The organism is Paramixta manurensis (assembly GCF_013285385.1).
Taxonomy (GTDB): domain Bacteria; phylum Pseudomonadota; class Gammaproteobacteria; order Enterobacterales; family Enterobacteriaceae; genus Paramixta; species Paramixta manurensis.
The window spans coordinates 1,838,271-1,894,727 of sequence record NZ_CP054212.1; the positions used below are offsets into that span (position 1 = coordinate 1,838,271).

Consider the following 56,457-nt stretch of genomic DNA (forward strand, 5'->3'; position numbering starts at 1 on the left):
TATCTGGCGTTGTCGGAAGGCGCATTACCCTTGGCTGCGCGCCGCCTAACGCGTGATTTACAACAGGCTTTAACACCAGAACAGAAAGAGTGATTCGGAAAATCTTATGGATGCGTTAATTCTCGACATAAAACAGATGATCATTGATACGCTAAATCTTGAAGAGATTAGTGTTGATGAGATCGATGCCGATGCGGCACTGTTTGGCGACGGTCTGGGCCTTGACTCGATCGATGCGTTGGAACTGGGATTGGCGGTGAAAAATCGTTATGGCGTGCTGCTTTCCGCCGAAAGCGAAACCATGCGCCAACATTTTTTCTCGGTTGCCTCTCTGGCATCGTTCATTAATGCTCAGCGCGCTGCGCGAAGTGCCTGATAAATATACCCCACGAGTGATGTATGAATAAGCAAGAAATCTATCAGGAAGTGTCCGCGTTGTTAGTCAAGCTGTTTGAGGTTGATGCGGCGGATATTCACCCCGACGCACGGTTATACGAAGATTTGGAGCTCGACAGTATTGATGCTGTCGATATGGTGGTTCATCTGCAAAAACGAATTGGCCGTAAAATCACGCCGGAAACCTTCAAAACAGTCAGAACCGTGCAAGATGTGGTTGATGCGGTTGACCAGTTAACCCGGCAAGGTTAATCAGGGTAGACGCGCGCTATGCAACGATTGCTGCGCAGTTCGCTGTGGGTGATGACGCTGGCCTGGCCGTTGGTGGCGTGGCTTTCAATCACACATGCTCGCTGGCGCTGGCTGTTAGCCGTGATGGGCGGGCTTTTCCTGCTCCGCTGGCTGATGTCTGGTCGCCCAAAAAATGCTGCCCTTGCGCCGGGAAAATACCTGGCCGCCTGTGGGGCGCTACTCTGCCTGGCGAGCTTTTGGTTGCATGAAAACCATTTATTATTGTGGTATCCGGTTGCGGTCAATATCGTGATGCTGCTGGTGTTTGGCGGTTCATTACTGAGCGGTATGCCGTTGGTTGAACGCCTGGCACGGCTGCGCGAACCGAATTTGCCGCACGTCGCGGTGGTGTATACCCGGCGTGTGACCCAGGTTTGGTGCTTATTTTTCCTGGTTAACGGCAGCGTAGCATTGGCGACCTGTCTGGCCGGAAACATGGCGTTATGGACCGGGTGGAACGGCATGGCAAGCTACCTGCTAATGGGGTTGCTGATGGGGGGCGAATGGTTGGTGCGTCAGCGCTTAAGGCGGCGGCAATGACGGCGTTACCCCTTCACCGTTGGCTGGATGAGGCGCAGGAGGACCGCGAGGTTGCCTGGCGTGGCGATGAAAGACTGACGTTGGCGCAATTACGGCGTCAGGTAATCGCGCTGTGTGTGCGTTTGCAAGCGGATTCCGGTGTACGCTGGGCGCTCTGCTTTGACGATAGTTTCTGGTTTACGGTGGCGTTATTAGCGGTGCTGCACGCCGGAAAAACGCCGGTTATCCTTGGCCATAGCCGACCCTCTTTATTAGCCGAACAGGCCACGCAATTTGATGGCGTGTTGACCGATACGGCACTGGAGTCAGCTACGCACGCTTCTCTGCGTCTACCGGTTGCTGAACAAAAGGAAACCTATACGTTGCCGCCGCTGCCGCAGAATGCCGAAGTGGTGCTGTTCACCTCCGGCTCTACCGGTTTACCGCGTGAAGTACGTAAACCGGTCGCTTGCCTGGATCGGGAAGCCGGTTGGCTGGCGCAGCGCTGGGGAGAGAGCCTGCGAGGCTGTAGCGTGGTAGCGTCGGTCAGCCATCAACATCTGTATGGCTTCGCTTTTCGTATTATTCTGCCGATGGCGCTTGGGTTACCTTTCGATTGCCGACAAAGCCTCTACAGTGAACAGTTAAGCGCACAATCCAGGCTGCGGCGTTATCTGTTTATCAGCAGCCCGGCATTTTTGCGCCGGCTTGACCTTAGTTTACCTGCGCCGAGATTCGCACGGGTTTTTTCTGCCGGTAGCGCGCTTCACTGGACGACGGCGGAAGCGGTATGGCGCTGGTTTAACCAGCCGGTCAGCGAAATTTATGGCAGTACCGAAACCGGTGTGTTGGCCTGGCGAATGTGTGATGAAGAGTATACCGCCTGGGTACCGTTTGCCGAGGTGTCATTCCAGCAAGACGTTTCATCGCGCTGGGTGGCGCATTCACCGATTATTCCGCAGAAAGCCGGGTGGCAACTGGATGATAAGCTTGTCTTTCTACCGGGCGGTGGTTTTCAACTGGCTGGCCGTCATGACCGGATTGTTAAAGTTGAAGATAAGCGTGTTTCGCTCAGTGAAATTGAGCGTCGACTGGTGGCGCTCCCTGAAATTAGCGATGCCGCCGCGCTGGCGCTGGTTCGCCACGGGCGTACCGCAATTGGTGTCGTGCTGGTGCTGCAAGATGGGGTCGGCGCGGAGACGCTGCCGCGATTAAAACGTCAGTGGCGGAGTGAATTGCAGCGCTGGCTTGAACCGGTTGCGCTGCCACGTTACTGGCGTGTGGTGGCGTCGATCCCGCAGAACAGTCAGAGCAAGCGTGCCTGGCCGCAAATAGAGGAGTTATTTCATGCTGCCGGTTGAATTATCACACCATCATCAAGGCCAGCAGGCCGAGTGGGTGCTACAGGTCAATGCTGATTTGTTTTGGTTTCAGGGGCACTTCCCCGGTCAACCGCTACTCCCAGGTGTGGCCCAGCTTGATTGGGTGTTGCACTACGCTGCACTGTTAGCGCCGGGAAAACGTTTTTCCTCAATTGAAAATATTAAGTTTCAGCGGCCGGTATTACCGGGTTCACGGCTAAAACTGGCGCTTGAGTGGCAGGCGGAAAAAAGCCTGTTGCGCTTTTGCTATAGCTTGCTTGACACCGTCGAGCCGGTAGCCGCCAGTAGTGGGAAAATTCGGCTGTGTTAAACGTCGGCTTTCATCCCTGCGTGGTGATCCCCTGTTATAACCACGGTGCGATGCTGCCCGCGGTATTGGCACGGCTGGCGGCGCTGCAATTACCGGTGATTGTGGTAGATGATGGCAGCGACGCCGTGACGCAGGCACACTTGGCGGCGTTGCCAACCGACCACCTGACATTGCTGCGCCTGGCACAAAATCAAGGTAAGGGCGCGGCAGTGATCCACGGTCTACAGGCTGCGGCGCAACGGGGCTTTACGCATGCATTGCAGGTGGATGCCGATGGGCAACATCAGATTGAAGATTGCCCGCGCCTGTTAGCGGAAGCGCGGCGCTATCCGAATAGCCTGGTATCCGGCCGCCCAATTTATGACCACACCGTGCCGCGCGTGCGTCTGTACGGGCGCTACATTACGCACCTGTGGGTATGGATAGAAACACTCTCTTTCTCGTTGCAAGACAGCATGTGCGGGTTCCGTGTCTACCCGCTGGCCGCGACGCTGGCGCTGCTAGCGCGTCATCCGGTAGGGCGGCGGATGGATTTTGATACCGAGATTATGGTGCGGCTGTATTGGCAGGGCGTGGAGAGCCGCTTTATCCCAACGCGGGTTATCTATCCGGCTGGCGGTGTCTCACATTTTGATGCCCTGCGCGATAATCTGCGTATCTCGTGGATGCATACGCGGTTGTTCTTCGGCATGTTGTCGCGTATTCCCTCGTTGCTGCGGCGGCGTCGGCATCAACACTGGTCATTAATGCCGGAGCGTAAAGGGCAGGCTGGCCTGCGTTTTATGCTGGCAGTGTACCAACACTGCGGGAAACGGCCCTTTACGCTGCTCTTATGGCCGGTTACCGCCGTCTACTGGCTAAGCGGACGCCAGCAGCGTAATGCCTCCCGTCACTGGTTACAGCAGATCCGCGTCTGGGCGGCGCAGCAACAGGTTTCCCTGCCAACTCGGTTGTCTAGCTATCGGCATTTTTTACGTTTTGGCGAGTCGATGCTGGAAAAAGTCGCAAGTTGGCGCGGTGATTTGCGTTGGGGCAAGGAGATTGATTTTGCCCCCGGCGCGGAGGCGGCGATTAATGCCGCTAAGCCGGGCGGACGGCTGATTCTCGCCTCGCATTTAGGCGATATTGAAGCCTGTCGCGCACTGGCGCAGCAAGTGAGCGGTCTGGTGATCAATGCGTTGGTGTTTACCGATAATGCTCAACGTTTCCGCTCAACATTGGAGGAAATCGCGCCGCAGGCCGGGGTAAATTTAATCCCGGTTAGCGATATTGGGCCGGAAACCGCCATCTTGCTACAAGAGAAAATCGAGGCGGGCGAGTGGGTAGCGATTGTCGGCGATCGTACGGCAATTAATCGCCAGCGTGGCGGCGTTCGACGCGTGGTGTGGAGTGATTTCCTTGGGCGTCCGGCTCCGTTTCCGCAGGGACCATTTGTGCTGGCTGCTGCACTGCGCTGCCCGGTTTTACTGATGTTTGCCTTACGTCATCAGGGGAAATTACAGCTCTATTGTGAGTCTTTCGCCGATCCCTTACTGCTCCCACGCGCCAATCGCCCGCAGGCATTGCAGCACGCGGTAGATCGCTATGCCGAACGTTTGGCGCACCATGCGCTGATTGCGCCGCTGGATTGGTTTAACTTTTATGATTTTTGGGCGCTGCCGGATGCCAGGCCCGACCCCGAGGAGTCAGCGTGACCGATGATGCCCCATTCTCTATTGAAGTAGAACTGACCGTGCCCTTTCACGATGTGGACGCGATGAAGGTTGTCTGGCACGGCAACTACTTTCGCTATTTTGAAATTGCCCGCGAGGCGTTGCTGGGCAAATTTAATTACAGCTACCGGGAAATGGAAGCGTCAGGCTATGTTTGGCCGGTGGTCGATACCCGGGTGAAATATCGCCATGCTTTAACCTTTGGTCAGTCGATTCGGGTGCAGGCCACCATTGATGAGTATGAAAACCGACTGCGCATTAATTACGCCATCTTTGATGTCGCTAGCGGGCAGCGCACGACCACCGGCTACACCATTCAGGTCGCGGTCGAGGTTGCCAGCGGCGAACTGTGTTTTGTCTCACCGCCCGTTCTGTTTGAACGTCTGGGAGTTACGTCATGAGAAAACGGTTATTGGCCGCGCTGGCGTTAGTCAGCCTGCATGCGCACGCCGTCACGCTTGATGATTTGCAGCAGCGTTTCGCCAGCCAGCCGGTAGTGCGCGCGGATTTCACTCAGCTACGTGAAATCAAAGGAATGGCGCAGCCGCTTAAATCCAGCGGTCACCTACTGGTTGCACAGGATAAAGGCTTATGGTGGCAGCAGGCACAGCCGTTTCCCTTGACGCTGGTATTAGACGATAACCGCATGGTGCAGGTCATCAACGGTCAGCCGCCGCAAATTATTACCGCCGCCAGTAATCCGCAGATGTTCCAGTTTAACCACCTGCTGCGCGCGCTGTTTCAGGCTGACCGACAGGTGTTGGCGGCCAATTTCGCGATTGATTTCGTCGATCAGGGGCAGGGGCGTTGGCGTATTCAGCTTACGCCGAAGGTCTCTCCGCTGGATAAGCTGTTTACGCGCATTACGTTGCAAGGCGCGGCTTTCCTTGAGCAGATTGATCTAAGCGATAAGCAGGGCGATGGTACACATATCGTGCTTAGCCATCAGCAGCTTGAGCCAAAAACGTTAACCGATGATGAGAAGCAGCGTTTTGTTTTCTAATCGTTACCGGTTAGCGGCGGTTAGCTGGGGCGCTGTCTGTCTAATGCTGGCGATCACGCTGGCGTGGCTATGGCCGCGCGCGACGGTGAATAGCAGTGTATTAGCGTTACTGCCTCATCAGGTGCTGGGGCAAGCGCCTGAAGCGTTACAACAGGGCTTCTTGCAACGGTTAGATGGCCAAATGGTTTGGCTAATTAGCCCGGGCGATGCCGCATCTCCCGCCGCTGCCGCATGGTGGCTTGCACGGCTACAAGCCATGCCAGCGCTAAAACAGGTGCAGGGGCCGATTAGCGCGCAGCAGCAACAGGCATGGGGCACCTTTGCCTGGCAACATCGTAATAATTTGATCGACCCGGCGACGCGTGCGCGCTTAGCGCAAGGCGGAGCCGCGCAGGCGGATTGGGTGCTGGCGCAGCTCTATTCGGCGTTTGCCGGGGTTAGCAGTCAGGAAATTACTCACGATCCCCTGATGTTGGTGCGTGGGGCGCAATTGGCGCTACAAAAAAACGCCAGTCAGCTTACCTTGCGCGATGGTTGGCTCATGAGTACCGATAGTGCAGGGCGGCCGTGGTATTTTATCCACGGCGAGCTGGCTAACAATGCGTTTAATATGCAGCAAAGCCATCAGTTAGTGCAGCAACTGACCGCGCTGGAAACCCAATTGCAGCAACGCTATCCCACGGCACGCGTCGTCACGCGCGGCACCGTGCTATTCAGTGATTATGCCAGTCAGCAAGCGCGGCATGATGTCTCGACGCTGGGCGTGGCAACCGTGGCTGGGGTGCTATTGCTGGTGTTCGCGGTGTTCCGTTCTCTACGGCCGCTGGCGCTATGCGCGTTGTCGGTGGGCGTTGGGGCATTGGCGGGTACCACCATTACGCTGCTGTGTTTTGGCGAGTTGCACTTAATGACGCTGGTGATGAGCCTGAGTATTGTCGGGATTTCCGCTGATTATACGCTCTACTATCTGACCGAACGTTTGATACACGGCGGCCAGGTTAGCGCGCGTCAAAGTTTGCACAAGGTGTTACCGGCGCTGTTGCTGGCGTTGTCGACGACCGTGCTGGCTTACTTAATTATGCTATGGGCGCCTTTTCCCGCGCTGCGGCAACTGGCGGTTTTCGCCAGCAGCGGGTTAATCGCCGCGTGTTTAACCGTGGTTTGTTGGTATCCGGGGCTGGTGCGTGGTTTACCGGTGCGCCCGGTTCCGGCCACCTTTCTGTTGGCGCGTTGGTTGGCGGCATGGCGCCGTAATCGCACAGTAAAGTTCGGTTTGCCAGGCTTGGTATTGGTGTTGACAGTTATTGGCCTGGCTACGCTAAAAGTGAATGATGATGTCGCGCAATTGCAGGCTCTGCCGCAACCTTTGCTGCATCAAGATCGGTTGGTGACGGCCTTAACCGGGCAGCGCGCCGACCAAACGTGGTTTATGGTTTACGGCGCAAGCGCACAGCAAACGTTGCAGAGACTGGAAGCGCTAGCGCCCCATCTCCAACAGGCGCGGCAAGAGAAATGGCTGAGTGATTATCGCCTGCTGCCATTGGCTTCGCTGCAGCGTCAGCAGCAGGATGCCGCGTTATTGCAGCAGGCGGCACCGGCGGTGATGGCGCGGCTCCGCGCCGCAGGCGTTCAGGTGAGCGAGCCGGAGCTCACGCCAGAGCCGGTTACGGTTCCGGCGTGGCTGGCGAGCCCGCAGAGTGAAGGTTGGCGGCTATTGTGGCTTAGCCTGGCAGACGGACGAAGCGGTGTGCTGGTGCCGGTGAGCGGCGTTAATAACAGTGCGGCGCTGGCCCGGTTGGCGGACAGCTTGCCCGGCGTGAGTTGGATTGACAGAAAAAGCACCTTTGACCAGCTCTTCGGCACATATCGCCTGTTGCTCAGCGGCCTGCTGGCGGCGGCGGTAGCGGTAATTGCGTTGAGCTATGTGCTCCGGTTGGGTTTCAGAGCGGGGTTAATCAGCATTATCCCGTCACTATTATCGCTCGGCGCCGGGCTGGCGGCGCTATCATTTGGCGGGCATTCGCTCAATCTCTTTTCAATGCTGGCATTAATTTTAGTTCTCGGCATTGGCATTAATTACACGCTATTTTTCAGTAATCCGCGCGCGACGCCAGTCACCTCGCTGCTGGCGATTTTGCTGGCGATGACCACCACCTTGTTGACGTTGGGGATGCTGGTATTTAGCAGTACGCAGGCCATCAGCAGTTTTGGCATTGTATTGTGCAGCGGTATTTTTACCGCCTTTTTACTGGCGCCGCTGGCGCTGCCATCATCAAAAAGGACCCCTTCATGAGAACCGGTTTAATGCTGGTGTTCTGCACATTATTACTTGGCGGCTGCGCCCGGCATCCCGAACTTGCTGGCCCCCAAGCCTGGCTTGAGCCCGGCGTAAAAGTCACCTTGCCGCCGCCGGGAATTATCCCGGCGATTAATCAGCAACAGTTATTGACCGGGACATTTAAAGGTAAGCAGCAATCGCTGCTGGTGCTACTGAGCGCCGACCAGCAACAACTCTCGCTCGCCGGGCTCTCTTCGCTGGGTATCCGCCTGTTTCGGGTAACTTATGATGAGCACGGAATACAGACTGAACAGTCATTGGCGTTGCCGGATATGCCGCCAGCCAGCCAGGTGCTGGCGGATATTATGCTTAGCTATTGGTCAATTAGCGCCTGGGAACCGCGTTTGCCGGCGGGCTGGACACTGACCGATGCGGGGAATACACGCCAACTTCGCGATAGCCATGGCAGGCTGGTGAGCGAAATTCAGTATCAACAACGGCAAGGGCGGCGCGAGCCGGTGAGTATTCACCAGTTGGCGTTTGGCTATCAGATTATCATTCAACATCTGGATTCATGATGACGTTTATCTCCGCGACCGGCATGGTGAATGCACTCGGTCACTCGCTGGATGAAATTGCGCGTAATTTGCAGGCCGGTTATGCGCCAGGCATGCGTGCATCCGACGCCTGGTTGGTGGCCGGTAAAAGATGTTGGTTAGGGCATGTTGATGGCGAATTACCGCCGATCCCGGCCGCGTTGGCGCAGCATAACAGCCGCAATAATCGATTATTACTGGCGGCATTAGCGCAAATTCGTCCTCAGGTTGATGCGGCGATTGCCCGCGTTGGCAACGCGCGAGTGGCGGTTATTCTTGGTACCAGCACCTCGGGCGTTGAAGAGGCCGAGCGGCTGATGCGCGGAGAGAATCATGACTTTTACTATGCACAACAGGAGTTGGGCGACCCGTCGCGTTTTCTTGCCGCTTTTCTAAACGTAACCGGACCGGCGTATACCTTGTCGACGGCCTGTTCCTCAAGCGCTCGCGCCATCATCAGCGGTCAACGTTTGCTGGAGGCAGGGCTGGTGGATGTGGCGATTGTCGGCGGCGCGGATAGCCTGGCGCGTATGCCGATTAATGGTTTTGACAGTTTGGCCTCGTTATCTGCGACGCGCTGCGCGCCCTTTAGTCAACAACGCGATGGCATCTCAATTGGCGAAGGCGCGGCGCTGATGCTGCTCACCCGTGAGCCGCAGCCGGTCGCGTTACTGGGTATCGGCGAATCGTCCGATGCCTGGCATATGTCGGCGCCGCACCCGGAAGGCGAGGGCGCACTACGGGCGATGCGTATGGCGCTGGAACACGCCGGGCTGAGTGCCTGGGATATTGGCTATATCAATATGCACGGTACCGCGACGCCGCTGAATGATAAAATTGAGGCCGAGGCCGTTCACCGTCTGTTTGGCGATCGCGTCCCGTCAAGTTCAACGAAACATTTAACCGGCCATACGCTCGGCGCCGCCGGGATATGTGAAGCAGCGCTGTGCTGGCTCATTTTAACCCGTGACCTGATGTTACCGGTGCAAGACTTTACCGCCGTCGCCCGTGATGAAAGCTTACCGGCCTGTGGTTTGGTGACCAGGCCGACCAAGCTCGCGCGCCCGGCGATCCTCTCCAGTTCATTTGCTTTTGGCGGCAATAATGCCTGCCTGATTTTGGGACGACCTGATGTCTGAGTTTCTGCCGGCAGAGCATTACTTGCCGCATGCCGCACCGATGGTGCTGGTGGAAAAGGTGATGCATATTGACGCCGATAGCGCCTGGTGTCAGGTTACGGTGAGCGCCGAGGGGATACTGGCGCCGTTTCTTAATGCGCAGGGCGAGTTACCCGCGTGGTTCGGGGTGGAAATTATCGCCCAAACTATCGGCGTCTGGTCAGGCTGGCACAGCCTTCAGCATCAACAGCGCCCGCCGCGACCGGGAATGTTACTTGGCGGACGCGGCTATCGCTGTCAGCACGCCAGTTTCGCGGCCGGTTCGCGGTTGGATGTGCGTATTACCTTGTTGATGCGCGATGATAAAATCGGCAGTTTCGACGGTGAAATCACTATTGATGGTGCCCTCGTCGCCAGCGGCAGGTTGAATACCTGGCAGCCGGATGAAGATGAATTTACACAACTCGTAAACAGGACGGAATAATGCGCTCAGTATTAGTCACCGGCGCCAGTAAAGGAATTGGCCGGGCCATTGCGCTACGGCTGGCGGCGGATGGTTTCACCCTCATCGTACATTATCATCGTGATGAAGCGGGGGCCGAGGAGACGGTACAACAGATTGTTGCAAACGGAGGTAACGCCCGCCGCGTGAATTTTGATGTTGCCTGCCGTGATGCATGTCGCGCCGCGCTGGAGCAGGATATGGCCGATCATGGCGCCTACTATGGCGTGGTTAGCAATGCCGGTATCACGCGTGATGGCGCCTTCCCGGCCCTTAGCGACGAAGATTGGGACGGTGTAATTCATACCAATCTCGACAGTTTTTATAACGTGCTTCATCCCTGCATTATGCCAATGATTGGCCTGCGTAGCGGTGGGCGTATTATTACGCTCTCCTCGGTATCAGGCCTGATGGGAAACCGTGGGCAGGTGAACTACAGCGCGGCGAAAGCCGGGATCATCGGTGCGACGAAAGCGTTAGCTATTGAACTGGCGCGGCGCAAAATCACCGTAAACTGCATTGCGCCCGGCTTGATTGATACCGGGATGATCCAAATGGAACCGGTGGCGGTTGAAGAAGCAATGAAACTGATCCCGATGAAACGGATGGGTGCGGCGGATGAAGTGGCCGGGCTTGCCAGTTATTTGATGTCGGACATTGCCGGTTACGTTACCCGGCAGGTCATTTCAATTAACGGAGGCATGTTGTGATGCGGCGCGTAGTGGTCACCGGAATGGGCGGGGTCACCGCGTTCGGCGAGCGTTGGGAGCAGGTAGCGCAGCGCTTGCGGGCCGGGCGCAATGCGGTGCGCAGTATGCCGGAATGGCAGGCTTATGAGGGGTTAAATACCTTACTTGGCGCGCCGATTGATGACTTCAGGTTGCCGGAACACTATACCCGTAAACGGATCCGTTCGATGGGGCGCGTTTCCCAGTTGGCGACCCGTGCCACGGAGTTGGCATTAGCGCAGGCCGGGCTGTTGGATGCACCGGTACTGACTAGCGGCGAAACCGGTATTGCCTATGGCTCGTCAACCGGCAGTACCGGGCCGGTTAGCGAGTTCGCCACCATGCTGACCGAGAAGCATACTCACAACATTACCGGAACCACCTATGTACAAATGATGCCGCATACCACCGCGGTTAACGCCGGGTTATTTTTTGGCTTACGCGGACGGGTTATTCCCACCTCCAGCGCGTGTACCTCAGGCAGCCAGGCGATCGGTTATGCGTGGGAAGCGATACGCCACGGTTATCAAACCGTGATGGTGGCAGGCGGTGCGGAGGAGCTATGCCCTTCAGAAGCCGCGGTGTTTGACACGCTATTTGCCACCAGCCAACGTAATGCGTCGCCGCAGAGTACGCCCGCGCCGTTTGATGCCGACCGTGACGGGTTGGTGATTGGTGAAGGTGCCGGCACTTTGATTTTGGAGGCGCTGGAGCATGCACAGGCGCGAGGTGCCACCATCTATGCTGAGGTAGTGGGGTTCTATACCAACTGCGATGCGGCGCATATTACGCAACCGCAACGCGAAACCATGCAAATTTGTATTGAGGGCGCGTTGCGCAGTGCCGGATTACGTGCGCAGGATATCGGTTATATTAGCGCGCACGGCACCGCAACCGATCGGGGCGATGTGGCAGAGAGCCTGGCAACGGCGGCGGTGTTTGGTCATCAAACCCCGATCTCTTCGCTGAAAAGTTATTTCGGTCATACGCTGGGCGCATGTGGCGCGCTGGAAGCGTGGATGAGCATTGAAATGATGCGGGCAGGCTGGTTTGCCCCCACGTTGAACTTACGCAACCCGGCGGAGGATTGTGGGCGGTTGGATTATATTATGGGGCAGGCACGCACCCTTGATACCGATTATATTCAGTCGAACAACTTTGCTTTTGGCGGCATTAATACTTCGCTGATCTTCCGCCGTTGGCGTTGATGACCGGTTGGTGTCGGCCATGATCGCCTGCAGTTAATTGAACCATTATCTCTTTCCCGACCAGGCATGGATACCTAACCGCATCTGTGACTTTACGGGTGACGCGCCGGAGTGGAGTACGTTAAATGGGTATCTTTCCTACGCCAGCCTGGAGGTTATAGAAACCACTCAGGTTTCACACCAAACCGAGCAGAAAGCGCTTTAATGTGAGTGATTGTCAGCGATCGCTGGCCAGACAGAATCTGGCTAACCAGAGATTTAGAGCCGATCTCCTCCTTCAAGTCAGAATAAGACAGCTTGTACTGGTCAATCAGGGTGCGGAGCAAGGCAACGCCGGTTGGCATTTCAGCGATAGCTTTATTGAACTCAGCGAAACGAGGGCTGTTATCTTCATATTCAGCAATTTTGCTCGCCAGGAAGTCAATGAGCGGGTTCTCGTCGTCGTTCTCGATCAGATAGTCCACCAGCTCCATCGCTTCGCGGTAATCGCTCTCGGACGAACTGCCCCCCAGGAAGGGGACAGCAGCGACGAGTTGTTTGGTTGCTTCAATGGCTTTTGCAGTGTCGGTAATCATTCTTTGTTCTCCCTATAATAGCGGGTCAACTTGTCGTAATCAGCGTGGGTTGCGATGTGCTTCACATAGAAGCGTTTATTCACGAAATTGATACAGGCGATAACCCTCAAGTTGTTGCCCCCTACATCCAAAACCCACCACTTATTCCGGCACTTAAAATTATCCAGGCTCGGAATCAGAGTTCGCATCTCAGCTGGAGAAGAGAAGTCCGTCTCGCGCACTAAGCGGTACAACGCCCGAATGACTAACGAATCGTTGGGATATCGCTTTGCCGCTTCCTCAAAAGGCTCTTTTGAAATTACGTGCATCTTGCGGTCGATCCATCCGTTTACAATATGTGAACGCTAACTTTGCATTTCACAACTCCGCCAAAATCCCTGGTTAACCTGAACAGAGTGGACCTTGAGGGCATATGGGCCGTTTTGATGCGAGGCTAACCGACGAGTTAAGCCAAAAGCGAGAGCAACCTGGAAGCGCCCACCGCCTCCGTGGGGGCTGATTCTGATGATAGTGGTGATCTGCTGGTGGTTATGGCGAAACAGCTGACAATGAGCCTGTTATCCCCAATCAGCCGGGTGACCGGCTGCTTTCATCACCTGATATAGTTTATCTTCTTATCTCATCGCGAATTTCCCAGATTTTCTCTGGTTACCACAGTAAAAACAGGGAAATACGGCCGCTACTTTTCACTTGCATTCGGTTTTTTCCTGCGGATAATCGCAAATCCAAATAATAAGCATTCTCACTATTTTTATCATTGGGGAACACAAATGCACAGTGCCATTCGCCCGGCGAACCGGTTTAAACCGACGCTGATCGCTCTGTTGGTTAGCGCGGCTGTTTTACCTGCTGCCGCGGCTACTAACGCCACCACCAACGCCACTACCACCAACGCTACCACTGCGCCGGGCCAACCCGCGCAGCATGAAGAGACGATGACCGTGGTTGCCACGCCGGAAAATGATTTTAAACCGGGTGGCGATCAGTTAGTCCCTGCCTATCTTGACGGGCAGGTGGCGCATGGTGGTCGCTTAGGCATGATGGGTGAGCAAAAGGCGATGGACGTGCCGTTTAACGTCATTGGCTTTACCAGCAAGCTGATTGCCGATAAGCAAGCCACCACTATCGCCGATGTGGTACGCAATGATGCCGGGATTCAGAACGTGCAAGGTTTTGGCAACTTCGCCGAAACCTACCGTATTCGTGGTTTTGAGTTGGACGGCGATGATATGACCTTTGGCGGCTTGCCAGGCGTATTGCCGCGTCAGGTGGTCGACACCAGTATGATTGAGCGTGTCGAAGTTTTTAAAGGCGCTAACGGGTTGTTTAATGGCGCCGCGACCAGCGGCGTGGGTGGGATGATTAACCTTGAGCCGAAACATGCTGATGATGTTCCGCTTACGCGCATTGGTTTGGACTACACCTCGTCTTCACAGATTGGTACCTCGCTGGATGTTGGTCGCCGTTTCGGCGATAACAACCAGTTCGGCGTGCGGGTCAATTTATTGCAACGTGAAGGGGATACGGCGGTTCATGATGAGAAAAAACGCACCACGTTGGCCTCGATTGGCCTTGACTATCGTGGCGACCGTTTCCGCTCCTCACTTGATTTCGGCTACCAGAAAAAGACCTTCCACGACGGTTTATTAGGCGTCAATATCAGCGGGGTAGATTTTATTCCGAACGTGCCTGACAACAGCCATAACTACAGCCAAAAATGGGTGTATAGCGACATTGAAAGCCAGTTCGGCATGACGCGCGCTGAATACGATTTAACCGATAACTGGACGGCGTATGCGGCGCTGGGCGGCCAACACTCGCATGAACTGGGCGACTATGCTTCACCGACCTTGCTGGCACGTAATGGCGACGCGACCATTGGCCGCCTCGATACCAATAAATACATCGATATATTCAGCGGCATGGCCGGGATACGCGGTAGCTTCGATACCGGTTTTGTTTCGCATAAAGTGAATTTCGGCTACTCCGCCGAGGCGCACCGCGAAAAAACCGCGTATGCGATGGCGTTAACGCCAGAAGATACCAACATTTATCATACCCCTGACGTACCGAACCCGACTGCTGACTTCTTCGGCGGCGATATGGGGAACCCACGGCCAACCAGCCGCACCCGCGCCGAAGGGTATCTGTTAAGCGATACGCTCGGCATACTGAATGATAAGGCGTTGCTGACCTTAGGCGCTCGTCATCAAAGCGTGACGGTACGTAACTACGCGTACGGCACGGCGCAAGAGGACACCAGCGCGCGCTTCGATAAGAGCCGCTGGACGCCCACCTATGGCCTGGTTGTAAAGCCGTGGGACAACATCTCGCTGTATGCCAACCATACCGAAGCGTTACAGCCGGGCAGTTCTGCGCCGGAAGGCACCACCAACTTCGGTCAGACCACCGGGATTATCCATTCGAAGCAGAATGAGGTTGGCGTTAAGGTCGATTACCAGCGTATTGGCGGCTCGCTGGCGCTGTTTGAGATTAAGAAACCGTCGGGCGTCATTGTTGGAGATACCTATACGCTGGATGGCGAACAGCGCCATCGGGGGATTGAGCTGAACGTGTTCGGCGAACCGGTACTGGGGTTCCGTGTTAACGGCAGCGCCACTTGGCTTGATCCGACCATTACCAAATCGCAAGATGGTCAGTTTGATGGTAAAGACCCGATTGGCGTGCCGCATTACAATATGGTGCTGGGCGCGGAGTATGATATCCGGCCGGTCACGGGTCTGACGGCGACCGCCACGGTGAACCGTTCGGGTTCACAGTTTGTTGACTCCGCCAATACCAAGAAGCTGGACAGCTACACCACCCTGGATCTGGGGATGCGTTATCGCATGAAACTCCAGCAAAACGATCTGGTATGGCGCGCCGGCGTTGAGAACGTCACCAACGAAAAATATTGGTCAAATGTAGAGAGCTTCGGCACCTATATCTACCAGGGCGAACCGCGTACTCTCAAAGTGTCGGTAAGCTACGATTTCTAACCGATACCGATGGAGCAGGGACGCTCCTCAACCCTTTCATCACCTCCCTGACGGTTTTCGACCTCTTATTACTAACACCTCTCTGTGGCCTTTTATTCGCATTCATCGCATCGGTTTTAACTATTAATGAAATTAGATGTCTCGCGCTGAAAATCACTATAAAACCTTAGCGTTCTACAAGAAATAACCGAGCAACTGACAGAACGTAAACGGAGACGGGAGTGATGATGAAAAGACGCAAGGTGCTCAACAGCGCCATTTTGGCGGCCGGTTTAGCGTTGACCAGCGGGGCGTGGGCGGCAAGTGTAGTGATGAATGAAGTGGATGCGAACGGTATTGTAAAATCGGTAGGTACGGTTACCGTTGAAACCTCACCGTATGGCGTAATATTTACCCCCAAATTAACCGGCCTACCGCCGGGTATCCACGGTTTCCATCTGCATACCAACCCGGATTGCGGCCCTGCCCTGCAAAATGGCAAAAAGGTCGCTGGCTTGGCGGCGGGCGGGCATTTTGACCCGGCGCATACCGGTAAGCATGAAGGACCGTGGGGCAATGGGCATCTCGGCGATTTACCGGCCTTATACGTCGATGATCACGGCAACGCGACCTATCCGGTGCTGGCGCCGCGTTTACGGATGGCGGATGTGAAAGGGCATGCGTTAATGATTCATGCCGGTGGCGATAACCACTCCGATATGCCTGAAATGTTAGGCGGCGGCGGTGCGCGTATTGTGTGTGGGGTGACGTCATGGTGAGCCGTTTCGTCGCTGTTTGCGGTGGTTTAACGCTGTTACTGGCGAATGTCGCCGGTGCTGCCTTTGCCGCTGACCAATCGATTAACGTTTCCGATTCGGCGCATTTAAGCCGTGAACTGTATGCGCGTGGCGTACAAATTTATCGCTGCGCAGCGGGCGCAAACGATAACGCCGTTGGTGTATGGGTATTTCAGGCGCCCGAAGCCTCCCTGTTTAGCGACCGGGCTTTAACCACTTTGGTGGGTGAACATTTTGACGGACCGAGTTGGCAAGGTATTGATGGTAGCGAAGTCCGCGGTCAACTGCTGGCGAGCCGTGCGGCACCACAAGCGGGCGCTATTCCGTGGTTACTGCTCAGCGGTCACCCGACACAAAACGCCGGGATGTTTAGCCAGATTGCATGGGTGCAACGTATTGATACCCGTGGCGGCGTAGTCGGGGCGGCGGTGTGCGATAAACCCCGTTTCGGCGCCACACTAAAAGTCCCTTATACCGCGACTTACCGTTTTTATCGTTAATAGCGGACGGTTAACGGGCCGCGATTGGCTGCCCGTTAAGACACTAAAGCCCGCGCCGTTGCAAGATTTCATTCAATTGCTCGGGCGAACGGGCGCGCGAAAATAACCAGCCCTGAAAACGGTGGCAGCCCATATCGGATAACGCGGCAAATTGCGCGGGTTTCTCTACGCCCTCGGCGACGATATTGATATTGAGCGCCTGACACATCGCGACAATCCCGCGAATGGTTATCAAAAAATCATCATTTTCAGTCATATCAAACACAAACGAACGATCAATTTTCACTTCGTCAATCGCCAGTTTACGCAGCCCGGTTAACGACGCCATGCCAGTACCGAAATTATCCAGCGCGATATTGATTTTCATTTCTTTCAGGATATTCAGCTTGCGTTGTGCATCCGGCATATTATCGGTGAGGGCGGTTTCGAGCATTTCGAAACTCAGTTGTTGCGGATTAATGCCGCTACGCGTCAGTACCTGTTCAACGCTTTTAATAAAATCAGTACGCCTGAGTTGGCGCGGGCTGATGTTGACCGAGACGCGTAGCGCATCGAATAACGGCTGCGATTGCCAAAGTTTGAGTTGGCGGCAGGTCTGCTCCAGCACCCACTCGCTAATATTAAGGATGAGACCGGAGTTTTCCGCTACCGGAATAAAGGTCGCCGGCGCGATAATTTTGCCGTCTGGCGTACGCCAGCGTAGTAAAGCTTCCAAACTGGCAACCTCGCCGCCGCGTGAATATTGCGGCTGATACTCAAGGTAGAACTCGCCATTATCCAACGCGCGACGCAGGCCGGTCTCAATGGTGTCGCGCTGGCTCTGCTCCGCCCGCAGACGGTCTGACCAAATCATCCATTTACGGTGATTATTTTTTGAATAATATTGCGCCATATCCGCCTTGTGCAGCATCTCTGCCACTGGCGTGGTATCGTCTTTAAACAGGTACATGCCAATACTGCTGGAAATAGATACCGTGTTACCGGCGATTTCTATTTCCCGACTGAGGCTATCCAGTAGGCGGTTTGCCAACACGATGAGTTTCCCCTTCGCCTCTTGGTGACTGTTTCCTAAACAGTTGACCAAGATTGCGAACTCATCGCCGCCGAGGCGAGCGATCGCGTCATGACCGCGAATGGTTGAACGCAGGCGTTGCGCCACCTCTTTTAACAACAAATCGCCGGCATTGTGGCCGAGCGAATCGTTCACCTCTTTAAAACGGTTTAGATCAAGATAGAGCAGGGCAAGGTAGTCATTATTGGCCATAGATTGCTGACGTGCCTGTTCGACTTTTTGATAAAAGCGTGGGCGATTTTCTAATTGTGTCAGCGGGTCGTGCCAGGCAAGATTATGCATCTCCTGTTCGCGCTCTTTCTTCTCTGTGATGTCCTGGGTTTTGCCCAGCATCTCTACCGAACGGCCTTCATCATTATGACGAACAACCTTGCCATGGTTGATTATCCAACGCGTTTCGTCACCGCGCACGATAATGCGATATTCGCAAACATAGGTGGGGGTTTCGCCACGTAAATGGCGCGTCAATGTCTGTTTCACCCGCTCCGCATCCTCCGGATGCACCAACTCAAATACTTCACTTTCATGGTGATGAAGCTGCCGGTCGGTAAAACCAAAAATACGGCTCCAGCACTGATTATGGGAAATTAACCCGCTGGGAATATCCCAAAACCAAAATCCCTCATCGGTCAGTTCAAGCGTCTGTTCCAGCCGATGACGCATATGCGCTTCCTGACGCTGAGCGGTCATTTCAGCGGTAATATCCGTGCCAATAAACAGATGGCCCGCAGCATGTTGCTGTATTTCGGTGGCGACGCTGTGGGTGCGAATATAGCGAGGATGCTGCCCGTCGTTAATCTCAATCACCTGCTCCTGTGAAAGCAGGGCGTTATCAAGTAATTGGGCGGCAACCAGTCGCTGAAACAACGTTTCGCCATGTTGGTTGGCAAACGTCAGGCGATGACCGTCATCCACAAGAAAAATGGCGTTCGCGCTGTGCTCAATTATCTGTTCAAAAATCAGTAAGCTTTCTTCAGGAAGGCGGTATTGATGCATGATTGACCACGTTTACCGGGGCACAGAGAGAAACGAAACCGGGCGTTTTTTTAAGCGGCAATATTATTAGCAGTTTTTCAGAGTAAGTCTATGGATATAAATAATAAAAGGGCGAGCGATGTCATATAATGGCAAACTCGTTATTTTGTCCTTTAATTCTCTCTTACCACTACTTAATTCAAGGGAAATTTGCGCTGGCTCTAAGTGAAAATAGCGTGTGCAGCGTGAGGATCGGCCGGGGATGACATTCGCGTCAATTGGGCGGGTTTCACAGCCACGCTAAGTCACTATTTAGAGGTACATACAGTGTGCAAAAGAAATTAAAAGATTAACGCAAAAAACAATTATTTTGCGCCAGATTAATGCCAGTAAAAAGTGAAGAAGGACGATAAAGTCTGAAGGAACAGATAAAAGCGCTTGCCTTTCGTTGCACTGAATCATTACTATTTCTTATGTTTTTATGGCGACGCCGGTCTGTATATCGCCCGCGAATCGTTCCGGTAAGCGGCCACAAGGTTTTTAGGTTATTGATGTTGTGAAAAAATGAAAGAAACGCCTCCTGATTCAGAACCCGATAAAGAAGAACGTGTTCCGCTTGATGATGCACAATTTGCTATTGTGGTGCTTGCAGTGACTTCTTTTACTCTTATAATCTTCGTCCTAATGATTACCCTGTGGATGTCCTGAGAAACTTTCCGAGGATCGGCAGCTAACAAGGAGATAGACGATGGAGAGTCGCGATGACAAACTGATAGCGCTGATTGGCTTACTGTCTGCCTGTTTAATCAGCGTGGTTTTCCTGTTTACCATGACATGGCTGAGCGATGTGCGTCGCCCGCCAGAAACCTCCCTGGATGTACAATCCTGCTATACGCAGAACACCAATCAATCCAGCACTCCTCGCCCCTGAGTCTCCTCTATTTTATCGTTGGCAACGCAACTTGTGCGACAGCGGCTAATTTAATGCGTTGTTGCATACAGACATCGCTACAGAATGTGCGGCTAAGTCTAGAATAATGATTGGTATTGATAGCATTACCTTTCCCGCCATTAGTCCACCGGGTAAAAGAGAAACAAGGAACCGACATGGTTGATGCAGTCAGCGATAAAAGCACCTCCCCGCACCAGGCAGAAAGCACCCGGCTGGCGCGTGCCATCACGCCGCGTACCGACCGGCATCCGGATGAAAGTGGAATTCACCCGTTGGGCGATGGGCTTGACGCCTTTGCCGCGCGCTATCTTTTGCTCTCGATGGCCGAGGAGAGCATTGATGTACAGTACTATATTTGGCAAAACGATATGTCGGGTCGTTTACTGTTCAGCGCGTTGCTGGAAGCTGCGCAACGCGGCGTGCGGGTGCGTATGCTGTTGGATGATAATAACACCATGGGCCTTGACGAAACGTTATGTGAATTGAACCGTCATCCGAACATTCAAATTCGCCTGTTTAATCCTTTTTCATTTCGTTTTTTACGCGCGCTCGGCTACCTGACCGATTTCGCACGGCTGAATCGCCGGATGCATAATAAAAGCTTCACCGTTGACGGCGTGGTAACCATTGTTGGCGGGCGAAATATCGGCGATGAATATTTTGGTACCGGTGATGAGCCGCTCTTTTCCGATCTTGATGTTTTGGCGGTGGGGCCGGTGGTGAGAGAGGTTACACAGGACTTTGAGCGTTATTGGCAAAGCCGCGCGGTTTCTCCGCTTAATGCGGTCATCGATCCTAATCCTGACGATCCGCAGGCGGCGGTGCGGTTACCGGAAGCCTGGCGTGACAGTATTCAGGTCCAGCACTATTTACAGCGGCTGAAAGCGTCGAGTTACGTGGCGCAGTTGGAAAGCGGTAAGTTAACGCTGGTTTGGGCGCAGGCGCGGTTATTGAGCGATGATCCCCGTAAAGGATTAGGTAAAGCGAAAACGTCGACGTTATTACCCCAACGACTGCTGGAAGTGATAGGGCGTCCACAACAACAGTTTGATATTATTTCCGCGTATTTTGTGCCAACGCGGGCAGGGGTAGCGCAACTGTTGTCGTTGGTACGCAGTGGGGTGGAAATTGCCATTTTGACCAATTCGCTGGCGGCCAATGATGTTTCGGTAGTACACGCCGGTTATGCCAAATGGCGCAAAAAACTGCTGCGCCATGGCATTCGTTTGTATGAAATGAAACCGCAAAATGATAACCGTGAAGCGCCGCACGATCGCGGGCTAACCGGTAACTCAGGCTCCAGCCTTCATGCCAAGACCTTCAGCGTCGACAATCAGCAGGTGTTTATCGGATCGTTTAATTTTGATCCGCGCTCAGCAGTGCTGAATACCGAAATGGGGTTTGTCATCAAAAGTGAAACGCTGGCCACCTCGGTTCATCAGCGGTTTGTTGAACAAATGCGTTCCCGCGCCTGGGCGCTCAGGCTAGATAAATGGGGGCGCGTGAATTGGGTGGAGTACCCAGGCGAGCCGGAAGAAATCGTCCATAAGCATGAGCCGCGAACGCGCTTTATGCAGCGTTTGCTGGTTCGTTTGGTGTGGCGTCTGCCGGTTGAATGGTTGTTATAAATCGGGGGCGAAAGCCGCCCCCGTCTGGCGTTAGCGCTTCTGCGGCTTACCGGAAAATAAAAACTTCAGCAGCGGAATACGCAAATGGATCTCGTACACAATAAACGCGATACCGAAGACAAACAGCAGCCCGCCGAGGAAACCCAATGTATTATTGGTGATGTGCGGGGTAATAAAAATCCCGTACAACAGCGTCAACGGGTGGTGCACCAGGTAAATAAACAACGACGCATTGACCAGGTAAGTAATGCGCGGCGAGTGTGAGTTTAACCAGCGATGCCCAAAGGCGAACACCGCATTCACCATCCAAATCCCCATCAGCATGGTTATCAACGTATCGAGCTCATATAACCAGCCTTCACCGCTGCTGTAGCGTTGGTTGGCTAAATAAGCCAAAAAGGCCAGCAGTGCGCCGAAGCAGACCAGCGGGTTTGTTTTCACGAACAACGCTTTGATCGCCGGATATTTCCAGGCCATTGCGCCAAGGAAAAAGAACGGCAGATAGAACAGCGTTTGCATCACCGCCACGCTAAATAGGCCATCCATCAGTAAATTAGGCTGGAAAATAAACACCAGGCGCCGTACGCATCCCCAGAAAACACCATACAGCAAGAAAAGCAGGCTCAGTTTTCCCCACGTCAGGTCGGAATAATCGGTTTTTTCTTTGCCCGGCGCTGGCGTTTGGCGCAGCCATTTAAACATCAGCAGGCCAAAGACGGTGAGGATAACCAGCACCAGCAAGAACCAGAGATGCGAGATAAGATGCCAGGAAAGCGTGTTGTATTTTTGCGCCAGGCTAAAATGTGCCCAGTCGCCAATCGTTGGCGTCCAGTCGCGGATCAAAAAAAACTGCGGCAAAGTTAACAACGGAATCGCGGTTAACAGTGGGATGCCGACGCGCTCCACACGGACTTTTAACCAGCGTTGAGGCTGATAACGCAGATAGAGCATGTAAGAAAAATAACCTGAAATAACAAAGAAGACCTGCATGCGAAAAGCATGAATAAAGTCATTTAACACGGTGAGCCACAGGGTGGGTTCCGCGCTGTTCACCGACCATTGATGGCTGGAGTAGATCAACGATATATGGAAAGGAACACCCAATAACATCAAATATGCGCGGATTGAATCCAGGAAATATTCACGTTGCTGTATTTTTGTACTCATAATTATCCAGGTTTGCTGCGTTTTAATGTCCCGGTTTTACCCTAAACCAGGCTAAAGCTTGCGGCTTACTGTACCGGAGTAAACGGCGGTATACTATCAGCCTAATCCGTATCGGCTAAATCTTTGAAAGCCGGATGGTAATTTGGCCCGCTTTGGGAACAAAACGACGGTCATACTGTCGGAATGCGCAATAATCCATTAATATGGATGGAGTTGATTTAAGCACACGAAAGGGGGGGATGTGCTGTCTAAAATGAAAAATAAACCGGAACTGATGAAGTTGCGCTGGGTGGGCGCAGCGGTTCTACTTGCCATGTATGCCAACAACGGTTGGGCATTCGGCATTGACGATGTCGCAAAACAGGCAAAAACGTTGGCCGGGAAGAGCTTTGAAGCGCCGAAAAGCAATCTGCCCTCACAGCTTCGCGACATGAAATTCGCTGATTATCAGCAGATCCAGTTTAATCACAACAAGGCGTACTGGAATAAGTTAAAGACCCCGTTCAAGCTTGAGTTTTACCATCAAGGGATGTATTTCGATACGCCGGTAAAACTGCATGAAGTGACCGCGAACACGGTGCGTGAAATCAAATACAACCCGGATTATTTTAATTTCGGTAATGTAAAACACGATCCCGAAACCGTCAAAAACCTCGGTTATGCGGGTTTTAAAGTGCTTTACACACTGAATGATAAAAAGAAAGAAGATGAGATCGCCAGTTATCTCGGCGCGAGCTATTTTCGTGTTATTGGCGCCGGCCAGGTTTACGGTCTCTCCTCACGCGGTTTAGCGATCGATACGGCGTTACCGTCCGGCGAAGAGTTCCCGCGCTTTAAAGAGTTCTGGATTGAGCGGCCAAAACCGCAGGATAAGCAGCTCGTGATCTATGCGTTGCTGGATTCGCCGCGTGCGGCGGGCGCGTATCGCTTTGTGATCCATCCAGGTAAAGAGAGCGTGGTTGATGTGCAGTCCAAAGTTTATCTGCGTGACAAAGTGGGTAAATTGGGCGTGGCGCCGTTAACCAGTATGTTCTTGTTTGGCCCTAATCAGCCTTCTCCGATGGTGAATTACCGCCCGGCGCTGCATGATTCGAACGGTTTGTCCATCCATGCCGGTAACGGTGAGTGGATTTGGCGGCCGCTGAATAATCCGAAACATTTGGCGGTAAGTACCTTTACCGTGGAAAACCCGAAAGGGTTTGGTTTGTTACAGCGTGGCCGTGATTTTAGTCAGTATCAGGATCTTGATGACCGTTATGATCTGCGCCCAAGCGGCTGGATTGAGCCACAGGGTGACTGGGGTAAAGGTCGTGTTGAGCTGGTGGAAATTCCTACCGCTGATGAGACTAATGACAATATCGTGGCGTTCTGGACGCCGGAACATCTGCCCGATCCGGGCAAAGAGATGAATTTTAAATACCGTCTGCACTTTACCCGTGATGAAGACCAGTTGCATTCACCGGAAACCGCGTGGGTGAAAAATACGCTGCGCTCGACCGGCGATGTTAAGCAGTCGAATTTAGTGCGTCAGCCTGACGGCACCATTGCATTCTTGGTCGATTTTGTCGGTCAGGATATGAGCAAGTTGCCAAATGACACGCCGGTGACGCCGCAGGTCAGCGTTGGAGACAACGGTGAAGTGGTGGAGCAGAGCGTTCACTATAATCCTGTTACCAAAGGCTGGCGTTTAGTGCTGCGGTTACGCGTTAAAGATACGAAGCAACCGACAGAGATGCGTGCTGCGCTGGTTAACGGTGAGAAGACGCTGACGGAAACATGGAGCTATCAGTTGCCTGCCAATGAATAAATCTATTGTCACGCCCGTAGAGTACATCGAATCGCTGCCGCTGGCGCCAGAGCGTAAGGCTGCGCTGGTTCAATCTCTGCCTGCAGAGGCTGAACCCGGCGAGATTTATAGCCAACTTCATCAACAACTGGGCCAGGATGGCCCGGTTGAAGCGCGCCCTGATGACGCCCCGCTGGAGTCCGTTAAGTCACGTATTACCATGGCGTGGCCGGACTCGTTGGCGGACGGCGAGCAGTTCGATAAAGATTATTTAGATCGCACCACGCTGAAAGCGATGCCGCCGGTTAAGCGTTCGCTGATGTTTCCGGAAGCCTGGCGAACCAACCCGGTTGCCCGTGCCTGGGATTCATTGCGTGGGCGTAAAAGTCCTCCCCGCTATGCCGATGCTGAAGAGCAGAAATCTGAAGACAAATGGCGCCACGTCGGCTCGATACGTCGCTATATTCTGCTATTCCTGACGCTGTTCCAGACGGTTATCGCCACGTGGTACATGAAAACCATCCTGCCTTACCAGGGCTGGGCGTTGATCGATCCGATGGAGATGCTGAATCAGAACTGGCAGCAATCGGTACTGCAGATCCTGCCGTATGTGTTGCAAACCGGGATATTGTTCCTGTTTGCCATCCTGTTCTGTTGGGTCTCGGCCGGTTTCTGGACCGCGTTGATGGGCTTCTTACAACTGCTGATTGGCCGCGATAAGTACAGTATCTCTTATTCGATGAAAGGCGATGAGCCGATCAATCCGGAACATCGTACCGCGTTGATTATGCCGATCTGTAATGAAGACGTTGAACGCGTCTTCGCTGGCCTGCGTGCCACCTGGGAATCGGTTAAGCGTACCGGCGAAAGTGAGCATTTCGACGTCTATATTCTGAGCGATAGTTATGATGCCGATATTGCGGTAGCCGAACAGAAAGCCTGGATGGAGCTGGTGCGTGATGTGGGCGGCGCAGGTAAGATTTTTTATCGCCGTCGCCGCCGTCGGGTGAAACGTAAAAGCGGCAACATTGATGACTTCTGTCGCCGTTGGGGCAGCCAGTATAGCTATATGGTGGTGTTGGATGCCGATAGCGTGATGAGCGGTGAGTGTTTGACCGGTCTGGTTCGCATGATGGAGGCTAACCCGAACGCTGGTATTATTCAGTCGTCGCCGAAAGCGTCAGGCATGGATACGCTGTATGCGCGTTGCCAGCAGTTCGCGACGCGTGTTTACGGCCCCTTGTTCACCGCCGGTCTACATTTCTGGCAGCTAGGTGAATCCCACTACTGGGGACATAACGCCATCATCCGTGTGAAACCCTTTATTGAGCACTGTGCGCTAGCGCCGTTGCCGGGCGAGGGTTCATTTGCCGGTTCGATTTTGTCGCATGACTTCGTCGAAGCGGCCTTGATGCGCCGTGCCGGATGGGGCGTGTGGATTGCGTACGACTTGCCGGGTTCCTATGAAGAGTTACCGCCTAACTTGTTAGATGAGCTTAAGCGCGACCGACGTTGGTGTCACGGTAACTTAATGAATTTCCGCCTTTTCCTGGTGAAAGGGATGCACCCGGTGCACCGCGCTGTGTTTCTGACCGGCGTGATGTCATACCTTTCCGCGCCGTTGTGGTTTATGTTCCTGGCGTTATCCACCGCGTTGCAGGTTGTGCATACCTTGATGGAGCCGCAGTACTTTTTGCAACCGCGCCAGTTGTTCCCGGTGTGGCCGCAGTGGCGTCCTGAATTGGCCATTGCGCTGTTTTCCACCACTCTGGTCCTGTTGTTCCTGCCCAAGCTGCTAAGCGTGGTCTTAATCTGGTGTAAAGGCGCAAAAGCGTATGGCGGCGCATTCCGCTTGTTTATCTCGCTGATGCTGGAAATGCTGTTCTCGGTGCTATTGGCGCCGGTGCGTATGCTGTTTCATACGGTGTTCGTGGTGAGCGCATTCCTTGGTTGGGAAGTGGTATGGAACTCTCCGCAGCGTGATGATGATGCGACACCCTGGAGCGAAGCTTTTGCTCGTCATGGTTCACAACTGCTGCTGGGCGTCGTGTGGGCGGCCGGGATGGGGTGGTTGGATCTCAACTTCTTGTGGTGGCTGGCGCCGATCGTCTTCTCGCTGATTCTGTCGCCGTTTGTTTCGGTGGTCTCTAGTCGGGCAACGATAGGGATGGCGTCGAAACGCGCCAAACTGTTCCTGATCCCGGAAGAGTACGATCCGCCGAAAGAGCTGTTGGATACCGATAACTACTTGCAGTTAAACCGTGAGCGTGCGTTGAAACACGGGTTTATGCACGCGCTGTTCCATCCCGCTTTCAATGCGCTCACCAGTGCTATGGCGACCTCACGCCATCTGAAGAGTGATTTACTGGAACATGCGCGCGATCGACGGGTCGATCAGGCGTTAAGCGACGCGCCGGATAAATTGAGTCGTGAACAGCGCTTGGTGCTGATGAGCGACCCGGTTACCCTGGCACGTATGCATTACCGGCTGTGGCAAAATGCGGATAAATATCATGAGTGGGTGGAGCAATACCGCACTCTGAAACTGAATCCGCTGGCGCTACCGTCGGTGAAATAAGTGAAAAGGCGGCAGCGATGCCGCCTTTTTTACCTCAGTCGTTAGCCGCCAGGGAGGAGAATAAGGTATGTTGCGAATAATCGTGATGGGGTGCTGCGTTTTCGCGCTTAGCGGTTGTGGCAGCATTATTAGCCGTACCGTACCCGGACAGGGGCACGGTAACCAATATTATCCCGGCGTACAGTGGGACGTGCGCGCGTCACCGTGGCGCTTTCTGACCATTATCGACTTGCCGCTTTCACTGGTGGCCGACACATTATTGCTGCCGGTAGATGCACACCATGGGCCGTATGAGTAGCTTATATCCACCGGTCGGAATCACTATTGTCATCTTCCCACTCTTCTGCAGCAGCCTCACCTTCCTCGCTATCCGCGGGTGGTTCAAGCTGGAATTCGCCTTCATCCCACTCATGTAATGTGTTTTCCGATTGCCACTCCTGGCGTAGCTCGATCTCGTCAAAATCACCGTCAAAGATAGCCTGCGCCGCCTCGCCGCTACGAATCGGCAGGCATTCGCCTTCGTCACCTTCATCGGTAAAAAATTCGGCTTGCCACATAATGTCGCCATCCTGCATAACATATTTTTGCAGGTTAAACTGTGCGACGGATGCATCATCCTCCGTCAGGTTCGGATTGTTTGCCAGATACTCTTCACGGGCGTTATCAATCGCTTCTTCCAGCGTGCTGAAAAGGCTCATTTGTCTCTCTCCATGTTGCCGATAAAATGGGTTTCAAAAAGCATAGACGAAGTTTTGCTTTGTCAGGGAAGAGAACAAAAAAAGTCAGGCGTATTAATCCCCAGGCAGAGGTAGACGCCCCGGACCGCGCCGCTGCACGAACCATGAGAAGAGTGCGTTAAACATGACGATGGATGCGGTCACTAAGAACACCGCGCGAAACCCCCAATTGGCCGATACCGCCGCTCCCATCAATGGGCCGGATACGTTGCCAATATCGCGGAAAGATTGGTTATAGCTAAAAATACGTCCGGCGACTTGGTTACTGGCATTGTAGATCAATAGTGTTTGTACTGCGGGCAGTAAGGCTCCATCCGCTGCGCCAAGCAAAAAACGCAATAAGCCTAATTGCCATGGCGTTTGAACAAATGACATCGGTACCAGCAGCAGTACCGAGACGATCAGCATAAAAATCAGGATGCGCTCCGGGCCAATCCGGTCGCCCAGTTTGCCGAGACGCGGCGCGCTAATCAGCGCTGCTACGCCAGGTACGGAGGCGATCAGGCCGCTAATAAACGCCAGATTTTGCGTCGAGCCTGCCAGTTCGCGCACGTAGAGCGTAAGGATCGGCGCGATGGAGCCGGTAGCCACCTGAATAATCATGGTGGTAATAAACAGAGCGAGTACCAGACGTGGGTTTTTCAGCGATGAAAAAACTTGTCTCAGGTGCAACATATCTTTTTTCTGCACCGGAATGAAGGACTCGCGAATATAAAGCAGCGTCATGATAAAACAGATAAACAGCACGCTGGCGGTAATAAAGAACACCGGACGTAAGCCAAAATTATCGGCCAGCAGGCCGCCTATTAATGGGCCAATTAGCGCGCCACTGACCGCGCCGGTAGAGAGCGTTCCCAGCGCCCAACCACTTTTATTACGTGGCACTTGGGTCGCAATCAAGGCATTAGCATTCGGGACAAAACCGCCGAGCAGCCCGAGGATCGCGCGCAGTATCAGAAACTGCCAGATATTACTCGCCAGCCCCATTAACGTCATCACAATCGCCATACCGAGCGCTGAACGTAACAGCATAACTTTACGGCCTTTACGGTCAGCAAGCCCTCCCCAGAAGGGTGAGGCGATGGCGGAGAACAAGAAGGTAATGCTGAACACAGCACCGGACCAGAGGTTCAATTTTTCCGGCGCGGTCACGCCCAGCAGTTCAACATACAGAGGAAGGAAAGGCATCACCAGGCTGAATGCCATGCCGGTAAGAAAACAACCGAGCCAGGCCACATAAAGGTTACGTTTCCAGTTTATCGGCACTTCGTCCGTTGGCATGTGTAGGGCCGCCTTAGTAATTATAAAATAATAAGCGTCCTAATAATGTTAGCGTTGGTGGGCGAGGATACAAGTGTTATTTCGCGTCGCGAAATGTCCTGAAACTTAAAAAACAAGCCGATCAGGCAACCGGCTTGTGTCATTCGGTTAATAGAGTTTGGGTTCGCCTTGCGGGCGGGTTTTAAAACGGCGGTGCAGCCACATATACTGTTCGGGCGCCATTAATATCGCTTCTTCCAGCACCTGGTTCATACGGGTGGCGGTCGCCACTTCATCCTCCAGCGGGAAGTTGGTTACCTCCGGCAAAACAATCATCTCATACCCTTTACCGTGCGGCAGACGGCGCGGCACAAAAGGGATGACCGCCGGTTTCGCGCTGCGGATCAGTAAGTAGCTGCCTTTGGTGGTGGCCGCTTGTTGCACCGCAAAGAAAGGGGCAAAGACGCTACTTTGTGGGCCGTAATCGTGATCCGGCGCGTACCAGATAATGTCGGTATTTTTTAGCGCCCGGATCATGCCCTTCAGATCTTTACGATCAAGCATGCTTTTATTGGAGCGCATACGTCCCCAGGTTTGCAGCCAATCAAGAAGTTTATTGTCATTGGGACGATAGACGCCAATGCCTGGATTAAGCATGCCAAATATACGTGCACCGAGTTCTAAGGTTAAAAAGTGCAGGCCGATTAATAGCACACCTTTATTCTCTCTTTTGGCCTGTTTAATATGCTCATCGCCGCTGGTGGCAAACCATTTTCTGATACGCCAATCGGGCCAAAACCACGCCATACCGGTTTCAATTAACCCCATACCGACCGATTCAAAATTTCTTTTTACCATTGCATCGCGTTCGGCGGCGGGCATTGCCGGGAAACAGAGTTCTAAATTACGGCGTGCAATAAACGCGCGGCGTTTCATTATGCGCATAGCCAGCCGCCCCAGCCCGCAGCCGAGACGGTACAGTAAGGGATAAGGTAATAAGACCACCAGATAAAGCAAGGCAATGCCAAACCAAGTCAACCAATAACGCGGGTGAAGGAGTTCACGAGAAAATTGAGGCAATTGAGTCATGTTTTTCCATATTTCTTCTGGCAGGACGACATTATCGCCGTCTCTCAAGGCAAGTATTATGGCGTATTGTGCCATTTTTTTAGGGTGGTCTGAAATAAACAGTAATAAAAAGCGCGGTGGCCGTCATATCTGAATAAAAAAAAGCCCGACGTTGACAAGCGCGCCGGGCGTTAGCATCAAGCTTTAAATAAACCTTTAACGTCATGCGGCTCTGAACGCCAGTATTGCGGCGGGGCGTTGACTTTCTCTCCCAATTTAGCTGCCGCGTGCCATGGCCAGCGTGGGTCATACAGCATCGCGCGCGCCAGAGCAATGGCGTCAGCCTCTCCGGCGGTTAAAATCGCTTCCGCTTGCTCAGGGTCAACGATCAGCCCAACGGCAATGACCGGAATCGCTATCGCCTGTTTAATTTCTGCGGCAAACGGCACTTGATAGTTAGGTTTGGTGTCGATCTGCTGCGCTGGCGATAACCCGCCGCTGGAGACATGAATATAGTCGCAGCCCAATGCTTCCAGCGCCTGACTCAACGCCACCGATTGGCTAACATCCCAACCGCCTTCTACCCAATCGGTAGCGGAAATACGGACGCCAACCGCTTTATGGGCCGGTACCGCCTGACGGACTTCGCGGAAAATCTCCAGCACGATACGCATACGGTTTTCCAGCGCGCCGCCATATTCGTCTTGGCGCTGATTAGAGAGCGGCGACAGGAACTGATGCAATAAATAACCATGCGCGGCATGAATCTCGAACAGTTCGAAACCGAGCCGATCGGCACGACGTGCGCTATCAACAAAGGCCTGTTTCACTTCATCGATACGGGCCTTGGTCATTGCCAATGGCGTGTCATCATCCGGGTTAAAGGGCAGGGCGGAGGGGGCGGAGGTTTGCCAGCCGCCGTGAGCCGCGGTTAGGAACCCGCCGCCGCGCCAGGGAACATCGCAGGACGCTTTACGTCCGGCATGACCCAGTTGAATGCCGAGCGGTAACGTGGCGTAACGTTTCACATCATTAATTACTGCCGCCAACGCCTGTTCAGTGGCATCATCCCACAGCCCAAGGTCTTGCGGCGTAATACGTCCCGCAGCCTCAACGGCGGTGGCTTCCACAATCAACAGACCAGCGCCAGAGAGCGCAAGATGGCCTAAATGAATCCGATGCCAGGCGGTGGCCTGGCCCTGTTCGGCGGAATATTGACACATTGGCGCCACGATAATGCGGTTTTGTAGCGCGAGTTGTCCGAACGTGATGGGGGTAAAAAGCTGACTCATGCCGATTCCCTGTAGTGACGTTTAATTGCGGGTTTAGTAATAAGCGTGGTTATTACATACTCGCGGCAATTAACTTACGGATCCAGGCAGCTTGTGCGATCGCCGGTTAGGGCGTAACAAAATCCCCATCAAGGGTAGGATTCCATCAAGAATCAGGTATCATACGCCGCGAAAAATTCTCTTATTGCCTACAGGAACGTACACCATGCCAGTGTTACATAACCTTGTTTCCAATGAAGAGCTTAAGGCGCGGATGCTGGCCGAAACCGAACCGCGCACGACAGTCTCTTTCTATAAATATTTTACCATTGACGATCCGAAAGCATTTCGCGACGCGCTATATACCGCGTTGACCACTTTAAAGGTCTTTGGCCGGGTCTACGTGGCGCACGAAGGAATCAATGCGCAAATTAGCGTACCCGCCAGCCACTATGAAGCGATGAAACAGACCTTATATACCTTTCATCCGGCGCTGAACAATCTGCGCATGAATATTGCGCTAGAGGATGACGGAAAATCATTCTGGGTTTTACGTTTGAAAGTGCGCGATCGCATTGTGGCGGATGGCATCACCGATGAAAGCTTTGATGCGAGCGCGGTTGGAGCCTATCTGAAAGCGCCGGATGTTAATGCGATGCTGGATGATCCCGATGCGGTATTTGTGGATATGCGCAACCACTATGAGTATGAAGTGGGTCACTTTGAGAAGGCAATGGAAATCCCCGCCGACACGTTTCGCGATCAACTGCCGATGGCGGTTGAAATGCTACAAGGCGACAAAGACAAAAAGATTGTGATGTATTGCACCGGCGGCATTCGTTGCGAAAAAGCCAGCGCCTGGATGCGCCATAACGGTTTTGAAAATGTTTACCACATTGAAGGTGGCATTATCGAATACGCTCGCCGTGCGCGTGAAATGGGGCTGCCGGTGCGCTTCAAAGGCAAAAATTTTGTGTTTGATGAACGTATGGGGGAACGTATTTCCGAAGACGTTATTGCCCACTGTCACCAATGCGGCGCGCCCTGTGATACGCATGTGAACTGTAAAAACGACGGTTGTCATCTACTGTTTATTCAGTGCCCGCGTTGCGCAGAGAAGTTTAACCATTGCTGTAGCCCACTGTGCATGGAGGAGCTGGCGTTACCAGCAGATGAGCAACGCGCACGCCGTGCCGGGCGAGAAAATGGCAACAAAATCTTCAATAAATCCCGCGGCCTGCTCAACAGCACGCTGACAATTCCGGCACCGGAAAAAAAATAACCTCACCGGGGCGGAGTAATCCGCCCGAAACCCAACTCGCATCCCCGTAGGTGATTTTTAGTGAAAAAAATCGCCTTTCCGCTAAAAAATAGTTTAATAATTCAACTTATTTGCGTTTTTCAACGTTGTTGTATAGATTTAAGGGATGTAAAACGACACAACGGTAAATATAGACGACGACTTTGTCGCAGCATAGCTGAGTTTCTCTTTCCTTGAGCGGACGCACGCAGGCAAAAGGCTATGGTGCGATAACATTCATCTTGCGATCCTTGAGGGAAGATATGACTAACACCTCCACGCCATCCGGGCGGCCTAAGAAACACTTCTGGCAGAAAAAAACCAAGAAAAATGAGTTAAGCGTTGATGACATTACCATTGTCGATCAGGACATGCTGAAACGGGCAATTGGCGCGGCAGCGTTAGGTAATGCCATGGAATGGTTTGACTTCGGCGTCTACAGTTTCCTTGCCGTAACCATTGGTAAAGTCTTCTTCCCCGGCGGCAGCCCGGCGGTGCAGCTTATCGCAACCTTTGGCGCGTTTGCCGCCGCATTCTTAGTGCGGCCAATCGGCGGGCTCTTTTTTGGTCCACTCGGCGATCGTATTGGGCGCCAGAAAGTGCTGGCGATCACGATGGTGATGATGGCGATCGGTACCTTCTGCATCGGCTTGATTCCAGGATATGGCACTATCGGTATCGCCGCGCCATTATTGCTGTTGCTGGCGCGCCTGGTGCAAGGCTTTTCAACCGGCGGCGAATATGGCGGAGCGGCGACCTTTATCGCCGAGTATTCTACCGATGAGCGGCGCGGATTTATGGGCAGTTGGCTAGAGTTCGGTACGCTTGGCGGCTATCTGCTCGGCGCCGGGCTGGTTACCGGCCTGACGGCGGCGATGCCGGCAGATGCGTTATTATCGTGGGGATGGCGTATTCCGTTCTTTATTGCCGCGCCGTTGGGGATTTTCGGGCTCTATATTCGGTTGAAGCTGGAAGAGACGCCTGCTTTCCAAAAGCATATGGAAAAGCAAGAGGCGCTGGAGCACAGCAAACCTCAACTTAGCTTGCTGCAGATGTTGAACAAATATCGTGCGCAAATGCTGAAGTGCATTGGGTTAGTGCTGTTGTTTAACGTTTCGAACTATATGCTCACCTCGTATATGCCAAGTTATCTGACCGGCATTTTGGGGTTGAGTGAACTGAGCGGCCTGATGCTAATTATGGTGGTCATGTTCGTTATGATGCCGTTGACACTGTTCTGGGGGCACTGGAATGACCGTTTAGGACGTCGACCGGTTATCGCGTTAGGCGCGGTTGGGCTGATAGTGCTGGCGGTTCCTTGTCTGTGGTTGATTGGTACCGGTAATTTGGCGCTGGTGTTCCTCGGTCTAATGATCCTCGGTGCGCTCCATACGTGTTTTAGCGGTACTATGCCTTCGGCGCTGCCTTCGTTGTTTGCGACAGATATTCGCTACAGCGCATTAGCGATCGGCTTTAACATCTCGGTTTCGCTGTTCGGCGGAACGACGCCGCTGGTCACCGCGTGGCTGGTGGAAAAATCGCATAATTTATTGATGCCGGCTTATTATCTGATTGGCGCATCGGTGATTGGGTTAATTACGGTGTTCTTTATGCGGGAAACCGCGCGTAAACCTTTACATGGATCCGCTCCGGCGGTGGCCTCCGAGGCAGAAGCGGTTAGGTTGGTGAAAAAGATTAAACTACGCCGCCAGAAAGAGGCCGCAAAACCCGCCGAATAAATGTCTGGCGGGGTAAAAGCGCGGATGTTTTAATCAGAGATAAAATAAAGGCACAAATAAAATGTGCCTTTATTTTTTTAATCAGTAAAACGAGAAAGAGAGAACGGCGTTAAATCAAATTCAGTTTTTTTATCGCTGGCAAAGTGTGTTGCTATTTCGCCGAGTACGCTGGCAAATTTAAATCCATGTCCGCTTAATCCGGTAATCACTAAACGGTTAGGCTGAGCGGGTAATGTATCGATAATAAAGTCTTCATCCGGTGAATTATCATAGGTACAGGCTTCACCGCGCAAGCATACCCCGACTCCCGGTAAAAATTGCCGTAAAAAACGAAAGGTTTCGCTGCCGTCATCGGCCCAGGCGCCAAAAGGTTTTCGTTGTTCCGGCGTATCAATTGGCTGCCCACCGTCATGACGACCAATCTTTAATGCATTATTATCCGCCGGGAAGCCGTAATAATGGCTCCCGTCGGGCATCTCGCCAGTAAAAGCCGGAAATTGATTATTTTCACTATAGCGGCCATCCGCCTGGTGCCAGGCGAACACTTTGCGTACCGGTTTTATCGGCAATGAAGGCGCCAGTTTTCTTACCCACGTACCGGCGCTCAGCAACAATTTTTTCGCCAGAAACGTTCCGTCAGCGGTGGTAACGCGTTGTAGTGATCCTTCGTTTTCAATCCGGCTAACCGCGCAGTTGAATAACTGGGCGCAGCCAGCCTGTTCCGCTAACCGTATCCAACTGCGCACCGCAACTTCCGATTTGAGATAGCCCGACTGTGGCTCAAAAACGCCGAGATAACCGTCAGGAACGGTAATTTGCGGCCAACGTTGACGGACTTCATCTGCCTGTAGCAGTTGAATCTCCAGCTTAAATTGTTGGGCGCTATCGACGACATTGCGGATAAATTCAGAGGTGTGCGGCGCCAAATTGAGCACACCACAGCGGTGCATAATGCGTTCACCGGCCAGTTGCTCCAGTTCATCCCACAGCGCCTGAGCGCGTAGTACCATCGGAACGTAACGGGCGCCTTCGCCGTAGGCATGACGTATCAGGCGGGTTTCACCATGATGGCTCCCTTGTTGATGCGGGGGGTGCGCACCGTCAATCATTAATACTTTCAGCCCGGCGCGTGTGGCGTAAAAACCAGCCGCCGCGCCAACTGAACCGCTGCCGACCACGATTAAATCGTAAACCATATCGGGTTAACTCCTGAAACTAACCTTGAGCACGGCAGGATAACAAAAGATGACGGGCAATAAAAAGGCACCCGCAAGGGTGCCCTGGTTTATTGCTACGCAAATTAGTGCTTTTTGTAATCGCGATCCTGATGCCCGGTCGCTTCGATTTTGGCAATGCCCGCCTCTAAAATCGAAATAAATTGTCTGGCGACATCGGTAGTTAACCAATAGGTTTGTCCTACCTCAGCTTCATCATGTTGCTGTTGATCTGATGAAAGCGAATGCAGACGAATCATCATGGCATCATAACTGTCTACGGTACTGATGTCCCATCCCACCAGGGGATGCGTTTGTATAACGTCTTTGTTTCTGTCCATTATAACCTCCTTATTACTCGTAGAACGAAGTGATTTATTGAGGTTTCAATGCGGCTTTTTTTTCAGAGCAGACTAATTATAACAGTGAAATTAGTATCGACAGAGCGAAAAATGCGAAAAATTAAAATGAAAAGCTACTTAAAGAGTATTTAATCGGCAGAATTATCTGATTGCAAAATAAAAAAACGTGCCTGGCAATTTTATTAATCAGTATTGATATCCGGTTGAATTCTGACCGCACCGCTACGTTTTTCCAGTTCATCTGCTAAACGATTAAAGTGTTGTTGTAACGCCTGGTCATGATTCTGATTTTGCGCTTCGAGGCGCAAGCTGTGGATCAGCAAGTGATTTGACTTATCATCAAGGCAAAATGAAAGCCAGGAAAACGCATTTTCCAGCACCGTTAAACGGCGTTGCTGATCGCTAATGAAAGCTAATAGCTCGCCAAATGTCATGGTCTCTTCGGGATTATCGGCGGTCATGAGAACATCTCCTGTAAAACATGCTCGCGCAAGGATATGACATGATTACTGCTCAGTCTACACTGACCAGGCTTTCAGCCGTATGTGTGTTGGTGGTTTTCTTTTGTGACAATCTGTTTATACCCGTCATTCTTCAGGTTGCCTGTGGGTGCTCCTCTTCCTGCAACGCAAATTATTAGGGTATGGGTTCTGGTTACTGAGGTAAGGAAAAGCGATAAAAAAGCCGGACGCGATATCCGGCAAACAACGGCACAACAGAGTGGTTAACCAGTAATAAACCAGTCATCAGCGCTTTCCCAGGTTTCCTGCAAAATTTCGCTGATCCGATCTTTTTCCTCTTTGCCCGACCCCATAACCGTCAAATTATTGGCGCTGGCATAGCGGACCGACACATGGTTTTGCGTTTCGGGATAATGGTGATTAATTCGTTTTTCCAGCTCGCTGGTGAGCGCTTCAAGCGCGCCTTGAGGGAGTTGAGTAGTTTTTGCGACAGTAACTTCGACACGCATAAAAGCCTCCGAAAAGTATACTGTATATAAATACAGTATACTCGATGCGAAAGCAATAAAAAGATGGGAAGCCAACGCTTCCCGAAAGGATTAGGCGGTAGCAACTTGCCAGTTGAGGGTTTCCCCGGCGAGGAAGGGCACCAGCGTTTCTTCGCCAATACGAATACTCTCTTCTACCGTCCACGGGGTTCGAACTAACTTCAGCGTGCCCTGATTGAGCGGCAGCCCATAGAAACGCGGGCCGTTTTCTGAACAGAAAGCTTCAAAGTGCTGTAGCGCGTTCATCTCTTCAAATACCGTGGCATAGGCGGGCAGGGCGGTCGGCGCATTGAACACGCCCGCGCAGCCGCAACTGGCTTCTTTACGATGGCGTAAATGCGGCGCGGTATCGGTTCCGAGAAAGAAACGCGGGTTACCGCTGGCGATAACTTGGCGTAACGCCTCCTGGTGCACATTACGTTTGAGGATCGGTAAGCAATATAAATGGGGGCGTACGCCGCCGACCAACATATGGTTACGGTTGAACATCAAATGCTGTGGCGTGATGGTAGCGGCAATATAACGATTGCCCTCCTGCACGTAAGCGGCGGCCTCTTTGGTGGTGATATGCTCGAAAACGACTTTAAGCTCCGGGAACTGCTGGCGTAGCGGTGTCATCACCGTTTCGATAAAACGCGCCTCACGATCGAAAATATCAATATGTGCATCGGTGACTTCGCCATGAATCAATAATGGCATCCCGATTTTTTGCATCCGCTCCAACACGTGGGCGATGGCTGCAATATTGGTAACGCCGTGGCTAGAGTTAGTCGTGGCATGGGCTGGGTACAGTTTTGCCGCCGTGAACACCCCTTCATTAAAACCTTTTTCGACTTCGTTCGGATCGAGCGAATCGGTCAGATAGCAGGTCATTAACGGCTGAAAGTCATGCTCCGCCGGAACGGCGGACAGAATACGCTCGCGATACGCGCGCGCCGCCTCGACGCTGGTGACTGGCGGTACCAAATTAGGCATCACAATCGCACGACCGCATACCGCGCTGGTATAAGGCGCCACGGTTTGCAACATGTCATCGTCGCGCAGATGGATATGCCAGTCGTCAGGGCGGCGAATAATAAGTTCTTGAGGGCGTGCAGTCATGTTTAAGGCTCCGGCTAAGAAGAAAAGATCACATGGCGGATTTCAGCCGGGGACTAAGCATAAGGATAAAGGCAACCGATTGCACTTGGTTTATGTGGTTAGAAGAAAAAAAGCGTGAGCAGGGCGGCTCACGCTTTTGGCTGGTGGCTGGACCGAAACCGGCAGCGATGATTAATCGGTAAATGGAATCACTAACTCGCCGGGCTTCACTTCCAGCCCTTTGGCGAATTTCTTCGCTAACGATTCGGCTTTACTGCGATCGGAACTTAAAACGTAGGCCGGTTTACGATCAAAGTAGCTTTTTAGTGACTGGTTAAGATATGGCGTCACTGATTTCATGATCGACTGCATTTTTTCCGGCTGTACGTCCGCGTCGACAATTTCCAGATCTTTGAGATAAATGGCGCCCTTGTCTTTATCAAACCACGGTTGCGCCTTCATTTTAAGTTTCATGGTGGCTTGTTGCGGGCCGAAAAGTGAAGTTATATTGACGTCAGCATCGCCGGAAAGTGTGACTTTGTTCGGCTCTTCACGGCCAATTTGGCTACTTAAATTGCTCAATACAATGTGCGCATTAACTAAGCCCGATACGCCAATATCTTTTTCATAATTATTATGTTTTTGCAGCGCCTTGTTAATGTCCTGCTCGTTAACGGTGTACTGAGTGAGTTGGTTACAGCCGACCAATAAGCCAGCAAAAATAAGGGCTGCCAGCCCGAGAAATGCCTTCTTCATTCAAATCCTCAATAATTTTATTCACACAAACGGTCCTGTTTCAGCATGATAGCTTGCCTTAGCGCGTCGTCAGAGTCACCAGGATATCACTGAAAGGGGGGCGAAAAAGGCAAGGAAATGTGTCGGTAAACGGAAGTGGGTTAAATGGGCGGCGAGTGTTAGCGCCGCCCCGCTGATTAAATAGCAATTGAAGAGAGCAGGTTAACTTGGGTTTGTTTAGCCATATTGTCCCGATACTCTGCCACGCGGCTGGGATATTCAACGCCGGCAACCAGCGTAAGGGAACGCAGTAAGGGGAACAGATGAATATCGTCTTCCGACAGTTCGCCATTGACCGCGTTCGGTTTGACGATGAACTTATCCAGATCGCGCAGATCCTGGCTAATTTTCTTCACCAGACCCGGCGCATGTTGCTTCAGCTCAGCGAAACTGCCGACATTTGCCTCTTTTTTGTCCTTAAAATAACGGCGTGCTTCAGGGGTGGCGAATTCAGCAAAAGCGGCTTCGGCAATACGCGGCAGCAACAATTTATTCACGTAGCCATTCACCTGACGTAGCCAGTCACTGATGGCCGGATTGGTTTTGCCGGTGATCAAAGGCTCACCATCTTGCTTATCGATAAAACGAACAATATCCATACTCTCAGGCATACAACTGCCATCCTCTTTTTGCAGAATGGGAGCTATCTTCTGACCGATTAATTTTTTTGGCGTTTCTTCGTCATCGTTAAGCAGGACAACCAGTTCGACCGGCAGATTTTTTAAGCCGAAAATCATGCGTGCTTTAACGCAGAATGGACAATGATCGTAGATGTAAAGTTTCACCGGATCTTCTCCTTACTCACGTGGATAGCGGCCCTTGCCGCCATTAATATTTTGAATGTATTAGGGAAGTATGGAAGAGAATAGGGCGAAGGGCAAACCGCGTCGGCGGCATAAGCGGCTTGCCGACACGGAAAAAACGGTGAAAGTCTTAGGCGGGCGATATCCCCGACGCCACATCGCGTGGCTGGAATTGCCACCACAGCGCCAGTAACGTCACCATGCCGACGCTACCAAGCATTAGCCACGGTAATTCCGGCATCGCTAACTCACGCCCGGCGTCAAACATCCAGCCGCCGCCGGTGTAACCAATCGCGCCGCCGAAGGCCAAGCCAAGCCGACTGAACCCCATATAGCTACCGCGTGCTCGAGCGCTGGCAAGTGAGGCGCTTAGCGTTTCTCGTGCCGGCTCAGCAATAATCGAGCCGATATAAAAGGTGCAGATCAACATAAAGAGCTGTTGTAACGTGTTGGTCATCCCTATCGGCATAAGGCTGAGCGTCATCAAAAACAGGCCCGCCATTAAGCGTTGCTCAAGACGAAAGCGCTTCTCGCTCCAGCGTGCAATCGGGTACAGCAAGGTGAGCGATAACGTTGCTTCAATGGCATACATCCACTTTACCGCGCCCGGCACGCCAGCAATTTGATTAACCATTATCGGCAGCATCAACATCACCTGCACGGCTAACGTGTAGTAGCCGGTCAACGTCAACACATACAGACAGAAGCGCTTGTCACGCAGTACGCGGCCCATTCCTTCCAGCATTGAGGTGCGTTCAGTCGAGATACGCCACGCCGGTAGTAGCCAGGCATTAAACCCGGCGGCGGCAACAAAAACTGAGGCGCCGGCCCAACACACCAGGCGGAAATCCCACGACAATAGCCAGCTACCGATTAGAGCGCCAATCACCGCGCCCGCGCTATCCTGCATCATCAACAGCGAGAAAAACCGCCCGCGTTCGCGAGGACGAATCAGCTTGATCACCATCGCGGTACGCGGCGGATCGAACAGGGTGCCGCCGAGGCCAGAAAGAATACAGGACAACCACAGAATCCAGGGTTGATGAGCGACCGCCATGCTGGCAAAACCGGCGGCGCGCAGCAGCATCCCGGTAACGATCATCGGCTTCGCGCCGAAACGATCGGCAATCGCTCCGCCAAAAATGCCCAACCCTTGTTGTACCAATTGGCGTAAACCCAGCGCGAGGCCGACTGAGAGCGCCGCCCAACCCAACTGGTCGACAAAACGAATGGATATCAGCGGAAAGACCACGAAAAAGCCTAACACCACCAACATATTATCAACCAGTAAGAATGCCTTTCCGAGGCGTCTGGCCCGTGCGACCCGCGACATGCTTGTTCCTAAGCGTAAAAGAAGAGAAAACAGCCAATTGAACTATTCTCCGCTTTTATCCTCCTTTTTGACAGCCAATGCAGAATGATATTTTTTTATCGAAATAGTGCAATTTGTGCTGTAATTTCAGCAGGTAACTTGTGAGAAACACCGCGATATTTGCAGAGAGTTTTACCCAAACGGCCAATGACGGTTATATTGGGGGCCGGCAGTCAAAAACATCCGGTTTTATCGGTTATCGCCCGGAGTGGTTTCGCAAGCTGCTTGTTTAATCGATTTTTTTTATCAGCCATGTATGCCCTAACGCATTTACGTTGTCGGAATGTCAATGCACGTGCAGCTTAAGCGGGCGGGTATACTTCAGGAGAAAAGATGTTTGGCTACCGTTCTTCTGCACCGAAAGTGCGTCTGACAACCGACCGGTTAGTGGTCCGTCTGGTTCATGAACGTGATGCCTGGCGGCTGGCTGATTACTATGCGGAAAACCGTCTGTTTCTCAAGCCCTGGGAGCCGGTGCGTGATGAAAGCCACTGTTATCCGTCGGGCTGGCAGGCCCGTCTGGGGTTGATCGCGGATATGCACCGGCAGGGCAGCGCATTCTATTTTATTGTTATGGATCCGCAAGAGAGCGAAGTTCGGGGTGTGGCGAATTTTAGTAATGTGTTACGCGGTTCGTTTCATGCCTGTTATTTGGGTTATTCGCTGGGCGAAAAATGGCAGGGGCAGGGCATGATGTATGAAGCGTTACAGGCGGCGATTAAGTATATGCAACGCCAACAACATCTTCACCGCATCATGGCGAACTATATGCCGCATAATCAGCGTAGCGGTAATCTGTTAGCGCGTCTGGGGTTTGAAAAAGAGGGCTATGCCAAAGATTATCTGCTGATTGATGGGCAGTGGCAGGACCATGTGCTCACCGCACTGACCTGGCGCGAGTGGGCGGCAGAGCGTCGCGGATAATCACTACCTGCCGGGGCTTACCGGCTTCACAAGCAGAAAGGAGAGAACTATGGCACCGCGTATTGGCGTGGTCGGCCTGGGCGGCATCGCGCAGAAAGCCTGGCTTCCGGTGATTGGACGAGCGGATAGCTGGCGTTTGGTGGGCGGTTTTTCTCCCAATCAACAAAAAGCGCAAGCGGTGTGCGATAGCTATCGGATGCGTTGCTATTCACGGCTTGACGTGCTGGCGGCCGATTGTGACGCGGTCTTTGTTCACAGTAGTACGGCGTCGCATTTTGCCGTGGTACGTGAGTTGCTGTTGGCGGGCGTTGATGTGTGCGTCGATAAACCGCTAGCGGAAACGCTTAGTGAGGCAGAGAAGCTGGTTGAGCTGGCAGCAAAGCAAGGGCGCAAACTGATGGTCGGGTTTAACCGTCGCTTTGCCCCACGTTATCAACAGCTAAAGTCGCAACTGAGTGAAGCGGCGTCGGTTCGGATGGAAAAACATCGCAGCGACAGTGTCGGGCCGCAGGATTTACGTTTCACCTTACTGGATGACTATTTGCATGTGGTGGATACTGCGTTGTGGTTAGCGGGTGGCCGCGGCAAATTGCATCATGGCGTGCTGCATACCAATGAAGCCGGGCAGATGCTGTATGCCGAGCACCATTTCAGCGTTGGCGGGACGCAGGTGACCACCAGTATGCACCGCCGGGCAGGAACGCAGCGCGAATCGGTGATGGCGCTCGGCGACGGCAACACGTGGCAGGTGGATGAGATGCGAGACTGGCGTCACGAGCACCACGGGCAGTTAGCGATCGATCCGGTTCCGGCGTGGCAAACAACGCTGGTCCAGCGTGGGTTTGACGGCGCGGCGCGCCATTTTATCACCTGCGTTGAAAATCAGACGATGCCTGAAACCTCCGGCGAACAAGCCCTAATGGCGCAGCGTGTGATAGAAAAACTGTGGCGCGAAATTGATAACGAATAACTCGCTGTAACAATAGTTTGTGGTTATTTCGCTGCGGATTAGTAGACTAGGCGCAGCTTTCGTCGGAAAGAGACTTTTGCCGATGTTTTTACTCTTTTTCAGGATGCGCAGTAAACCATGAACCTGTTGAAATCGCTGGCGGCGGTCAGTTCCATGACCCTGTTTTCACGCGTACTGGGCTTTGCCCGTGATGCCATTGTGGCGCGCGTGTTTGGTGCCGGTATGGCGACCGATGCCTTCTTCGTTGCCTTTAAACTCCCTAATCTATTGCGCCGTATTTTCGCCGAAGGCGCATTCTCACAGGCGTTTGTGCCTATTCTGGCCGAGTATAAAAGTAAACAAGGCGAGGAAGCGACACGGGTATTTATTGCCTATGTCTCTGGCCTGCTAACGCTGGCGCTGGCGCTGGTCACTTTCCTCGGTATGATTGCCGCACCCTGGGTTATTTTGGTGACCGCGCCCGGTTTTGCTGATACCGCAGATAAATTTGCCCTTACCTCGGCCTTATTACGGATTACCTTTCCCTATATTTTGCTGATCTCGCTGGCCTCGCTGGTGGGCGCGATATTGAATACCTGGAACCGTTTCTCGGTACCGGCGTTCGCGCCGACGCTGCTGAATGTCAGTATGATCGGCTTCGCGCTATTTGGCGCGCCACATTTTCATCCGCCGGTATTAGCGCTGGCATGGGCGGTGGTGGTGGGCGGCGTGTTGCAGCTTGGCTATCAGTTACCGCATCTGAAGAAAATCGGTATGCTGGTGCTGCCGCGCGTTAACCTGAAGGATGCGGGCGTCTGGCGCGTGATGCGTCAAATGGGTCCGGCCATCCTCGGGGTATCGGTCAGCCAAATTTCCCTGATTATTAATACGATTTTCGCCTCCTTTTTAGTCTCCGGTTCCGTTTCGTGGATGTATTACGCTGACCGTCTTATGGAGTTTCCTTCCGGCGTGTTGGGCGTTGCGCTGGGCACGATTTTGTTACCGTCGCTCGCGAAAAGTTTTGCCAGCGGTAACCATGACGAGTATTCACGGCTAATGGATTGGGGGCTACGCCTCTGTTTCTTATTGGCGTTGCCGAGCGCGGTGGCATTGGGGATTCTTTCCGGCCCGCTCACTATCGCGCTGTTCCAGTACGGTAAGTTCACCGCGTTTGATGCCGCGATGACTCAGCGCGCGCTGGTCGCCTACTCGGTTGGATTAATGGGGCTGATTGTGGTGAAGGTGTTGGCGCCAGGTTTCTATTCGCGTCAGGATATTAAAACGCCGGTCAAAATCGCGCTGATTACGCTGGTTATGACACAGTTGATGAATATGGCGTTTATCGGCCCGCTAAAACACGCCGGGCTGTCGCTCTCTATCGGTTTAGCGGCTTGCCTGAATGCCGCATTGTTGTACTGGCAATTACGTAAGAAACAGATCTTTCAGCCGCAGCCGGGCTGGTCGGGTTTTCTGCTACGGTTGTTTATTGCGTTAATCGCGATGGCGGCGGTCCTCATCGGCCTGATGATGGTGATGCCGGCATGGGAGAGCGGTAATATGCTGTATCGGCTGTTACGCCTGGCGCTGGTTTGCGCCGCAGGCGGCGGCGCTTACTTTATTATGCTTGCGTTGCTGGGGTTCCGCGTGAGGGATTTTGCCCGCAGCGCCGCCTAGTGGGCGACAGATGAAAAAATGGCCGGTTTTACCGGCCCTTTTTTATGAGGCTAAATCTTCCGGCTAACCGCTACATCCGGTGTGGTTTGCCCGTCTGGCCCATAAAAAGACTGGCTATGGTGCGGTTTTAAAATCGCCAACGCCTGCTGGTTAAAGTGCATTTGCTGGTTAAGCAACAGACCATTATGCGTATTGGTATCGCGTAGCGTCTGGGTACGTTGCTGGATAAGTTGCCAGCTACGCGTCAACACGGGATGGCTATGATAGGGAGCCTGAAGGCCGTTTTGTTTTTCCATCTGACGGCGTAATTCGTCCAGATAGTTCAGCGTGCTGAGTAGCGAACTTTTATCTTCGGTGATGCGCTGTAACAATCTGCTATTAATATGCCCGACGGAAAGCTGCTGTTGCTCCTCATCCATCACCGCGTTCAGCGAAGTGAGGACATCCAGCATTTTATCTAAAACGGCGGTCAGGTTATTCATGACGCTTATTTACCCTGTAAGTAATCTTTGGTTTCCTGAATCAACGCATCGGCAATTTTACCGGTATCCATTTTTAACTCGCCGTTACGAATAGCTGTTTTAAGCTGCTCAACCCGGTCGGTATTAATATCCTGGCTACCAGGCTGCATTAATTGCGCCTGCGCGTCGCTCAGGCTAACCTGTGCGCCGGATTCAGTCACGCTACCGCTGACGCTTGGGCGCGCTTTGCTGGCAGCGGCCTCATTATTATCGCGTGGCTGTACGCTATTAATCGGCTGCAAAGGTTGGGTTCTGTCGATGCTCATTATCTGGCTCCTGTAAGTTCAGGCGAGAGTGCTGCCTGATAAGCAAAGCGTAATATGTTTGTTAATCCAGTTATCGGCAGAACAACGGCTGGCTTTAACGCTTTATAGCGTTATAAGAATATTCCCATCCGCATCGACTTTACCACTGACAATTTGCCCGTTGCCCATCCGCACGCGCACTGCCTGCATCGCGGTGGCATTGTTTAGCGCACGGCCTTCACCGCTGGCATTAAAGCCATCGCCTTGCGCCACCACCATCACATTTTGCCCCGCCTTCACGCGCCACGGGCGGCGCAACATCGACAAAATAATCGGCTGGTCGGGTTGAATATCACGCACGCTGACCGCGTCGAGTGCTTGTTGTGGATCGAGCATAACCTGCGCCGGTAAAGTGTCAAGACGACCACGCCGGAGTTGCATATCGGTGGCGGTTAACGCGGTGCCACGTGAGATTTGCCGCACGGCAACCACATACTCGCCGGTAACCTGCACTTCAACCTGTAGATAACGTCGATTTTGCCCACAGTTAGCCGCGACACTCATATTTCCCCACAGACGGCTGTTGCCTGGCAGACTGAACTGCGGCATTTCACAGGCTGGCCACTGAGAGGCTGGCGTACGCACCACCACATTCATCCCCACGGCATGCTGCGGGTCGCGCGTTTTAAAGAACTGGCTGAGTTGCGAGGTGAGATCGCTCGCTGCCGCCGGTAATGATAGCAGCGCCAGAAGCGTGACCAGCAGCGGTGTGGTTCGACGCATTTTACTTTTCCCCTTTCCGGACATTGCGCAGATTCTACCCGCACGCGCGACAACTCAAGCCGCAAAATAGCGACGCTTTTTAGCGCTATTCCGTCGATAGGCCTGGCGCATGGGTGATTATCCTGTCTGCTCAAAATTCTCACTTTCCGGAGGAAGCATGCTCGACAAACTGGACGCGGCGTTTCAGTTCGGCACCGAGGCGTTAAACCTGCGCGCGCAGCGGCAAGAGGTCTTGGCGTCTAACATCGCCAACGCGGATACGCCCGGCTACCAGGCGCGGGATATTGATTTCGCCAGTGAACTGAACCGGGCGCTGGAAAAAGGGCGTGCTCAGGGAAGCGGTCTGGCGCTGACGGTTACTTCGACGCGCCATATTCCCGCCGAAACCGTGCAGCCGCCGGCGCTGGATTTGCTGTATCGCATTCCCGATCAGCCCGCGATGGATGGCAACACGGTTGATATGGATCGTGAACGTACGCAGTTTGCGGATAACAGCCTGAAATACCAAACCGACCTCACGCTTATCGGCAGCCAAATCAAAGGCATGATGAGCGCGTTACAGGGGCAATAATCGATGGCACTTCTGAACATTTTTGATATCGCCGGGTCGGCGATGACCGCGCAATCGCAACGTCTTAACGTTAGCGCCAGCAACCTGGCAAACGCCGACAGTGTCACCGGGCCGGATGGTCAGCCTTATGTGGCAAAACAGGTGGTGTTCCAGGTGGATGCTGCGCCAGGCGCGGCAACCGGCGGCGTGCGCGTCGCGCAGGTGGTGGACGACCCCACCCCGGCGAAACTGGTTTATGACCCCGGCAATCCACTGGCTGACCCGAAAGGTTACGTCAAGATGCCGAACGTAGATGTAGTGAGCGAGACGGTCAACAGTATGTCGGCATCACGCAGCTATCAGGCCAACGTCGAGGTTCTGAACACCGTGAAGTCAATGATGATGAAAACCCTGACGATGGGTCAATAACGGAGAAGGCTATGAGTATCGCCGTAGATGTAAACCAGCCGCTTAATAATAGCGTCGTTAACGGCAGCAGTAGCGCCGACAACAGCGCGAGCGCGGTATCGGGCAGTAGCGCAGCCGATTTACAGAGTAACTTTTTGACGCTGTTAGTGGCGCAGTTAAAAAACCAGGATCCCACCAATCCGATGGATAACAACCAACTCACCACGCAGTTGGCACAAATTAACACCGTAAGCGGTATTGAACAGTTGAACACCACGCTGGGCTCGATTTCCGGTCAGATAAATAGCAATCAGTCACTGCAAGCTTCGGCCTTACTCGGCCATGGCGTGATGGTGGATGGGACGCAAATTTTGGCCGGTAAAGGGCAGACGACGCCATTCGGCGTTGAGCTGGCGACGGCTTCCACCGCCACGTCCGTCACCATCAGCGACTCCACCGGTAAGGTGGTGCGTACCCTGGATCTAGGCGGTCTTAGCGCCGGGGTCCACTCCTTCTCGTGGGATGGCACCTTAACCGATGGCTCCACCGCGCCGGACGGTAAATATACCTTCTCGGTAACCGCCAGCCAGGGCGCGGATCAGTTAGTTGCACAACCGTTGAATTATGCCTTGGTAAATGGCGTCACTACCGATGCCAGTGGCGCAATTCTTGACCTCGGGACGATGGGAACCACCTCGCTCGATAATATTCGTCAGATTATTTAATCACGATAATCACCTTTCTCAGGAGTGACCTATGTCATTTTCACAAGCGGTTAGCGGCTTAAATGCGGCGTCCAACAATCTTGATGTTATCGGCAACAACATTGCCAACTCCGCGACGGCGGGTTTCAAATCCAGCACCGTCTCTTTTGCCGATATGTTCGCCGGTTCGCAGGTGGGGATGGGGGTTAAAGTGGCTGGCGTAATCCAGGATTTCAACGATGGCACCCCAACCAATACTAGCCGTGGGCTGGATGTGGCCATTAGCCAGCAAGGTTTTTTCCGCATGACGGATGCCAACGGCGGGGTGTATTACTCGCGCAATGGTCAATTCACGCTGGATGAAAACCGTAACATCGTCAACATGCAAGGTCTGAACCTAACCGGCTACCCGGTTGCCGGTACGCCGCCAACCGTGCAAACCGGTGCTACGCCGGTACCGCTGAGCGTGCCGACTACGCAGATGACCGCTAAGGCCACCTCAACCGCCTCGCTGGTTGCGAACCTGAACTCTTCGGATGCGACCAAAACCGATGCGGATTTCGATCCGACCAAACCGGATACCTACAACGCCAAATCGACCATGACCACCTACGACACGTTAGGTAATGCGCACAGCATTGATTTGTATTTTGTGAAAACGGGCAACACCACTGATGCCGACGGTAACATCAGCAGCACCTGGAGCGTTCATCCGGTCGATTCCACCACCGGCAGAGCGACGCCAGCCTTTGATATGACCTTCAACAGCAGCGGCGTAATGACCTCAGACGCTACCCAAACCATTAATATGGGCGCGCTGGACGGAGCCGATCAACAAACTTTCGCCTTGAACTTCACTAACAGCATGCAGCAAAACTCGGGGGCCAGCACCTTCGGTAACCCGGTACAGGACGGTTATAAGCCGGGCGATTTAACCAGCTATCAGATTAACGATGACGGCATGGTGGTGGGTAACTATTCCAACGGAGAAACGCAGCCGCTGGGGCAGATTATCCTCGCGAACTTCGCGAACCCGGAAGGGCTGAAATCAGAAGGCGATAACGTGTGGTCCTCAACCAATGCTTCCGGGCAACCGCTGGTGGGCCTGGCCGGTACCGGTAACCTCGGAACCTTGACCGCCGGCGCGCTGGAGTCCTCGAACGTCGATCTGAGTAAAGAACTGGTCAATATGATTGTTGCACAACGTAACTATCAGGCGAACTCGCAGACCATCAAAACGCAGGATCAGATCCTCAACACCCTGGTTAACCTGCGCTAAGTCGCTAACGGGATAGCTCTATGGATCACGCGATATATACCGCGATGGGCGCCGCCAGCCAAACGCTCGATCAGCAAGCGGTGACGGCCAGCAACCTGGCCAATGCCTCCACGCCGGGATTCCGCGCGCAGCTTAATGCGTTGCGCGCGGTGCCGGTTGAAGGGCTTTCACTCCCCACCCGAACGTTGGTGGCAGCCTCAACACCAGGCGCGGATATGTCGCCGGGGTCACTGGATTATACCGAACGCCCGCTGGATGTAGCGGTACAGCAGGATGGCTGGCTGGTGGTGCGCACCCCCGATGGGCGCGAAGCCTATACGCGTAACGGCAGTATGCAGGTGGCGCCTGACGGCGAATTAACGATTCAGGGTAACCCGGTGATGGGCGATGGCGGGCCGATTGCGGTACCGCAAAACGCCCAAATTACTATCGCCGCCGATGGCTCAATAACGGCGTTAAATCCGGGCGACCCGCCGAATGCCACGGTGCAGCTTGGTCGTCTCAAACTGATCCGCGCTACCGGTCAGGAGTTGACGCGTGGCGATGACGGTATGTTCCGGCTAACGGCAACGGCCCAGGCGCAACGCGGCGCGACGCCGCCAACTGATACGACGGTGCAGGTGATGCCCGGCGTGCTGGAAGGGAGCAACGTGAAGCCGGTGGAAACCATGGTCGACATGATTGCCAATGCGCGGCGTTTTGAGATGCAGATGAAAGTGATCTCAAGCGTTGATGAAAACGAACAACGAGCTAACCAACTGCTCAATATGAACAGCTAAGGTCAAAGGATACTCCCATGATTCGTTCTTTATGGATCGCGAAAACCGGCCTTGACGCCCAGCAAACCAATATGGACGTCATTGCCAACAACCTGGCAAACGTGAGCACTAACGGCTTTAAACGCTCGCGAGCGGTATTTGAAGATCTGATGTACCAAACGCTGCGTCAGCCAGGCGCACAGTCTTCCGAACAAACCGTGTTGCCATCTGGTTTACAGATTGGTACCGGCGTGCGTCCGGTAGCGACCGAGCGTTTACACAGCCAGGGTAACCTGTCAAAAACCGATGCGTCGAAAGACGTGGCCATTAACGGGCAGGGTTTTTTCCAGGTACAGATGCCAGATGGCACCTCGGCCTATACCCGTGATGGATCGTTTCAGGTTGACCAGAACGGTCAGTTAGTGACCAACGGCGGTTTCCCGGTACAGCCAGCGATCACCATTCCGGCCAACGCGTTGAGCATTACCATTGGTCGCGATGGCGTGGTAAGCGTGACACAGCAAGGGCAGACGCAACCGGTACAGGTTGGGCAACTGACGTTAACCACCTTTATCAACGATGCGGGCCTGGAAAGTGTCGGGGAAAACCTGTACCAGGAGACGCAGGCATCCGGCGCGCCAACCGATAGCACGCCGGGTCTTAACGGCGCGGGTCTGCTTTACCAAGGGTATGTAGAAACCTCTAACGTCAATGTGGCGGAAGAGCTGGTGAACATGATCCAGACGCAGCGCGCTTACGAAATCAACAGCAAAGCGATTACCACTTCCGATCAAATGTTGCAGAAACTGACGCAAGTGTAATCCACCGCGCGGATGGGCTAACCCGTCCGCGCCAATAACGATGGATGGGTGTAACGAGCCATCGTAACGGTGAGTGTGAACTCGCCAGGCAATACTCAGTTCTCAATGAAAGGTACTTAATCCGTGGCGAAGCCATTGCAAAACCAGCCTCGACGTCTCTTTGTCGCGGGCCTGTTGTTAACCCTAAACGGTTGCGCGCTGATCCCGCATACTCCGCTGGTGCAAGGGCCGACGACAGCTCAACCGCTACCGGCTTCGCCGCCCGTGGTGAACGGCTCGATTTTTCAGGGGGTGATGCCAATGAATTACGGTTACCAGCCGCTGTTTGAGGATCGTCGTCCACGCAATATTGGCGACACCCTGACGATTGTGTTGCAGGAAAATGTTAGCGCCAGCAAAAGTTCATCGGCGAATGCCAGCCGCGACGGTAGCAGTAGCTTTGGCTTAACCACTGTGCCGAACGCGCTGGAAGGGTTATTAGGCGGCAACAAAACCGCCCTTGACGGTGCCGGTAAAAACGATTTCGCCGGTAAAGGCGGCGCCTCCGCCAATAACACCTTCACCGGTACGATCACCGTCACGGTTAATCAAGTACTGCCAAATGGCAACCTGCACGTGGTGGGTGAGAAACAGATCGAAATTAACCAAGGCACTGAGTTTATTCGTTTCTCCGGGGTGGTTAATCCTCGCACCATCAGCGGCAGCAATACGGTGGTCTCTACCCAAGTTGCCGATGCGCGCATCGAATATGTCGGCAATGGTTATATCAACGAAGCGCAGTCGATGGGCTGGTTACAGCGCTTCTTCCTGAATATCTCGCCGATGTAAGAGGATTTATGAACAAATTAGCACTACTTCGTCTGGGATGTTTACTGCTGCTGGGGATTAGCACCTTGGCGTCTGCCGATCGCATCCGTGACCTTGCTACGGTGCAGGGCGTGCGTGATAACCAATTGATTGGCTATGGTCTGGTGGTCGGCCTTGATGGCACCGGTGACCAAACGACACAAACCCCGTTTACGACCCAATCACTGAATAACATGTTGTCGCAGTTAGGGATTACCGTTCCTACCGGCACCAATATGCAGTTAAAAAACGTGGCGGCGGTAATGGTCACCGGCAGCTTGCCGGCCTTTGGTCGTCAGGGGCAGCAAATCGATGTGGTGGTTTCCTCGCTCGGCAATGCCAAAAGCTTGCGCGGCGGAACCCTGCTGATGACGCCATTAAAAGGGGTTGATAACCAAGTCTATGCGCTGGCGCAGGGCAATATTTTAGTTGGCGGCGCGGGCGCGGCGGCAGGCGGTAGCAGCGTGCAGGTTAACCAGTTAAACGGCGGCAGGATCACCGGCGGCGCCACCATTGAGCGCGAGTTGCAGAGCAATTTTGGCAGCCAAAACACCATTAACTTGCAACTGAATGAAGAAGATTTTTCCATGGCGCAGCGAATTAGCGATGCGATCAATAGCCGTAGCGGCTACGGTTCCGCTACACCGTTAGATGCCCGCACCGTGCAGGTTCGGGTGCCGCCGGGCAACAGTTCCCAGGTTCGTCTGTTGGCAGATATTCAGAATATTGATGTCTCGGTACCGATCCAGGATGCGAAAGTGATTATTAACTCGCGCACCGGCTCGGTGGTGATGAACCGTGAAGTGACATTAAGTTCTTGCGCGGTGGCACAGGGCAATTTGTCGGTAACGGTCAATCAGCAACAGGTGGTTAACCAGCCGGATACGCCTTTCGCCGGTGGACAGACGGTGGTGACGCCGCAGACACAGATCGACTTGCGTCAAAGTGGCGGTGCGTTACAGCGCGTCAATGCCAGCGCCAATCTGAACAATGTGGTGCGCGCGCTTAATGCACTTGGCGCCACGCCGCTGGATTTGATGTCCATTCTTCAGTCAATGCAAAGCGCGGGATGCCTGCGCGCTAAACTGGAAATTATCTAATGAACCAACCGCCATTACTGACCGGCGCGGCTTACGATAGCCAGTCATTAAACGAACTAAAACGTCAGGTGACCCACGACCCGAAAGGGAAAGCAGTAGAGGTGGCGAAACAGGTCGAAGGGATGTTCGTTCAAATGATGCTAAAGAGCATGCGTCAGGCGCTGCCGCAGGATGGCGTGTTTAATACTGAACAGACGCGTCTGTATACCTCAATGTACGATCAGCAAATCGCACAACAGATCGGTGAACACGGTCTGGGGCTGGCCGATACCATTGTGAAACAGATGCTTCCTGCGCTACCGCCGGATGAAACCGCAGGCACCGTGCCGATGAAGTTGGAGAACGATGGCGCCATTAATACGCTGCCGCCGTTGGAACTGGAACAAATGGTTCGCCGTGCGGTACCGCGCCTTCCCGGCGCGCCGAATGCGTTAAGTGGTGACAGCAGCGAGTTTATTGCCCAACTGGCGCAACCGGCGCAGATCGCGGCGGCGGCGAGTGGTATCCCTCATCATTTGATTCTGGCGCAGGCGGCGCTGGAGTCTGGATGGGGGCAACGGCAAATCCTGACCCGTGAAGGTAAACCAAGCTATAACCTGTTCGGGATTAAAGCGGGCGGCAGCTGGCAAGGGGAAACCACAGACATCACCACCACCGAATATGAACACGGCGTGGCGAAGAAAGTGAAAGCGTCGTTCCGCGTTTATGGCTCTTACATTGAAGCCTTGACCGATTACGTGAAATTGATTGGCAGCAATCCGCGCTACGCGGCGGTCACCAATGCGCAGACCGCAGAGCAGGGCGCACATGCTTTACAGCAGGCGGGTTATGCCACCGATCCGAACTATGCGCGAAAACTGGTGGGGGTTATCGCGCAGTTCAAAGGCATTGGTGAGAAAGTCGCCAAAGCGTATAACCATGATCTCAGTAGTTTGTTCTGATTTTTTACTCAAGTTTTCGTACAGCACGACGATAACTCTTACAGGTCAACTCGCGTTAAGCGGTTGGCATCCGTTTCGTTTAAAGTCGGCCCGGATTTGCACCCAGGCCAGAAGGAACCGACATGTCCAGCTTAATTAACTCCGCAATGAGCGGATTGAACGCCGCACAGGCCGCGTTGAGTACCACCGGTAATAACATCAGTAATTATAATGTGCCGGGTTATTCACGCCAGAACGTGATATTGGCGCAATCGCTGAGTACCTTAAATGGCAGTAGCTATTACGGTAATGGCGTGACGGTGAGCAGCATACATCGTGAATACGATAGCTTTATTACCGCCCAATTACGCAGCGCGAGTGCGCAGGGCAGCGGAATTAGCACCGAATTTAATCAGATCTCCAATATTGATGACCTGCTGTCATCAACGACGAATAGCCTCTCCACCACCTTGCAGGACTTTTTCACCAATTTGCAAAATGTGGTTAGCAATGCTGATGACCCCTCGGCACGCGAGACACTGTTAGGCAAAGCGGATGGCTTGGTTAACCAGTTTAAGGTGACCGACCAATATTTACGGAATATGGACAGCAGCGTTAACGACTCAATTGGTTCGTCAGTGTCGCAAATTAATAACTATGCCAACCAGATTGCCAACCTGAATAACCAAATTACCAAGCTGAAAGGAGCGGGCGGCGGCGCCGATCCCAATAACCTGCTCGATCAGCGTGATGAGTTAGTTAACCAGCTTAACGATTTGGTGGGCGTGACGGTTACGCAGCAGGGCGACAATTATATCGTTTCTATGAATAACGGCCCGACGTTAGTTAATGGTGGTGATACCACGAAACTGGTCGCGATGGCGTCAAGTAGTGACCCTTCACGTACCACGGTAGGCTATGTCGATAAAACCGCTGGCAATATTGAACTCGATGAAGGGCAGATTAGTAATGGCTCATTAGGCGGTTTACTGAAGTTCCGCCATGACGATCTTGATCCGGCAAGGAATCAGCTTAACCAGTTAGCGCTCAATTTTGCCGACAGCTTTAATACGCAGCATCGCGCGGGTTTTGACAGTAACGGCGATGCGGGTACCGACTTCTTTGATATTGGCGCGCCGAGCGTGGTCAGCAACAGCAAAAACACCTCGAACACTACCCTGACCGCAACCTGGAGCGATACCAGTAAAGCGCAGGCCACCGATTATCAGGTCAGTTTCGACGGGACCAACTGGAACGTAAAGCGCCTGTCGGATAACTCGCCGGTATCAGCTACGGTGGACAGTGACGGTAACCTTAATTTCGATGGGTTATCCGTCAGCGTCGCCGGTACGCCAAACGCGAAAGATAGCTTTATCGTTAAGCCGGTCAGTAATGCCATCGTCAATATGGATGTGGCCATTACCGATGCGTCAAAAATCGCCGCCGCCGGTGCGCCAGGTGACGATGGCGGCCAAAGCGATAACCGTAATGCGCAAAGCTTGCTGGATCTGCAAACCCAAAAACTGGTTAACGGCAATAGTACTTTGTCGCAAGCGTATGCCAGCCTGGTGGGCGATATCGGCAATAAAACCAGCACCTTGCAAACTACTAATGACACGCAAACCGCAGTGATTAAACAACTGGGCGACCGCCAGCAGTCAGTCTCCGGCGTCAATCTTGATGAAGAGTATGGCGATTTGCAGCGCTATCAACAGTATTACATGGCGAACGCGCAGGTATTACAGACTGCATCGGCTATTTTCGATGCGCTGATTTCTATTCGTAGCTGATAAGGCAATAAGGATTTAACCATGCGTCTAAGTACCAGCATGATTTATCAACAGCAGATGAGCGGCATCAGCGATGCGCAAACGAGCTGGTTGAAAGTCGGCGAGCAATTAGCCAGCGGAAAACGCGTTATCAACCCTTCAGATGATCCGCTGGCGGCGTCGCAGGCAGTGGTGCTCTCTCAGTCACAGTCGGAAAACAGCCAGTACCAACTGGCGCGAACCTTTGCGAATCAAAGTATTTCGCAAGAAGAGAACAACTTAGGTAATGTGACCGGCACCATTCAACAGGCGCAGCAGATTCTGGTTGCCGCGGCAAACGGGACACTTTCCGACGATGACCGCGCCTCTTATGCCACACAGTTAGAGGGCATCCGCGAGCAACTGCTAAACCTTGCGAACGCGACCGATGGTAATGGGCGTTATATTTTTGCCGGTTACAAAAGCGATAGTCCACCGTTTAGCGAAGATGCGACCGGGGATGTCACCTATAGCGGCGGCGATACGCCGATTCAGCAAAAAGTCGATGCCAGCCGGGTTATGACCACCAGTCATACGGGCGCGCAGGTCTTTATGTCCCTGACCAGCAATGCGGTTAAAGAGCCGGATGGGAGTGATGGCGAGAGCAATATTTTTACCACCTTGAATAACGCGATTAACTCGTTAAACACGCCGCTGAGCGATGCGGACCAAGCCACGAAAGATGATGCCTCTGCCGCGTTGGATAAATCCAGTCGGGGACTGAAGAACTCGCTCAATAATGTGCTGTCGGTCCGTTCAGAGCTTGGCACCCAGTTAAGCGAACTGGATAAACTGGACAGTATGGGCGACGATAGCGCCCTGATACAGGATCAACAAATGAACAATTTGGTTTCGGTTGATTATACCAGCGCCATTTCCAGCTATATCATGCAGCAAACTGCGTTGCAGGCCTCCTATAAGGTCTTTAGCGATCTGTCTTCCATGTCGCTCTTTCAACTCAATAAATAAAAAAAGCTTGTCTTAGCCATTTGAACGTACTTAAACCGGGTACGTTCAGTTTTATCCCGTCTCCGTGATTGATTGCGAAGGCGGGATTTTTTTTGTCAGTGACGGGAGAATAAAAAACCCCGGCAATGCCGGGGTTT

The 56,457-nt window shown here is 53.2% G+C and carries 58 protein-coding genes (1 of these 58 cut by a window edge); 39 read left to right on the top strand and 19 right to left on the bottom strand.

Annotated elements, in window-relative coordinates; all coding sequences use genetic code 11:
* The 15 genes in view from PMPD1_RS08970 to PMPD1_RS09040 are tightly spaced (at most 23 nt apart) and all read left to right on the top strand, a layout consistent with a single transcriptional unit that may run on beyond the window.
* On the top strand, positions 1–93 hold the final stretch of the coding sequence (locus PMPD1_RS08970) for a lysophospholipid acyltransferase family protein (RefSeq protein WP_173633710.1). It extends 705 nt beyond the left edge of the window; only the last 93 of its 798 coding nucleotides appear in the window; the start codon falls outside the window, past its left edge; the stop codon is at positions 91–93.
* Between the two features lie 13 nt (positions 94–106).
* Positions 107–376 (top strand): phosphopantetheine-binding protein, encoded by a 270-nt coding sequence (locus PMPD1_RS08975; protein WP_173633711.1) that lies wholly within the window; start codon positions 107–109, stop codon positions 374–376.
* Between the two features lie 23 nt (positions 377–399).
* Positions 400–648, top strand: coding sequence for an acyl carrier protein (locus PMPD1_RS08980; protein ID WP_173633712.1), 249 nt, complete (start codon positions 400–402; stop codon positions 646–648).
* Positions 649–666: 18 nt separating this feature from the next.
* Entirely contained in the window at positions 667–1,227 is a 561-nt protein-coding gene (locus tag PMPD1_RS08985; protein ID WP_173633713.1) for a COG4648 family protein, read from the top strand.
* On the top strand, positions 1,224–2,567 hold the full coding sequence (locus PMPD1_RS08990; protein WP_354292831.1) for an AMP-binding protein: 1,344 nt from the start codon (positions 1,224–1,226) through the stop codon (positions 2,565–2,567). Before PMPD1_RS08985 ends, PMPD1_RS08990 begins: the two co-directional genes overlap by 4 nt.
* The gene (locus tag PMPD1_RS08995; protein ID WP_173633715.1) at positions 2,554–2,898 is read left to right on the top strand and encodes a 3-hydroxyacyl-ACP dehydratase FabZ family protein; all 345 of its coding nucleotides are present in this window, start codon (positions 2,554–2,556) and stop codon (positions 2,896–2,898) included. The genes PMPD1_RS08990 and PMPD1_RS08995 overlap by 14 nt, the downstream gene beginning before the upstream one ends.
* Positions 2,892–4,592 carry a glycosyltransferase family 2 protein gene (locus tag PMPD1_RS09000; protein WP_173633716.1) on the top strand — a complete coding sequence of 567 codons (1,701 nt, stop codon included), beginning with the start codon at positions 2,892–2,894 and terminating at the stop codon, positions 4,590–4,592. The genes PMPD1_RS08995 and PMPD1_RS09000 overlap by 7 nt, the downstream gene beginning before the upstream one ends.
* Complete coding sequence (locus tag PMPD1_RS09005; protein ID WP_173633717.1) at positions 4,589–5,011, top strand: acyl-CoA thioesterase; 423 nt, start codon at positions 4,589–4,591, stop codon at positions 5,009–5,011. The genes PMPD1_RS09000 and PMPD1_RS09005 overlap by 4 nt, the downstream gene beginning before the upstream one ends.
* Positions 5,008–5,613 (top strand): outer membrane lipoprotein carrier protein LolA, encoded by a 606-nt coding sequence (locus PMPD1_RS09010; RefSeq protein WP_173633718.1) that lies wholly within the window; start codon positions 5,008–5,010, stop codon positions 5,611–5,613. The genes PMPD1_RS09005 and PMPD1_RS09010 overlap by 4 nt, the downstream gene beginning before the upstream one ends.
* Entirely contained in the window at positions 5,585–7,906 is a 2,322-nt protein-coding gene (locus PMPD1_RS09015) for an MMPL family transporter (RefSeq protein ID WP_173633719.1), read from the top strand. Before PMPD1_RS09010 ends, PMPD1_RS09015 begins: the two co-directional genes overlap by 29 nt.
* On the top strand, positions 7,903–8,469 hold the full coding sequence (locus PMPD1_RS09020; RefSeq protein WP_173633720.1) for a DUF3261 domain-containing protein: 567 nt from the start codon (positions 7,903–7,905) through the stop codon (positions 8,467–8,469). The genes PMPD1_RS09015 and PMPD1_RS09020 overlap by 4 nt, the downstream gene beginning before the upstream one ends.
* Positions 8,469–9,626, top strand: coding sequence for a beta-ketoacyl-[acyl-carrier-protein] synthase family protein (locus PMPD1_RS09025; RefSeq protein ID WP_173636163.1), 1,158 nt, complete (start codon positions 8,469–8,471; stop codon positions 9,624–9,626). The genes PMPD1_RS09020 and PMPD1_RS09025 overlap by 1 nt, the downstream gene beginning before the upstream one ends.
* Positions 9,619–10,089, top strand: coding sequence for a hotdog family protein (locus PMPD1_RS09030; RefSeq protein ID WP_173633721.1), 471 nt, complete (start codon positions 9,619–9,621; stop codon positions 10,087–10,089). Before PMPD1_RS09025 ends, PMPD1_RS09030 begins: the two co-directional genes overlap by 8 nt.
* Positions 10,086–10,817 (top strand): 3-ketoacyl-ACP reductase FabG2, encoded by a 732-nt coding sequence (locus PMPD1_RS09035; protein ID WP_173636164.1) that lies wholly within the window; start codon positions 10,086–10,088, stop codon positions 10,815–10,817. Before PMPD1_RS09030 ends, PMPD1_RS09035 begins: the two co-directional genes overlap by 4 nt.
* Positions 10,817–12,043, top strand: a complete 1,227-nt coding sequence (locus tag PMPD1_RS09040; protein ID WP_173636165.1) for a beta-ketoacyl-ACP synthase — start codon at positions 10,817–10,819, stop codon at positions 12,041–12,043. The genes PMPD1_RS09035 and PMPD1_RS09040 overlap by 1 nt, the downstream gene beginning before the upstream one ends.
* 155 nt (positions 12,044–12,198) lie before the next feature.
* Here PMPD1_RS09040 and PMPD1_RS09045 read toward each other — a convergent pair whose 3' ends face one another.
* A complete protein-coding gene (locus PMPD1_RS09045; protein WP_173633722.1) occupies positions 12,199–12,618 on the bottom strand; it encodes a helix-turn-helix domain-containing protein in 420 nt (139 codons plus the stop codon).
* Positions 12,615–12,926, bottom strand: a complete 312-nt coding sequence (locus PMPD1_RS09050; RefSeq protein ID WP_173633723.1) for a type II toxin-antitoxin system HigB family toxin — start codon at positions 12,924–12,926, stop codon at positions 12,615–12,617. The genes PMPD1_RS09045 and PMPD1_RS09050 overlap by 4 nt, the downstream gene beginning before the upstream one ends.
* A gap of 462 nt (positions 12,927–13,388) precedes the next feature.
* Here PMPD1_RS09050 and PMPD1_RS09055 point away from each other — a divergent pair, with 462 nt between their 5' ends.
* The 3 genes from PMPD1_RS09055 to PMPD1_RS09065 all read left to right on the top strand — a co-directional run bounded on the left by PMPD1_RS09055 (position 13,389) and on the right by PMPD1_RS09065 (position 16,893).
* The gene (locus PMPD1_RS09055; RefSeq protein WP_173633724.1) at positions 13,389–15,617 is read left to right on the top strand and encodes a TonB-dependent receptor; all 2,229 of its coding nucleotides are present in this window, start codon (positions 13,389–13,391) and stop codon (positions 15,615–15,617) included.
* 227 nt (positions 15,618–15,844) lie between these two features.
* Positions 15,845–16,375, top strand: a complete 531-nt coding sequence (gene sodC, locus PMPD1_RS09060) for a superoxide dismutase family protein (protein ID WP_173636166.1) — start codon at positions 15,845–15,847, stop codon at positions 16,373–16,375.
* Positions 16,369–16,893, top strand: coding sequence for a DUF3455 domain-containing protein (locus tag PMPD1_RS09065; RefSeq protein ID WP_173633725.1), 525 nt, complete (start codon positions 16,369–16,371; stop codon positions 16,891–16,893). The genes sodC and PMPD1_RS09065 overlap by 7 nt, the downstream gene beginning before the upstream one ends.
* Positions 16,894–16,936: 43 nt before the next feature.
* Here the strand turns inward: PMPD1_RS09065 and PMPD1_RS09070 are convergent, their stop codons facing one another.
* Complete coding sequence (locus tag PMPD1_RS09070) at positions 16,937–18,961, bottom strand: putative bifunctional diguanylate cyclase/phosphodiesterase (protein ID WP_173633726.1); 2,025 nt, start codon at positions 18,959–18,961, stop codon at positions 16,937–16,939.
* 727 nt (positions 18,962–19,688) lie between these two features.
* Between PMPD1_RS09070 and PMPD1_RS09075 the strand changes: the two genes are divergently transcribed.
* Positions 19,689–19,871, top strand: a complete 183-nt coding sequence (locus PMPD1_RS09075) for a hypothetical protein (protein WP_173633727.1) — start codon at positions 19,689–19,691, stop codon at positions 19,869–19,871.
* 176 nt (positions 19,872–20,047) lie between these two features.
* Positions 20,048–21,520 (top strand): phospholipase D-like domain-containing protein, encoded by a 1,473-nt coding sequence (locus tag PMPD1_RS09080; RefSeq protein WP_173633728.1) that lies wholly within the window; start codon positions 20,048–20,050, stop codon positions 21,518–21,520.
* A gap of 30 nt (positions 21,521–21,550) precedes the next feature.
* Here PMPD1_RS09080 and mdoC read toward each other — a convergent pair whose 3' ends face one another.
* Positions 21,551–22,687: a glucans biosynthesis protein MdoC gene (gene mdoC / locus PMPD1_RS09085; RefSeq protein ID WP_173633729.1), complete on the bottom strand. Its 1,137-nt coding sequence runs from the start codon at positions 22,685–22,687 to the stop codon at positions 21,551–21,553.
* A gap of 271 nt (positions 22,688–22,958) precedes the next feature.
* On the opposite strand from mdoC, the gene PMPD1_RS09090 reads away from it, so the two are divergent.
* The 3 genes from PMPD1_RS09090 to PMPD1_RS09100 all read left to right on the top strand — a co-directional run bounded on the left by PMPD1_RS09090 (position 22,959) and on the right by PMPD1_RS09100 (position 27,349).
* A complete protein-coding gene (locus tag PMPD1_RS09090; protein WP_173636167.1) occupies positions 22,959–24,494 on the top strand; it encodes a glucan biosynthesis protein G in 1,536 nt (511 codons plus the stop codon).
* Complete coding sequence (mdoH, locus tag PMPD1_RS09095; protein ID WP_173633730.1) at positions 24,487–27,051, top strand: glucans biosynthesis glucosyltransferase MdoH; 2,565 nt, start codon at positions 24,487–24,489, stop codon at positions 27,049–27,051. The genes PMPD1_RS09090 and mdoH overlap by 8 nt, the downstream gene beginning before the upstream one ends.
* Before the next feature lie 67 nt (positions 27,052–27,118).
* Positions 27,119–27,349, top strand: a complete 231-nt coding sequence (locus PMPD1_RS09100; RefSeq protein WP_435529724.1) for a YceK/YidQ family lipoprotein — start codon at positions 27,119–27,121, stop codon at positions 27,347–27,349.
* Between the two features lies 1 nt (position 27,350).
* On the opposite strand, the gene PMPD1_RS09105 is transcribed toward PMPD1_RS09100, so the two are convergent.
* The 4 genes from PMPD1_RS09105 to PMPD1_RS09120 form a co-directional block, all read right to left on the bottom strand.
* Positions 27,351–27,749 (bottom strand): MysB family protein, encoded by a 399-nt coding sequence (locus PMPD1_RS09105; RefSeq protein ID WP_173633731.1) that lies wholly within the window; start codon positions 27,747–27,749, stop codon positions 27,351–27,353.
* Positions 27,750–27,842: 93 nt separating this feature from the next.
* On the bottom strand, positions 27,843–29,069 hold the full coding sequence (gene mdtG, locus PMPD1_RS09110; RefSeq protein ID WP_173633732.1) for a multidrug efflux MFS transporter MdtG: 1,227 nt from the start codon (positions 29,067–29,069) through the stop codon (positions 27,843–27,845).
* 147 nt (positions 29,070–29,216) lie between these two features.
* Positions 29,217–30,137: a Kdo(2)-lipid IV(A) acyltransferase gene (locus PMPD1_RS09115; RefSeq protein ID WP_173633733.1), complete on the bottom strand. Its 921-nt coding sequence runs from the start codon at positions 30,135–30,137 to the stop codon at positions 29,217–29,219.
* A 176-nt stretch (positions 30,138–30,313) separates the two neighbouring features.
* On the bottom strand, positions 30,314–31,408 hold the full coding sequence (locus tag PMPD1_RS09120) for an NADH:flavin oxidoreductase/NADH oxidase (protein ID WP_173633734.1): 1,095 nt from the start codon (positions 31,406–31,408) through the stop codon (positions 30,314–30,316).
* 205 nt (positions 31,409–31,613) lie between these two features.
* On the opposite strand from PMPD1_RS09120, the gene trhO reads away from it, so the two are divergent.
* Together trhO and proP are read left to right on the top strand one after the other, a co-directional pair.
* On the top strand, positions 31,614–32,669 hold the full coding sequence (gene trhO / locus PMPD1_RS09125) for an oxygen-dependent tRNA uridine(34) hydroxylase TrhO (RefSeq protein ID WP_173633735.1): 1,056 nt from the start codon (positions 31,614–31,616) through the stop codon (positions 32,667–32,669).
* A 281-nt stretch (positions 32,670–32,950) separates the two neighbouring features.
* On the top strand, positions 32,951–34,426 hold the full coding sequence (proP, locus tag PMPD1_RS09130; RefSeq protein WP_173633736.1) for a glycine betaine/L-proline transporter ProP: 1,476 nt from the start codon (positions 32,951–32,953) through the stop codon (positions 34,424–34,426).
* 77 nt (positions 34,427–34,503) lie between these two features.
* Here the strand turns inward: proP and solA are convergent, their stop codons facing one another.
* The 8 genes from solA to mdtH all read right to left on the bottom strand — a co-directional run bounded on the left by solA (position 34,504) and on the right by mdtH (position 41,022).
* The gene (solA, locus tag PMPD1_RS09135; protein ID WP_173633737.1) at positions 34,504–35,622 is read right to left on the bottom strand and encodes an N-methyl-L-tryptophan oxidase; all 1,119 of its coding nucleotides are present in this window, start codon (positions 35,620–35,622) and stop codon (positions 34,504–34,506) included.
* A 104-nt stretch (positions 35,623–35,726) separates the two neighbouring features.
* Positions 35,727–35,981, bottom strand: coding sequence for a biofilm formation regulator BssS (gene bssS / locus PMPD1_RS09140; RefSeq protein ID WP_173633738.1), 255 nt, complete (start codon positions 35,979–35,981; stop codon positions 35,727–35,729).
* Between the two features lie 203 nt (positions 35,982–36,184).
* The gene (locus tag PMPD1_RS09145; RefSeq protein WP_173633739.1) at positions 36,185–36,463 is read right to left on the bottom strand and encodes a hypothetical protein; all 279 of its coding nucleotides are present in this window, start codon (positions 36,461–36,463) and stop codon (positions 36,185–36,187) included.
* Positions 36,464–36,726: 263 nt separating this feature from the next.
* The gene (gene dinI / locus PMPD1_RS09150) at positions 36,727–36,972 is read right to left on the bottom strand and encodes a DNA damage-inducible protein I (protein WP_173633740.1); all 246 of its coding nucleotides are present in this window, start codon (positions 36,970–36,972) and stop codon (positions 36,727–36,729) included.
* Positions 36,973–37,062: 90 nt separating this feature from the next.
* Positions 37,063–38,112 (bottom strand): dihydroorotase, encoded by a 1,050-nt coding sequence (pyrC, locus tag PMPD1_RS09155; RefSeq protein ID WP_173633741.1) that lies wholly within the window; start codon positions 38,110–38,112, stop codon positions 37,063–37,065.
* A 171-nt stretch (positions 38,113–38,283) separates the two neighbouring features.
* Positions 38,284–38,847, bottom strand: a complete 564-nt coding sequence (locus PMPD1_RS09160) for a lipoprotein (RefSeq protein WP_173633742.1) — start codon at positions 38,845–38,847, stop codon at positions 38,284–38,286.
* Positions 38,848–39,023: 176 nt separating this feature from the next.
* Complete coding sequence (gene grxB, locus PMPD1_RS09165) at positions 39,024–39,671, bottom strand: glutaredoxin 2 (RefSeq protein WP_173633743.1); 648 nt, start codon at positions 39,669–39,671, stop codon at positions 39,024–39,026.
* 148 nt (positions 39,672–39,819) lie between these two features.
* Positions 39,820–41,022, bottom strand: a complete 1,203-nt coding sequence (gene mdtH, locus PMPD1_RS09170; RefSeq protein ID WP_173633744.1) for a multidrug efflux MFS transporter MdtH — start codon at positions 41,020–41,022, stop codon at positions 39,820–39,822.
* A 372-nt stretch (positions 41,023–41,394) separates the two neighbouring features.
* On the opposite strand from mdtH, the gene rimJ reads away from it, so the two are divergent.
* The 3 genes from rimJ to murJ all read left to right on the top strand — a co-directional run bounded on the left by rimJ (position 41,395) and on the right by murJ (position 44,608).
* Positions 41,395–41,985, top strand: a complete 591-nt coding sequence (rimJ, locus tag PMPD1_RS09175) for a ribosomal protein S5-alanine N-acetyltransferase (protein ID WP_173633745.1) — start codon at positions 41,395–41,397, stop codon at positions 41,983–41,985.
* 49 nt (positions 41,986–42,034) lie between these two features.
* Positions 42,035–42,955: a Gfo/Idh/MocA family protein gene (locus PMPD1_RS09180; RefSeq protein WP_173633746.1), complete on the top strand. Its 921-nt coding sequence runs from the start codon at positions 42,035–42,037 to the stop codon at positions 42,953–42,955.
* Between the two features lie 117 nt (positions 42,956–43,072).
* Positions 43,073–44,608, top strand: coding sequence for a murein biosynthesis integral membrane protein MurJ (gene murJ, locus PMPD1_RS09185; protein WP_173633747.1), 1,536 nt, complete (start codon positions 43,073–43,075; stop codon positions 44,606–44,608).
* Positions 44,609–44,658: 50 nt separating this feature from the next.
* On the opposite strand, the gene flgN is transcribed toward murJ, so the two are convergent.
* From flgN to flgA, 3 genes are all read right to left on the bottom strand, one after another.
* Positions 44,659–45,090 (bottom strand): flagellar export chaperone FlgN, encoded by a 432-nt coding sequence (gene flgN, locus PMPD1_RS09190; protein WP_173633748.1) that lies wholly within the window; start codon positions 45,088–45,090, stop codon positions 44,659–44,661.
* Positions 45,091–45,095: 5 nt separating this feature from the next.
* On the bottom strand, positions 45,096–45,395 hold the full coding sequence (gene flgM / locus PMPD1_RS09195; RefSeq protein ID WP_173633749.1) for a flagellar biosynthesis anti-sigma factor FlgM: 300 nt from the start codon (positions 45,393–45,395) through the stop codon (positions 45,096–45,098).
* Between the two features lie 102 nt (positions 45,396–45,497).
* Positions 45,498–46,157, bottom strand: coding sequence for a flagellar basal body P-ring formation chaperone FlgA (flgA, locus tag PMPD1_RS09200; RefSeq protein WP_173633750.1), 660 nt, complete (start codon positions 46,155–46,157; stop codon positions 45,498–45,500).
* A gap of 157 nt (positions 46,158–46,314) precedes the next feature.
* Between flgA and flgB the strand changes: the two genes are divergently transcribed.
* The 11 genes from flgB to flgL all read left to right on the top strand — a co-directional run bounded on the left by flgB (position 46,315) and on the right by flgL (position 56,320).
* Complete coding sequence (gene flgB, locus PMPD1_RS09205) at positions 46,315–46,728, top strand: flagellar basal body rod protein FlgB (RefSeq protein WP_173633751.1); 414 nt, start codon at positions 46,315–46,317, stop codon at positions 46,726–46,728.
* Positions 46,729–46,731: 3 nt separating this feature from the next.
* Positions 46,732–47,136: a flagellar basal body rod protein FlgC gene (gene flgC / locus PMPD1_RS09210; RefSeq protein WP_173633752.1), complete on the top strand. Its 405-nt coding sequence runs from the start codon at positions 46,732–46,734 to the stop codon at positions 47,134–47,136.
* 11 nt (positions 47,137–47,147) lie between these two features.
* Positions 47,148–47,840 (top strand): flagellar hook assembly protein FlgD, encoded by a 693-nt coding sequence (flgD, locus tag PMPD1_RS09215; protein ID WP_173633753.1) that lies wholly within the window; start codon positions 47,148–47,150, stop codon positions 47,838–47,840.
* 31 nt (positions 47,841–47,871) lie between these two features.
* Positions 47,872–49,098, top strand: a complete 1,227-nt coding sequence (flgE, locus tag PMPD1_RS09220; RefSeq protein ID WP_173633754.1) for a flagellar hook protein FlgE — start codon at positions 47,872–47,874, stop codon at positions 49,096–49,098.
* Between the two features lie 20 nt (positions 49,099–49,118).
* Complete coding sequence (locus tag PMPD1_RS09225) at positions 49,119–49,877, top strand: flagellar basal body rod protein FlgF (protein WP_173633755.1); 759 nt, start codon at positions 49,119–49,121, stop codon at positions 49,875–49,877.
* 17 nt (positions 49,878–49,894) lie between these two features.
* Positions 49,895–50,677 (top strand): flagellar basal-body rod protein FlgG, encoded by a 783-nt coding sequence (gene flgG, locus PMPD1_RS09230; protein WP_173633756.1) that lies wholly within the window; start codon positions 49,895–49,897, stop codon positions 50,675–50,677.
* Between the two features lie 123 nt (positions 50,678–50,800).
* Positions 50,801–51,505 carry a flagellar basal body L-ring protein FlgH gene (gene flgH, locus PMPD1_RS09235; protein WP_173633757.1) on the top strand — a complete coding sequence of 235 codons (705 nt, stop codon included), beginning with the start codon at positions 50,801–50,803 and terminating at the stop codon, positions 51,503–51,505.
* Between the two features lie 8 nt (positions 51,506–51,513).
* On the top strand, positions 51,514–52,623 hold the full coding sequence (locus tag PMPD1_RS09240) for a flagellar basal body P-ring protein FlgI (protein WP_173633758.1): 1,110 nt from the start codon (positions 51,514–51,516) through the stop codon (positions 52,621–52,623).
* Entirely contained in the window at positions 52,623–53,564 is a 942-nt protein-coding gene (flgJ, locus tag PMPD1_RS09245; RefSeq protein WP_173633759.1) for a flagellar assembly peptidoglycan hydrolase FlgJ, read from the top strand. Before PMPD1_RS09240 ends, flgJ begins: the two co-directional genes overlap by 1 nt.
* A gap of 122 nt (positions 53,565–53,686) precedes the next feature.
* Positions 53,687–55,333, top strand: coding sequence for a flagellar hook-associated protein FlgK (flgK, locus tag PMPD1_RS09250; RefSeq protein WP_173633760.1), 1,647 nt, complete (start codon positions 53,687–53,689; stop codon positions 55,331–55,333).
* 21 nt (positions 55,334–55,354) lie between these two features.
* Positions 55,355–56,320, top strand: a complete 966-nt coding sequence (gene flgL / locus PMPD1_RS09255) for a flagellar hook-associated protein FlgL (protein WP_173633761.1) — start codon at positions 55,355–55,357, stop codon at positions 56,318–56,320.
* Positions 56,321–56,457: the final 137 nt, after the last annotated feature.

What these genes read in the sequence shown, in the direction of transcription:
- PMPD1_RS08975 (WP_173633711.1), top strand. Translation starts at nt 107, where the DNA reads ATGGATGCGTTAATTCTCGACATAAAACAGATGATCATTGATACGCTA.
- PMPD1_RS08980 (WP_173633712.1), top strand. Translation starts at nt 400, where the DNA reads ATGAATAAGCAAGAAATCTATCAGGAAGTGTCCGCGTTGTTAGTCAAG.
- PMPD1_RS08985 (WP_173633713.1), top strand. Translation starts at nt 667, where the DNA reads ATGCAACGATTGCTGCGCAGTTCGCTGTGGGTGATGACGCTGGCCTGG.
- PMPD1_RS08990 (WP_354292831.1), top strand. Translation starts at nt 1,224, where the DNA reads ATGACGGCGTTACCCCTTCACCGTTGGCTGGATGAGGCGCAGGAGGAC.
- PMPD1_RS08995 (WP_173633715.1), top strand. Translation starts at nt 2,554, where the DNA reads ATGCTGCCGGTTGAATTATCACACCATCATCAAGGCCAGCAGGCCGAG.
- PMPD1_RS09010 (WP_173633718.1), top strand. Translation starts at nt 5,008, where the DNA reads ATGAGAAAACGGTTATTGGCCGCGCTGGCGTTAGTCAGCCTGCATGCG.
- PMPD1_RS09015 (WP_173633719.1), top strand. Translation starts at nt 5,585, where the DNA reads ATGATGAGAAGCAGCGTTTTGTTTTCTAATCGTTACCGGTTAGCGGCG.
- PMPD1_RS09020 (WP_173633720.1), top strand. Translation starts at nt 7,903, where the DNA reads ATGAGAACCGGTTTAATGCTGGTGTTCTGCACATTATTACTTGGCGGC.
- PMPD1_RS09025 (WP_173636163.1), top strand. Translation starts at nt 8,469, where the DNA reads ATGACGTTTATCTCCGCGACCGGCATGGTGAATGCACTCGGTCACTCG.
- PMPD1_RS09030 (WP_173633721.1), top strand. Translation starts at nt 9,619, where the DNA reads ATGTCTGAGTTTCTGCCGGCAGAGCATTACTTGCCGCATGCCGCACCG.
- PMPD1_RS09040 (WP_173636165.1), top strand. Translation starts at nt 10,817, where the DNA reads ATGCGGCGCGTAGTGGTCACCGGAATGGGCGGGGTCACCGCGTTCGGC.
- PMPD1_RS09045 (WP_173633722.1), bottom strand. Translation starts at nt 12,618, where the DNA reads ATGATTACCGACACTGCAAAAGCCATTGAAGCAACCAAACAACTCGTC.
- PMPD1_RS09050 (WP_173633723.1), bottom strand. Translation starts at nt 12,926, where the DNA reads ATGCACGTAATTTCAAAAGAGCCTTTTGAGGAAGCGGCAAAGCGATAT.
- PMPD1_RS09055 (WP_173633724.1), top strand. Translation starts at nt 13,389, where the DNA reads ATGCACAGTGCCATTCGCCCGGCGAACCGGTTTAAACCGACGCTGATC.
- sodC (WP_173636166.1), top strand. Translation starts at nt 15,845, where the DNA reads ATGAAAAGACGCAAGGTGCTCAACAGCGCCATTTTGGCGGCCGGTTTA.
- PMPD1_RS09065 (WP_173633725.1), top strand. Translation starts at nt 16,369, where the DNA reads ATGGTGAGCCGTTTCGTCGCTGTTTGCGGTGGTTTAACGCTGTTACTG.
- PMPD1_RS09070 (WP_173633726.1), bottom strand. Translation starts at nt 18,961, where the DNA reads ATGCATCAATACCGCCTTCCTGAAGAAAGCTTACTGATTTTTGAACAG.
- PMPD1_RS09075 (WP_173633727.1), top strand. Translation starts at nt 19,689, where the DNA reads ATGGAGAGTCGCGATGACAAACTGATAGCGCTGATTGGCTTACTGTCT.
- PMPD1_RS09080 (WP_173633728.1), top strand. Translation starts at nt 20,048, where the DNA reads ATGGTTGATGCAGTCAGCGATAAAAGCACCTCCCCGCACCAGGCAGAA.
- mdoC (WP_173633729.1), bottom strand. Translation starts at nt 22,687, where the DNA reads ATGAGTACAAAAATACAGCAACGTGAATATTTCCTGGATTCAATCCGC.
- mdoH (WP_173633730.1), top strand. Translation starts at nt 24,487, where the DNA reads ATGAATAAATCTATTGTCACGCCCGTAGAGTACATCGAATCGCTGCCG.
- PMPD1_RS09100 (WP_435529724.1), top strand. Translation starts at nt 27,119, where the DNA reads ATGTTGCGAATAATCGTGATGGGGTGCTGCGTTTTCGCGCTTAGCGGT.
- PMPD1_RS09105 (WP_173633731.1), bottom strand. Translation starts at nt 27,749, where the DNA reads ATGAGCCTTTTCAGCACGCTGGAAGAAGCGATTGATAACGCCCGTGAA.
- mdtG (WP_173633732.1), bottom strand. Translation starts at nt 29,069, where the DNA reads ATGCCAACGGACGAAGTGCCGATAAACTGGAAACGTAACCTTTATGTG.
- PMPD1_RS09115 (WP_173633733.1), bottom strand. Translation starts at nt 30,137, where the DNA reads ATGACTCAATTGCCTCAATTTTCTCGTGAACTCCTTCACCCGCGTTAT.
- PMPD1_RS09120 (WP_173633734.1), bottom strand. Translation starts at nt 31,408, where the DNA reads ATGAGTCAGCTTTTTACCCCCATCACGTTCGGACAACTCGCGCTACAA.
- trhO (WP_173633735.1), top strand. Translation starts at nt 31,614, where the DNA reads ATGCCAGTGTTACATAACCTTGTTTCCAATGAAGAGCTTAAGGCGCGG.
- proP (WP_173633736.1), top strand. Translation starts at nt 32,951, where the DNA reads ATGACTAACACCTCCACGCCATCCGGGCGGCCTAAGAAACACTTCTGG.
- solA (WP_173633737.1), bottom strand. Translation starts at nt 35,622, where the DNA reads ATGGTTTACGATTTAATCGTGGTCGGCAGCGGTTCAGTTGGCGCGGCG.
- bssS (WP_173633738.1), bottom strand. Translation starts at nt 35,981, where the DNA reads ATGGACAGAAACAAAGACGTTATACAAACGCATCCCCTGGTGGGATGG.
- PMPD1_RS09145 (WP_173633739.1), bottom strand. Translation starts at nt 36,463, where the DNA reads ATGACCGCCGATAATCCCGAAGAGACCATGACATTTGGCGAGCTATTA.
- dinI (WP_173633740.1), bottom strand. Translation starts at nt 36,972, where the DNA reads ATGCGTGTCGAAGTTACTGTCGCAAAAACTACTCAACTCCCTCAAGGC.
- pyrC (WP_173633741.1), bottom strand. Translation starts at nt 38,112, where the DNA reads ATGACTGCACGCCCTCAAGAACTTATTATTCGCCGCCCTGACGACTGG.
- PMPD1_RS09160 (WP_173633742.1), bottom strand. Translation starts at nt 38,847, where the DNA reads ATGAAGAAGGCATTTCTCGGGCTGGCAGCCCTTATTTTTGCTGGCTTA.
- mdtH (WP_173633744.1), bottom strand. Translation starts at nt 41,022, where the DNA reads ATGTCGCGGGTCGCACGGGCCAGACGCCTCGGAAAGGCATTCTTACTG.
- rimJ (WP_173633745.1), top strand. Translation starts at nt 41,395, where the DNA reads ATGTTTGGCTACCGTTCTTCTGCACCGAAAGTGCGTCTGACAACCGAC.
- PMPD1_RS09180 (WP_173633746.1), top strand. Translation starts at nt 42,035, where the DNA reads ATGGCACCGCGTATTGGCGTGGTCGGCCTGGGCGGCATCGCGCAGAAA.
- murJ (WP_173633747.1), top strand. Translation starts at nt 43,073, where the DNA reads ATGAACCTGTTGAAATCGCTGGCGGCGGTCAGTTCCATGACCCTGTTT.
- flgN (WP_173633748.1), bottom strand. Translation starts at nt 45,090, where the DNA reads ATGAATAACCTGACCGCCGTTTTAGATAAAATGCTGGATGTCCTCACT.
- flgM (WP_173633749.1), bottom strand. Translation starts at nt 45,395, where the DNA reads ATGAGCATCGACAGAACCCAACCTTTGCAGCCGATTAATAGCGTACAG.
- flgA (WP_173633750.1), bottom strand. Translation starts at nt 46,157, where the DNA reads ATGCGTCGAACCACACCGCTGCTGGTCACGCTTCTGGCGCTGCTATCA.
- flgB (WP_173633751.1), top strand. Translation starts at nt 46,315, where the DNA reads ATGCTCGACAAACTGGACGCGGCGTTTCAGTTCGGCACCGAGGCGTTA.
- flgC (WP_173633752.1), top strand. Translation starts at nt 46,732, where the DNA reads ATGGCACTTCTGAACATTTTTGATATCGCCGGGTCGGCGATGACCGCG.
- flgD (WP_173633753.1), top strand. Translation starts at nt 47,148, where the DNA reads ATGAGTATCGCCGTAGATGTAAACCAGCCGCTTAATAATAGCGTCGTT.
- flgE (WP_173633754.1), top strand. Translation starts at nt 47,872, where the DNA reads ATGTCATTTTCACAAGCGGTTAGCGGCTTAAATGCGGCGTCCAACAAT.
- PMPD1_RS09225 (WP_173633755.1), top strand. Translation starts at nt 49,119, where the DNA reads ATGGATCACGCGATATATACCGCGATGGGCGCCGCCAGCCAAACGCTC.
- flgG (WP_173633756.1), top strand. Translation starts at nt 49,895, where the DNA reads ATGATTCGTTCTTTATGGATCGCGAAAACCGGCCTTGACGCCCAGCAA.
- PMPD1_RS09240 (WP_173633758.1), top strand. Translation starts at nt 51,514, where the DNA reads ATGAACAAATTAGCACTACTTCGTCTGGGATGTTTACTGCTGCTGGGG.
- flgJ (WP_173633759.1), top strand. Translation starts at nt 52,623, where the DNA reads ATGAACCAACCGCCATTACTGACCGGCGCGGCTTACGATAGCCAGTCA.
- flgK (WP_173633760.1), top strand. Translation starts at nt 53,687, where the DNA reads ATGTCCAGCTTAATTAACTCCGCAATGAGCGGATTGAACGCCGCACAG.
- flgL (WP_173633761.1), top strand. Translation starts at nt 55,355, where the DNA reads ATGCGTCTAAGTACCAGCATGATTTATCAACAGCAGATGAGCGGCATC.